Below are 57,671 nucleotides of genomic sequence, written 5' to 3'. Positions count from 1 at the left end.
TGACCGAAGCGCAGATCGCCGAGGTGATCGAGCGTTTCGCCACCACCGCCCGCCGCGCCGAAGAAGCGGGCTTTGACGGCGTGCAGATCCACGCGGCGCATGGCTATTTGATCTCGCAATTCTTGTCGCCGCTGAGCAATCTGCGCCAAGACGCTTGGGGCGGCAGTATTGAAAACCGCGCCCGGCTGTTGATCGAAGTGCTGCGCGCCGTGCGACGCAAGGTCTCGCCGAGCTTCAGTGTCGCGGTCAAACTGAATTCGGCCGACTTCCAACGCGGCGGCTTCAGCGAAAGCGATGCACAGTCCGTCGTCAAAATGCTGAATGACGAGGGTGTGGATCTGCTGGAGCTGTCCGGCGGCAGCTACGAGAGCCCGGCCATGCAAGGCCGCACCGCTGACGGCCGAACCTTGGCGCGCGAAGCCTACTTTTTGGAGTTCGCCAAGGGGCTGGCGGTTCACGCCCGCATGCCTTTGATGACCACCGGCGGCATCAGCCGTCCCTCGGTGGCCTGCCAGGTGCTGGCCGGCGGCGTTGCTGTGGTGGGCATGGGAACCGCCCTGGCCATGGACCCCGACCTGCCCCAGCAGTGGGCTCACGGAGAAGCGGTCAATGCGCCCTTGGTCACCGTCACCTGGAAGGACAAGGTGCTGGTCGGCATTGCCACCATGGCCTTAGTGCGCCGACAACTGCACCGCATGGCCCAGGGCCTGAGCCCCAAGCCCAACGCCTCGCCACTCTTCACCCTGCTGTGCGACCAATGGGTCAGCAAGCAGATGATCAAGCGCTATCGCCGCTGGAAGGCTGGCGCCGCCGCCTGAACACCGCTACAAAGCAAGCCATACAGATCAAAGAAGGAAAGCCCATCCCCATGAGCATCCCCATGAGCATCACCCTGCAAATCAACGGCAAAAGCCGCTCTGTGGACATCGAGCCAGAAACCCCGCTGCTCTGGGTCTTGCGCGATGAACTGGGCCTGACGGGCACCAAATTTGGCTGCGGCGTGGCCAGTTGCGGCGCTTGCACCGTGGCGGTGGACGGCGTGGCCACCCGCTCTTGCGTGATGCCCATCATGGCGCTGGAGGGCAAGCAAATCCAAACCATTGAGGCCGAGCCGGACCGCATCGTCGCCGCCTTGCAAGCGGCCTGGATCCAACACCAAGTGCCGCAATGCGGCTACTGCCAAAGCGGCATGATCATGGCCGCCGCCAGCCTTTTGCGCAGCACCCCCCAGCCCAGCGACGCCGAGATCGACGCCAATATCAGCAACATCTGCCGCTGCGGCACCTACCAACGCATTCGAGCGGGTATTCACAGCGCCGCCGCGCAACTCAAAGGGAGCGCCGCATGAAGCGCCGTGGTTTTCTGATTGCCGGTGGTTTGCTCGGCGGCGGCGCGCTGCTGGGCGTGAGCCTCACCACCCCACCCACGGCTCAGTCGCGCCTGGGTGACAAGAGCGTCTTCCCGGCCAGCGGCGAACAAGTGGCGCTGAACGGCTGGGTCAAGATCATGCCGGACGGCCGCGTCATCGTCGCCTCGCCGCGCGCCGAAATGGGCCAGGGGGTGCACACGGCCCTGGCCATGCTGGTGGCGGAAGAGATGGATGCCGACTGGACCAAGGTCAGCACCGAGCAAGCGCCGGTCGCGCAGATTTACGCCAACACCGCCCTGCTGATCAATGTGATCCCCTTCAGCGCCGATGACGACAGCGGGCTGGCCCGTGTCGCCAGGCGCACCGTGCAAAAGGTTGGTTATGCGCTGAGCTTGCAGGTCACCGGTGGATCCTCCAGCGTGCGCGACGCCTGGGAGCCGATGCGCTTGGCCGGTGCCACCGCCCGCGCCATGCTGGTGGACGCCGCCGCGCAAAGCTGGGGCGTGAGCCCTGAGAGCTGCAGCGTGCAAGCCGGCGTGGTCAGCCATGCCGCCAGCGGCCGCAAAGCCGGTTTTGGTGAACTGGCCGCAGCCACGGCCAAGATCGCGCCGCGCAGCGAGGTCAAACTCAAGGACCCCAGTGCCTATCAATTGATCGGCAAGCCAACGCCGCGAACCGACATCCCTGCCAAGGTCAATGGCAGCGCCGAGTTCGGCATTGATGTGCGGCCTGAGGGCCTGCTGTATGCGGCGATTCGCCACAGCCCGGTGTTCGGCGGCAAAGTTGCGCGCTTTGATGCGGCAAAGGCCAAGGCCAGCCGCGGCGTCAGCGATGCGTTTGTGATCCAGGAGCAGGCGGTGGTGGTGCTGGCCGACCGCTACTGGCGCGCCAAAACCGCAATTGAAAGCTTGGACATCGAGTGGGCCGACGGCCCTCATGCCCAGTTGAACTCTGCCCAGATCAGCGCCCAATTGCAGGCCGCGCTGCAAGGCAGCGACAGCGGCACCGGCTTTCGCAGCCAGGGTGACGCCGACAAGACGCTCAGCCAAGCCAAGCGCAAGCTGGAGGCCACCTTTTCAGCCCCCTTCCTGGCCCACGCAGCCATGGAGCCGATCAATTGCACGGCCCAGTTCAAAGACGGTCATCTGACGGTTTGGTGCGGCACTCAAGTCGCCTCGCTGGCACGCTGGCGGGCCGCCAAGGTGGCGGGGCTGGAGACAGAAAAAGTGGCGCTGCATGTACCGCTCTTGGGCGGCGGCTTTGGTCGCCGGCTGGAGCTGGACATGATCGAAGAAGCCGTCTTGATCGCCAAGCAGACGCAGGGTCGCCCGGTCAAACTGGTTTGGTCGCGCGAGGAGGACATGCAGCACGATATGTACCGCCCGGCCGCCATGGCCAGCTTTGCCGCTGCGCTGGACGATCAAGGCCAGCCCGCCGCTTGGCTGAACCGGGTGGCGGCGCCGTCCATCGGCTTGTCGACCACCGAGCGCTTGCTGCCATCATTTGCCGCCGACTCGCCAGACAAAAACCATATCGAGGGGGCCTTTGATCTGCCCTATGCGGTGCCGAACTTGAGCGTGCGGCAGCTGCGGGTGAAGACGCCGGTGCCGGTCGGCTCCTGGCGCAGCGTCGGCCACTCCTACAACGCCTTCTTCACCGAAGGCTTTATCGATGAGTTGGCCCATGCAGCGGGCAAAGACCCGTTTGAGTACCGCCGCGCCCTGCTGGCGGACAAGCCGCGCCACCGCAAGGTTTTGGAGCTAGCGGCAACCAAGGCCGGCTGGGCTCAGGCCTTGCCGGCCGGTCGCGCGCGCGGCATTGCGGTGCATGAGAGCTTTGGCTCTTGGTGTGCGCAGGTGGCCGAAGTGTCTTTGGATGGCGGCCAAGTCCGGGTGCACCGGGTGGTCTGCGCCATCGACTGCGGCGTGGTGGTGAATCCCGACACGGTGGAGGCGCAGATGCAAAGCGCCATCGTCTACGGCTTGTCCGCCGCCTTGTTCGGCGAGATCACGCTGAAGAACGGCCGCGTTGAACAGAGCAATTTCCCCAGCTATGAGGCCATCCGCATGGCGCAGATGCCGCAGATTGAAGTGCACATCTTGCCCAGCAGCGCCGCGCCGGGCGGCGTCGGCGAGCCGGGCACGCCGCCGATTGCACCGGCCGTGGCCAATGCGCTGTTTGCCCTGAGCGGTGAACGCCTGCGCGATCTGCCTTTGCGCCCCAAGACGGCCTCACCCGCCATGCCCAAGGCCTAAGCGTCTGAAAGCAAAAAAACGCCAGGGGCCTCACAGCACCCTGGCGTTTTGCGTTCACGCTCAAATCCTGTTGAGCGAGACTGCAGGCATTGAGATCAATCCCCTTGCAGGGCGCGCCGTCGCAGAGCTCCGGCCCCTCCTGTGGCGAAAAAGGCTGCGCAGGCAGCCTTTTTGTCCTCAGTCGGCGTACTGCCCCGCGGCCTTGATGATGGGGCCCCACTTGGCGATTTCGGCCTCGACAAACTTCTTGTGCTCGGGGCCGTTGATGCGCGCATCGGTCACGATGACGGCGCCCAGCGCCTCTTGCCGCTTGTGGAAGTCAGCGTCTTTCAAGGCCAGTTTCAAGGCCGCGCTGATCTTGTCCAACACCGGCTTGGGTGTGCCCTTGGGCGCGTAGACGCCATGCCAAATGCCTACGCTGAAGCCCTTCAGGCCGGACTCATCCAACGTCGGCAGTTTGGCCAAAGCAGGCGCCGTCAGACGTTTTGTCGAGGTGACACCATAGGCCTTGACCTTGCCACCGTCGATCTGCTGGGTGGTGTTGGTGGTTTGATCGCACATCAGATCGATCTGACCGCCGAGCAGGTCGGTCATCGCCGGGCCGGTGCCTTTGTAAGGCACGGTCGTCATATCGATCTTCAGCGAACTCTGGAACAGCAAGCCGCACAGATGCGAGGCCGAGCCCAGGCCGGCATTGCCCAGATTGATCTTGCCCTTGTTGGCATCCAACCACTTGGCCAGTTCGCCATAGTTATTGGCAGGCAGGCTGGGCCGACCAATCAAGGTCATCGGCACCTCATTGATCATGCCCAGGTATTCAAAATCATCCAGCGTTTTGTACTGCATATTGCGGTACAGGGCGGGCGAGGTGGCCATGCCGATATGGTGCAGCAGCAAGGTGTAGCCATCCGGTGCGGCCTTGGACACCTTGGTGGCACCCAAGGTGCCACCGGCGCCGCCGACGTTTTCGATCACTAGCGTGGCATTCAGGGGCTTGCGCAGCGCTTCGGCAAGATCGCGCGCCACCTTGTCGGTCGGCCCGCCGGCCGAGAAAGGCACGACGATGGTGACTGGCTTTTCCGGGTAGTCGGCGCAGGCTACGCCAGCGGCCAGGGCAAGAACACAGGTGGTCAGAAGCTTCTTCATCGCATTCCTAACAGTGGGCTGATGAAGAGCAATCCTAGAGGCCAGCCCTCGCCCCTGCATACCGGGAATTACGTATTCCCAGCCACAGGCATCAAGCAAGCGGCCGCAAATCCTCGATCAAGCGGCCATCATTGGGCAGACTGCCAGTCGGCAAGACACAGACCTCGGCTCGCAACTTGGTCAGATCCCGGACGACCTGCACCAAACGCTCGGCTAGGCCTTCCGGCGCCGCACTCAGGCCAGCCCGCAGCTCCACTTTCAAGCTCAACCGGTCCTGTGCCATTTCGCCCTCAACCACCAGGCGACTGCGTCCGAGCTCGGGGAAGCGCCGGGCGATCTCGGCCACCTGGCTGGCGTGCACAAACATGCCGCGCACCTTGGCCGACTGATCGGCGCGGCCCATCCAACCCTTGATGCGGGTGTTGCTGCGCCCGCTCGGGCAGGCGCCGGGCAGAATCGCCGACAAATCGCCGGTGCCAAAGCGGATCAAGGGATAGTCGGGGTTCAAGGTCGTCACCACGATCTCGCCGACCTCGCCGTCGGGCACCGGGTCACCGCTGCCTGGGCGCACGATCTCAAGAATCACTCCTTCATCCAGCACCAAACCCTCGCGGGCCGCTGTTTCATAGGCGATCAAGCCAATGTCGGCGGTGGCGTAGCACTGATAGCCGGCCACACCCCGTTCGCCCAACCAATCGCGCAAGGCAGCGGGAAAGGCCTCGCCGCTGACCAAGGCCTTGCGAATTGAACTCAAGGCGCCGCCCGAGCCTTGTTCGGCCGCCTTGTCGAGCAGAATTTTCAAAAAGCTCGGCGTCCCCACATAGGCCTGCGGACGCAGATCGGCGGCCGCCTGCAACTGCATATCGGTATTGCCCACCCCGCCGGGGAACACCGCGCACCCCAAGGCGTGCGCCCCGCCCTCCATCATCGAGCCGGCCGGCGTCAGGTGATAGCTGAAGCTGTTGTGCACCAGGTCGCCGGCGCGTAGCCCTGCGGCAAACATCGCTCGGCCGACCCGCCAGTAGTCAGCGCCCTGCCCCTCGGGTTCATAAATGGGACCGGGCGATTGGAAGACCCGCCGCACGCCTTGCTGGCGCACCATGCCGCTCCAACCCACTGTGGCATAACCCCCAAAAGCATCGGTCGCACGCTGAGCCTGTTGGCGCGCCAGCACATCGGCCTTGCGGGTCACCGGCAGAGCCGCCAAGGCAGCGCGGCTGTTCACCGCGCGCGCGTCCAGCCCCTGCAGCAACTCGCTGTAGGCCGTCGCATGCGTTTGGGCATGAGCCACTTGCCCCGGCAATGCGGCCATCAGCGCCTGTTCGCGTTGGGCGGGATCACGGGTCTCAAGGTGATCGTAAAAGGGGCGCGAGTTTTGAGCCGAAGCCGGGCTGATCGTCATGGTGTTTCGTCCGTCCAGCGCGCCACGCGGCGCTTGATTTCGTCCAAGAGGCTGCGCAGCTCCGCACTGTTTTTGCAGTCGCGGCTCTCCCACTCGGGGCTGTGCGCAGGCCGTTTGGCGAGACGAGCACGCAGCAGACCATCCACCACGCTCAACTCGAGCACGGACTGCCCCTGCAGGTTGTATTTATTGGCGCGCTCGCTGAGCGAGCGGATCTCACGCAAACTGCGCTTCAACTGCTGCAAGCCTTCATCCGGCTTGAAGCTCGGCGGTGCAAAAAAATCATCATTCATCTCGGGCTCCCGGCCGGGCCTCAAGCCAACCAGCGCTTGCGGCGCTTGTAGCTCTTCACGTCCTTGAAGCTCTTGCGGTCCCCGCCGCCCATGCCGAGGTAGAACTCTTTGACGTCCTCGTTCTCGCGCAGAGCCTGCGCTTCCCCGTCCATCACCACCCGCCCGTTCTCAAGGATGTAGCCGTAGTCGGCATAACGCAGCGCCATATTGGTGTTCTGCTCGGCCAGCAAAAAGGTCACGCCCTCGCGGCTGTTCAAGTCCTTGACGATCTCAAACACCTCTTCAACGATCTGCGGAGCCAGGCCCATCGACGGCTCATCGAGCAGCACCATCTTGGGGTTGGCCATCAAGGCACGGCCGATGGCGCACATCTGCTGCTCGCCCCCCGATGTGTAGGCAGCCTGGCTGCTGCGCCGCGTCTTCAGGCGAGGGAAGTAGGTGTAGACCTTCTCCAGCGTCTGCTGCACCGCGGCCTTGCCGTCGCGCCGGGTGTAGGCGCCGGTCAGCAGGTTTTCTTCGATGCTGAGGTGCGCAAAGCAGTGCCGCCCCTCCATGACCTGAATCACCCCGCGATCAACCATCGCCGCGGTGGACAGCTTTTCGATCCGTTCACCGCGCAGCTCGATCGAACCCTTGGTGACCTCGCCGCGCTCGCCCGCCAGCAAATTGCTGACCGCCCGCAGCGTGGTGGTCTTGCCAGCGCCATTGCCACCCAGGAGAGCCACCACGGCGCCCTCCTTGACCTGCAGCGACACGCCCTTCAGCACCAAGATCACATGGTTGTAGATGACCTCGATGCCGTTGACGTTGAGAAGAATATTGGCATTGCTCATATCGGCCCTTTGATTCTTGGAAGCGCCGCACGCGGCGCTTCCAAGAAGGCTCCCGAGGGAGCCCTTGCTGAGTAGAAGAAAGCGGGGGCTGGCCCCGCCACTGCACCAATCAGCTCTGGCAGTCTTCCGGGGTGCGGCGGGTCAGCTTTTTCTCTGCGGCGTACTTGTCGGCACCAGCCTTGACCATCGGCTTGATGATCTGCTCATCGGCCTGCATCCAGTCGGAGCTGAAGCCCCACTTGGCGCCGTCCCAGGTGTGCACGCGCGCCCAGGTGGAGCCCATGTGGTCGGCGCAGCTGGTGCCGATCGGGCGCATCAGACCGTTGAAGCCCAGAGCGTCGAGCTTCTTCTGGTCCAGGGCCAGGTTCTCCAGGCCCCAGCGCACCTGCTCGCCGGTCATGACCTTGCCCTTGCCGAAGCGCTCTTGAGCGCGGCGCACCGCTTCGATGCCCAGCATCTGGATGATCATGCCGCGGGTGTAGAGCACCGAGCCAACCTCTTCCTTGGGCCCGGTTCCCTGACCCTTGTCGTGGACATGCTTGAGGATGTCTTGCGCCACCTTGGACGTCGCCCCGTAGCCATTCAAGGCCAGCGCGTTATAGCCCTTGGCGCCCTCACCCACGTCCTTCACATCAGGCTCGGCACCCGACCACCAGACGCCATACATCTTTTCGCGCGGATAGCCTGTGGCCTGGGCCTCCTTCAACGCGGTGGAGTTCATCACCCCCCAACCCCACAGCAAGACAAAGTCGGGGCGCTGCTGGCGCACCTGCAGCCAGGCCGACTTCTGCTCCACGCCCGGCGCGGTGACGGGGATCTTGACCAGCTCGAAACCATGCATCTTCTGGCGTTCGTCCAGCAGCGGCATCGGTTCCTTGCCGAACGGCGAGTCGTGATAAACGATGGCGATCTTCTTGCCCTTGAGCTTGTCGAAGCCGCCTTCCTTTTTGGCGATATGCTGGATCAGCATATCGGCGGCCGTCCAGTAACTGCCCATCAGCGGGAAGTTCCATTTGAAGACATTGCCGTCCTGCGCGGCCGACAAGCCATAGCCCAGCGTGACCAGCGGAATCTTGTCGTTAGGCGCCTTGTCGGTCAGCGCGAAGGTGATGCCAGTGGCTTGCGGGTCAACCAGACTGGCGCCCTTGCCCTTCAGGCGCTCGTAGCATTCGACGCCCTTGTCGGTGGCGTAACCGGTCTCGCATTCCTCGAAGGTGATCTTCACGCCGTTGACGCCACCATCACGGGCATTGATCAGCTTGATGTAGTCCTGCTTGCCATTGGCCCAGGGCGTGCCATTGGGCGCATAGGCGCCGGTGCGATAGACCAGCAGCGGGAAGAACTGCTCCTTGGCCTGCGCCTGGGCTTGGGCGAGCGGCGCCAAGCCGGAGAGGCCGGCGGCCAGCACGGTGGCAGCAATTGCATACGACTTCAGTGTTTTCATACCTTGTCTCCGGTTGGGTGCACTCGGGGTGCTGTTTTACGAATCAATGCAGGTCAATCAATGCGGGTCATTCAATGAGGGAAAGGCCAGAGCCGCAGCTTCTCTTTGGTGGTGGCCCAGAGTCGCGCCAAGCCGTGCGGCTCAACGATCAGGAAAAACACGATCAGCGCGCCGAACACCATGCTGGTCAGGTGCGAGGACACCGCCGTCGACAAGGGAATGCCCAGCCAATGCGGTGCGCGCTCCAGCAGCAGCGGCAACAACACGATGAAGGCAGCGCCCAGGAAACCGCCCATGATGGAACCCAAGCCGCCAATGATGACCATAAAGAGAAGCTGGAAGCTGCGGTCGATATTGAAGGCCGCCGGCTCCCAGGCGCCCAGATGGATGAAGCCCCACAGCGCGCCGGCCACGCCAACGATGAAGGCGCTGACCGCAAAAGCCGTCAGCTTGGCGTAGACCGGGCGGATGCCAATCACCGCGGCGGCCACATCCATATCGCGCATCGCCATCCATTCGCGGCCGATATTCGAGCGCACCAAGTTCTTGGCCAGCACCGCGAACACCACCACGAAGGCGAGACAGAACAGGTACTTGGCCACCGGGCTCTCGATCGGTAGGCCAAAAACCTGCAAACCGGCCACGCTGACCGAGCCGGAGTCCGAGCCATTGGTGACCCACTTCAAGCGCAGCGCCGACCAGTCCACAAAGAACTGCGCCGCCAGCGTGGCCACCGCGAGATACAAGCCCTTGATGCGCAGCGAGGGCACACCAAACAACACGCCCACGGCGGTGGAGCACAGGCCGCCCAGCAGCAGCGAGGCGATCAGCGGCATGCCTTCGATACGAACCTGGAAGTTATAGGCCGCATAGGCACCCACCGCCATGAAGGCCCCGGTGCCTAGCGAGATCTGACCGCAATAGCCCACCAGGATGTTGAGCCCGAGGGCCGCCAGCGACAGGATCAGAAACGGCGTGAGGATGGCGCGGAACCAGTATTCGGGCGCAGTCAGCGGCACCACCACAAAGGCCAGCAACAACAGCAAGGCCATCGCGATGCGGTCCTGCCGAATCGGCAGAATCTGCTGGTCGGCGCTGTAGCTGGATTTGAACTGGCCGTTTTCTCTGTACAGCATGTATTGCTCCGATGTTCTTTTAGTTCCGGCCGCGCCTGTCGGCGCTTAACCTGGATAAGTCCAAGTTAGCCTTCTCTGAAAGATCATTGCCCGCGTTCATACGCGGTCAATGATCTTTTCGCCAAACAAGCCTTGCGGCCGCACCAGCAAGAACAGCAGTGCCAGCACATAGGCAAACCAGATTTCGATGCCGCCACCCAGCATCGGGCCGACATAGATCTCCGACAGCTTTTCGCCGACGCCGATGATCAGTCCGCCGATGATGGCGCCGGGCACCGAGGTCAACCCGCCCAGAATCACCACCGGCAAGGCCTTCAAGGCCACCAGCGACAAGGAGAACTGCACGCCCAGCTTGCTGCCCCAGATGATGCCGGCGACCAGCGCGACAAAGCCGGCCACGCTCCAGACAATGACCCAGATGCGAGACAGAGGGATGCCGATCGACTGCGCCGCCTGGTGGTCATCGGCCACCGCGCGCAGCGCCCTCCCGGTCGCTGTCTTCTGAAAGAACAAGGCCAGCAGCGCCACCAGCGCCGCGGCGATCAGCGCGGCATACAGGTCTTCCTTGCTGACCAGCAGACCGCCTTGAAAGATCGACTCGGCCACGATGATGGGGTCCTTGGGCATACCTACATCGATCTTGTAGATGTCGTTGCCAAACAGCGTCTGGGCGAGGCCATCGAGAAAGTAAGTGATGCCCAAGGTGGCCATCAAGAGCGTGATGCCCTCCTGGTTCACCAGGCGCGAGAGCGCCAGCTTCTCGATCAACCAGGCCACCACAATCATCACCGCCATCGCCGCCACAAAGGCCAAGAGATTGGCCATCAAGAGGCTTTGTACGCCGGTCCATTGCGGGATCCATTCGGCAAAGCGCGCCATCGCCAGCGCGGCAAACAGCACCATCGCGCCTTGGGCAAAATTGAACACGCCCGAGGCCTTGTAGATCAGCACAAAGCCCAGCGCGATCAGCGAATAGAGCATGCCGGACATCAGCCCGCCCATCAGTGTTTCAAGGAAAAATCCCATAACGGTTTCGCTCCGTGGCTTTCAGTGGCTGGTGCCGAGATAGGCACGGATCACATCTTCGTTACTGCGCACCTCATCGGGAGCGCCGTCACCGATCTTCTTGCCGTAGTCCAGCACCACCACGCGGTCTGAGATGTCCATCACCACGCCCATATCGTGCTCAATCAACACGATGGTGGTGCCGAATTCATCGTTGACGTCGAGAATGAAACGACACATGTCTTGCTTCTCTTCGACATTCATGCCGGCCATCGGCTCGTCCAAGAGCAAGACTTGCGGCTCCATGGCCAGCGCGCGGCCCAAGTCGACCCGCTTTTGCAGGCCATAGGGCAGGCGCCCCACCGGTGTCTTGCGATAGGCCTGAATCTCCAGGAAGTCGATGATGCGTTCGACCTTGGCGCGCTGCTCGCTCTCCTCGCGCTCGGCCGGCCCCCAACGCAGCGCCTGCCAGAGCAGATTGCGCTTCATGTGCAAATTGCGGCCGGTCATGATGTTGTCCAGCACGCTCATGCCCTTGAACAAGGCCAGGTTCTGGAAGGTGCGGGCCACGCCCATCTCGGCCACCTGGCGCGAGTTCATGTGCTTGAAGTGCTGGCCGCGAAAGGTGATCTCACCCTGCTGCGGCTGGTAGACGCCGTTAATGCAATTGAGCATCGAACTCTTGCCGGCGCCGTTCGGGCCGATGATGGAGCGGATCTCATGTTCGCGCACATTGAAGCTGATGTCGGTCAGCGCCTTCACGCCGCCGAAACTCAGCGAGATGTTTTTGACCTCGAGGATGACCTCGCCAATTTTCTTTGCGGCCATCAGGCGATCCTCTTCGTATCGGCAGCGAAAGCGCCGCAGCCCAGCCTGCGCTGAAACCTCGTCCTCATGCGGCTCTCCCTGCAGTTGAAAAGGTCTTGACGTCCAGAATCTTCAGGTCGGCCGAGACCGAGCCGCTGCGGCCGTCCTCGAACTTGACCGCGGTCTCAATGAACTGTGAGCTGCGCCCCTCATACAGGGCCTCAATCAGGACCGCGTATTTGTCGGCGATCGCGCCGCGCCTGACCTTGCGGGTGCGGGTCAACTCGCCGTCATCGGCATCGAGTTCTTTGTGCAGGATCAGGAAGCGGTTGATCTGGCTGCCGGCCAGCATGCTGTCTTCGGCCAGGTCGGCATTGACCTTCTCAACACAGTCTCGAATCAGTTCGTAAACCTCGGGCTTTTGGGCCAGATCGGTGTAGCCGGCATAAGCAAGATTGCGCCGCTCGGCCCAGTTGCCCACCGCATCGAAGTCGATGTTGATGAAGGCGCAGACCTTCTCGCGGCCATCACCAATCGCCACCGCTTCCTTGATGTGGGCAAAGAACTTCAGCTTGTTCTCGACATATTTGGGCGCAAACATGGCGCCGTCATGGCTGCCGCCACGAATGCGGCCAACGTCCTTGGCGCGGTCAATGATCTTCAGATGACCGTGCGCGTCGATGAAGCCGGCGTCACCGCTGTGATACCAGCCCTCCGGCGTCAAGACCTCGGCCGTGGCAGCCTCGTTCTTGTAATAGCCCTTCAGCAAACCGGGCGACTTGATCAAGACCTCGCCGCTGTCGGCCAACTTGATTTCCACCCCTTCAATCGGCACACCAACCGTGTCGGCCCTCGCCTCATGGTCGGGCTGCAAGCAGACGAAGACGGCTGTCTCGGTCGAGCCATACAACTGCTTCAGATTGATACCAATGCTGCGGTAGAAGCTGAACAAATCCGGCCCGATCGCCTCGCCCGCGGTATAGGCAACGCGCACCCTTGAGAGCCCCAAGGTATTGCGCAAAGGGCCATAAATCGCCAGATTGCCCAAGGCATATTTGCAGCGATCGAACAGCCCGATCGCTTTGCCGTCCATCAAGTCCGGCCCGACCCGGCGTGCCAAGGCCATGCAGGTGGCAAACAGCCAGCGCTTCGGCGCGCTAGCGTCTTCCATGCGAATCATCACGCTGGTCAGCAGCGCCTCAAAGACCCGCGGCGGGGCGAAGTAATAGCTCGGGCCGATCTCCTTCAGATCGATGGTCACCGTGCTGGCCGACTCGGGGCAGTTCACCACATAACCGCAGGCCAGCCATTGCGCATAGCTGAAGATGTTCTGCCCAATCCAGGCCGGCGGCAGGTAGGCCAGCACCTCTTCATGAGCCGTCAACTTGTCAAAGCGCGCCCCGGCTTGGGCCCGGTCGATCAGGCTCAGGTGCGTGTGCACCACGCCCTTGGGGTTGCCGGTGGTGCCGGAGGTGAAGAACATCGCCGCCACATCGCCGGGTTGACCGGCCTCGACCTCGGCGGCAAAGAAACCTGGGGTGGCCAAGGCATGTTGTCGGCCCTTCTCGCACAGCTCATCCAGGGAGGCCAAGCCGGTCTCGGCGTAATTGCGCAAGCCGCGCGAGTCATCGAACCAGATCGTCTTCAACTGCGGACAGGAATCGCGCAGCTCCAAAAATTTGTCGACCTGCTCCTGATCCTCCACCACGGCAAAGGCGATTTCGGCGTTATTGACTGGGAAGACAAACTCAGCGGCCACCGCATCCTGATACAGCGGCACGGGAATAGCGCCCAAGGACTGCGCCGCCAGCATCGCGGCCGACAAGCGCGGCCGGTTCTCCCCGACCACCACGATGTGATCACCACGGCGCAAACCGGCCGCGGCAAAGCCATGCGCCATCTCGCGCACCAGGGTGGCCAGTTGGCTCCAGCTGAGCGTCTGCCAGATGCCGTATTCCTTCTCGCGCAAGGCCGCGGCGTGGGGCCGCTGGGCTGCGTGTTCTAGCAAAAGCCTGGGGAAAGTCGTCGCCACCTTGGATGTCTCCTGGTCGGTGCACTGAAGCAGGCGCCGGTACTCACGGCCCAAAACCGGGGCACCCGCCGCTTCAACATGGTGCGATCCTAGGCCTCACTTTGACGCCATGTTGTCGTTGTAACGACAATCCAAGGGACTTCCCAGCCCCGTGCTTTCCCCTAGTCTTGCCGCGGTGCCGCGTAAGCCTGCCGTCATGTTTTCGCGTCGACACTGGGGCATGAGCGCAACGGACCCCAGCCACAACGCCCCCTTGCGTCAGCGTGCGCGCGTCGCATCGCCACAAGAGCTGGAAGCCATCCCCTGGCTGGCAGTGCTGACGACCGAACAGCGCCAGACGACGATCGCCCAACTCCAGGTGGCCGACGCCGAGGTGGGCGAGCGCGTCTGCCGGATCGGCCGCTCGGCCACCTTCTGGTTTGGCGTGATCGACGGTTTGTTGAAAATGAGCAATGACGACTCCAGCGGCCGGGCCATCACCTTCACAGGCATTCCGCCCGGCGGCTGGTTCGGCGAAGGCACTTTGCTCAAGCGCGAGGCCTATCGCTACAACATCCAGGCGCTACGCCGCAGCGTGGTCGCCGGTCTGCCCATCGAGGCCTTTCACGGTCTGCTGGAAAGCAGCATCAGCTTCAACCGCTATATGTTGAACCAGCTGAACGAGCGGGTCGGCCAATTCATTGCAGCGCGTGAAATGGACCGCATCTCCGACCCCGACCTGCGCGTGGCGCGCCATCTGGCCGCGCTGTTCCACCCGCAGCTCTACCCGGGCGTCGGCAGCATGCTACGCATCACCCAGCAGGAACTCGGCTATCTGGTCGGCCTGTCACGCCAGCGGGTCAACCAAGCCCTCCATAACCTGTCAGCCCAGCAGCTGATTCGCATCGAGTATGGCGGCGTACGGGTGCTTGATCTGGCGGGGCTGAGGAGTTTTCCACTGCCGAGTTGAGCCCATAGGCGCACTGGCGCAGCGCTGTCTTTTGCCTCTCGGGTGATTCGAAAGCCTGGGCGGAAAGACGCGAAACCTATCCAGGCAGCAAGCTCCCTAGAATCCCTGCAATCCAAAAAGGGCTGGGAGGCCGGATGAACTGGTTAAGTTTGATCGCCGGGCTGGCCGTGGCCTGGTTTATCGATGAGCTGTTCGGTGCCCGGGCTGGCTTGGTCGCGCTGGGTGGACTCGGTGGAGTTTTGCTGAGCCAGCTGCACAAACGGCTGGACCGTCTAACGGCCGAATTGACCGCCATCAAACGGGCCCAAGTCAGCCCAATGTCCCAGCCTTCGGCGGGGGTCGCTACCTCGGCAATCCCGGCGCCGACAGAGCCGCAACGGGCCACGCCGGCGCCGCTGGCGGCCGAGCGCATAACACCAGCGCCAACGCCTGCGCCAGCGGCGGTATCGCTACCCGCATCGACCGTCGCGATTGAGCCCGAGCAAGCCCCGGCGGCCACACCGACCGCGGCGCCTCCGGTGGTGCCGAACACGCCAAGGTCAGCCCACAGCACGGCAAGCGATGAGCATGGGCCTCGCGTCACTAGCTCACTCGGCGCCTCCTTGCTGGCCTGGTTCCGCGGTGGCAACACCATCGTGCGCGTCGGCGTCTTGATCCTGTTCATCGGCGTGGCCTTCCTCTTGCGTTACGCGGCCGAGCACAGCCAGTTGTCGATCGAATTGCGCCTGGTCGGGGTTGCGCTGGCGGGCGTGGCACTGACCGCGCTGGGCCTGCGCCTCACGCCGTCTCGGCGCGGCTACGGTCTGTCGCTGCAGGGCGCCGGCGTCGGCCTGATCTACCTGCTGCTGTTTGCCGCCTATCGCCTCTATGGCCTGTTGCCGGTCGGCCTGAGCTTTGGGTTGTTGGCGGCGCTGGCGGCCATCACCACCGTGCTGGCGCTGCGACAGGACGCACTGGCGCTGGCCGCACTCGGTTTTGGCGGCGCCTTCCTGGCGCCGGTGCTGACCTCGACCGGACAGGGCAGCCACAGCGCACTGTTTTCCTATCAGCTGCTGCTGAATCTGGCGATCGCATGGATGGCCCGCCACAAGGCCTGGAAGCTACTCAATCTGGAAGGCTTTGTGTTCACCTTCGGTATCGGCGCGGTCTGGGGCTTCTCGGCCTACCGGCCGGAGCTGTTCTGGAGCACCGAGCCTTTCTTGTTGGCCAACTTTCTGCTCTACCTCTACGTCACGGTGCAGTACGCGCTGCGTTTGACCGAAGCGCAAGCGCAAGAACAGGGACCGGCACTGCCGCTGGTCGACGGCAGCCTGCTCTTCGGTCTGCCCATCGTCGCCTTCGGGCTGCAAGCGGCCCTGTTGCGCCATCAGCCGATGGCCTTGGCCTTCAGTGCGGCAGGCTTGGCGGCCATTTATCTGCTGCTGGGTCACAGCTTGTGGAAACGCGCCGGCGGGCGCCTGCTGCTCTTGATCGAAGGCATGGCGGCGTTGGGTTTGATTTTTCTGGCGCTGGTGACGCCCTTGGCGCTGGACGCGCGCTGGAGCAGTGCGGCCTGGGCCGTGCAAGGCGCCGGCGTGCTCTGGGTTGCGCTGCGCCAGCGTCGCTGGTGGGCGGCGCTGCTGGGCATGGCGTTGCAAATTGCAGCCGCCTGGAACCATTGGCTGGCCAAGGTCCAGCATCTAGGGCAGTCCGGCGAATGGCTATTCCTCAACAGCAACTTCCTCGGTGCGCTGCTGTTGACACTGGCGGCCGGCTTCAGCGCCCGTTGCTTACAGCAGACGCGCTTGGCCACCGCTGCCGAGCCCCTGGCCGAAGTCGCCGTCGGCACGCCCCGCTGGCTGCGTGGTGTCGCTCCCGAAGGCCTGATGCTGGCGATGGCCGCCTTGCTGCTGTGGCGCGCCGGGCTGAGCGAGTTGCTGGCCTGGGACCAACACGCGCTGGACACGGCCGGCCTGACTTGCGCCTGGAGCGCGCTGCTGGTGCTGGGCGCCGAACTCGGCCGAAGGGCCTGGGTCTGGCCGGGTCTGGGCTGGGTCGCGCGCGCGCTGATGACCATCGCCCTGCTGAGTTCGGCCGCCGCGGTGCTGAATTTGGCCGGAGCCGAGCGACTCTGGGCACGCTATCTCGGCGGCTTCGGCCTGGTCGAGGGCGGGCTGCTGCTGGCGCTGGGCCTTTGGCGTCTGTTGCCGGCTGGGCAGGCCGAGTCAAACGGCGCCCAGGCCGATGAAGGTCCGCGCCCGATACGCATCGCCGAACATCTGCTGCTGGCCTGGTACGCCATGCTGCAAGGCGGGCTGGTCCTCTACACCCTGGCGGCGCACGCGATTGCCCGCCACGAGGGCTGGACGCCGGCCGCCGCCATCCTGCTGCCGACGCTGCTGGGCCTGACCCTGCTGGCCCGTATGCAGGCGCAGCGCTGGCCCCTGCGCGAGCAAGACGGGCTGTCGGGCGGATACCGCCGTGGCCTGTTGCAGCCCTGGCTGCTGTTGCTGTTGGTTTGGGTGCTGCTGGTCAATGCGTTTTGCGGTGCGGAGATGGCACCCCTGCTCTATCTGCCTCTGCTGAACCCACTCGATCTGGCCCATGGGCTGGTGCTGATCTATGGGCTGCGCCTGTGGCGTCAGGCCGGCCCCATCCATGCGCGCGGGGCGCAAGCTCTTGCCGCCAGCGCTGCGTTTTGGTGGTTCAACTCGCTGCTGGTGCGCAGCCTGCATCACTGGGCCGGCACACCGATGTGGCTGGACGGCGCACTCGGTTCGGCGCCGGTGCAAACCGGTTTGAGCGTCCTGTGGACGGTCTGCGCCCTGGTCACCATGTTGTGGGCCACCCGCAAAGCCCCAAGCAATCTGGCGCGCCCGATCTGGATGGCGGGTGCCGGGCTGTTGGGCGTGGTGGTGCTGAAGCTGTTCTTGGTCGACCTCTCACACCTGGGCAGCCTGCAGCGCATCATCTCCTTCCTGGCGGTGGGTGGGTTGATGTTGGTGATCGGCTATGTCTCACCGCTGCCACCGAGCGCAGCGCCCGCCCCACGGGCGCCCACACCACCATGAATCGCTTTGCTAAGTCACTAAAAGGCGTGCTTCGCCGGCTTCGCGCCCAGCCCTGGCTGTTGGGCACATTGCTGATGGCGATGGGTGCCACGGCTACGGCAGCCGAGTCACGCCCGGCCCTTGAGGAGCAGCCGCGCCTGTATGCCGCGACCGCACCGATCCGCACGGCGCCTGCCGAGGGCCTGCAAAGGCTGAGCCTGCCCTGGGCCGTGGTCCAGGCTTCGCGGAGCCCTGGGCTGGCCGATCTACGCATCTTCGACGCACAGGGTCAGGTCTTGCCCATGGCCTGGGCCAAGACTGCCCCGGCCGCGGAACAGCAGCGCGAGCTGAGCCTGGCGCGCTTTGCCTGGCCGGAAGCACCGACCACCACCAGCACGGCGAACGAACTTCAGGTCAAGCTGCAACTGAATGGCGACGGCACCTTGCTGAGTTTGCAAGCCTTGGCCAACGGCAGCGCCACGAGCCCAAAATTTACGCCGAACAGTGCATCAAATAGCCCGCGCCTCGCCAAGCGCTGGCTGCTGGACCTCAGCGCGCTGCAATCCAGTGCCCAGGCCGATGAGCGCATCAGCCAACTCAAGCTGGACTGGCGCCAACGCGAGGGCGGGCTCAGCACGCATTTGCGGGTCGAGGCCAGCCAGGACGCCCAGCAGTGGCACGCGCTCACCGAGGCCCGCCTGCTGGATTTGCCCGCCGAGCCTCAAGCCGCCTTGGCCGGCGCAGCAGGCGGCTTCAGCATCAAGAGCCTCAGTTGGCCCGTCAACGCCGGTACTCCCGCCATCCCGCGCTACCTGCGCCTGCAATTCGACACCGCCCTGAACCTGAGCCGCAGCGACATCACGCTGAGCCGAAGTCATGGCGCAGCCGCGCCGCAGGCAAGGAGCGTGCGTTTCGAGCCGGTGGCGCGATCGTCCGAATCGGCCGGCCAGCCGCCGCAATGGACGGCCGATCTCCAAGGTCGCTTCGCACCGCTGGCCCTGAGCGTGCAATTGCCGGAACTGAACAGCCTGCTGAATCTGCGCCTGGAGCAACGCAATCGGGACGATGAACCTTGGCGGCCGGTGAGCCAATTCGTTGCCTGGCGCTTGCTCCGCGCCGGCGTGGAAAGCAGCGCGCCGGCCCACACGCTGCAGGCCGAGCCGGCGCGCTACTGGCGCTTGTTGGGCGACGCCACGGCGGGCCCGCTGGCCGCCCAGCCCTTGACACTGCAATGGCAATGGCAGGCCCCGCAGCTGGTATTGCTCGCCCGCGGCGCCAAACCCCAGGGCTCGGCCCAAGACATGACACAAGGCCCGACTTCAGACGAGTTGCTGCTGGCCGTCGGCCGCGACGCCGCGACGCCGCTGGCGCGCCCGCTGAGCGGCCTGATCCCCGGCTATCAAGCCGGCGATGAATTCAAATTGCCCGAGGCCCAGCTCGGCGCGCTGCAACCACAGCCCAAGCCCGGCATGCGGGAGCGGCTGGCGCAACTCGTCCGCCCAGGTCCCGAAGCTCTGCGGCGCGGGGCACTCTGGGCCGTGTTAATCCTCAGCGTCATCGGCCTGGGCTGGATGGCCCGGCGGCTGCGGAAGCAAACGTCAGCCCACCATCAGGGGCGCTGATGCCGCCTGATTCGGCCGAGAAAGCCCAGCACACTCAAGCACCAAACGGCGTCGGCTCGGGTCTGACCTTTGGCGCCGACGCGAAGGCGGCGGCCGTCATTTCGTAGAGCAGATTCGGTGCCTGGCCCGGCACATCGGCCAGCGAAGCCTTCAGGCGCATGCCGATGCGCTCCAAGGTCTTGCGCGAGGGCATATTGGCCGGCTGCACCACCGCCAACACCGCCGGTGCATGCAATGCCTCGAAGGCCAACGTCAGCGCCGCCAGCGCCATCTCAGAGGCATAGCCCTGACCCCAGGCCTGCGGCCGAAAGCGGAAGTACAGGCTCAATCCCTCGTGCCCATCGACGCGCTTGGCCATCAGCCCACCAAAGCCCAACACCTGCTCCGGCTGCTCACGCAGGGCAATGGCCCAATAACCGAAACCCTGGGCTTGCCAGTGCCGCTGCCAGCACTGCAACAATTCGAGCGCTGCTTCGCGCGTGCTCAGCTGGGCCGAGGGGTTGAAGCGATTGGCGCTCGGGTCCGCTTGAATCTCAAACATCGCTGCCAGATCGCTGTCCTGGGGCGCCCGCAAGACCAGCCGCTCGGTGTCCATGGCCAACAACTTCGCCGCATGCAACTCGCTCAATGCCATGAACACGCCTCCCCCTGGATCTCGAATAATCAGTACAAACCCTAGGCCAACCTTAGGTCCAAATGACCTTCTTGAGCCATCCCCCATCCAAAGGGCCGATGCGGTTATGGCGCAACACTTCGCCCGCAAAATGCCGACCATCACGCCGGAGCGCCGCTTTGGCGCTCGCCCATGACGCCTCAGCCCCACCGATGAGCCACTCTTCTTCATGCGCCCCCTTGAGACGCCTACGCAGCAGCGCGGCGCCAACTGAGGTCGCTTGGGGGATCTTGCTGGGCTGGTGCCTCTGTCTGAGTCTGTGGCCGGCCAGACTGCAAGCGCAGACACCGGCCCCCACCGGTCTGCGCGAACTGCGCTCGGTCGGCGGCATCACCGAATACCAGCTCAACAACGGCCTCCAACTGCTGCTGATGCCCGCCGGCCAGCATGCGCTGACACGCGTGACAGTGACCTACCGGGTTGGCAGCCGCCACGAGGGGCCGGGCGAGGCCGGCATGGCCCATTTGCTCGAACATGTGACCTTTCGCGGCAGCCGACAAGCACCCGATTTGGCGGGCGAGATGCAGCAGATGCAGGTGCGCTGGAACGGCAGCACCACGCTGGACCGCACCAACTACTTCAGCTGGTTCAACACAGACAGCCCCACCCTGCGCCGGGTGCTGCAGTTGGAGGCGGCCCGGATGCAAGACGCCCTGCTGGGCCAAACCGACTTTGAAAAAGAAAAGCCGATTGTCTTGAACGAGATGGGGCTGCGCGCCACTGCCCTGCCGCAGCAACTGAACCACGCGCTGCAAGCCAGCGCCTTTCGCCAGCATCCCTATGGCCGGCCAGTGATCGGCTTCAGCGCCGATATCGAAGGCCTGTCGCTGCAGCGTTTGCAAGCCTTTTACGCGCGCCACTACCGCCCCAGCCAGGCGGTGGTGATGATCTCGGGCGCCTTCGATCAGGCCGCCGCGCTGGAGGCCGTGGTGCAGGCGTTTGGAGCGCTACCGGGCGATAAGCCCCATGAGACGAGCGGCATGACGCCCGTTGGTGCAGCCGCAGCAGCGGCCTCACAGCCAGCCGCTCAGCCCACTGATTTACCCGAACCCACCCAGCAAGCGCCGCGCCTGACCACCTTGCGCAGCACTCAGACCGCCTTGGCGGTGGGCTTTCGTACGCCCGGCATGGCTCACCCGGACGCGGCCGCCCTGACGGTTTTGGGCCGATTACTGCTGGGGGCCAGCGCTCGCCTGGTGCAAGAGCCGCCGCTGTCTGGCCAGGTGCGACTGCTGCAAGCGATGCCCCTCACCCGCGAACCCAATCTGCTCAGCCTGGGTCTGATGCTGCCGAATAGCGCCAGCGACAGCAGCGCCGCCCGGCGCGAGTTGGAGCAATTCGAAGATCGCTGGCTGCTCGAACTGGGCCAATTCGCCGACCCGCGGCGTCTCGGCGACGCCCTGGTACGACGCGTCGCCGCCGAAACCGCCACCCAGCTGCGCCGCCAGCTCCAAGACCCCGACCAGGCGGCGCAATTGATCAGCCACGCGATTGGCGCGGGCGACTGGCGCCTGCCCTTCAAACTGCTGGATGCACTGCCCGGCTTGCTGGCCTATGACGTGCGCCGGGTGGCCTCCCACTATGTGCGAGCGGAGAACCGCAGCGTGGTGCGCGCCGTCACCGACCCCAGGCTGCCCAGCACCGAGTCAGGCGAAGCCCCGCAAGGCTTTTTCGCCGGGCTGTTCGCCAAGCCCGCCGAAGTCCCATCGGTGCAAGACCCCTCACAAGGCATGGAGCGCATCAAGTCGGGCGCTGCCCTGCAGCCCTTCGCCGCGGGGACTCACCCGAATGGCAGCGCCGTCTTCAAGCCCGATCCCAGCGCCTTCGAGCCCACGGTGCAGCGGCTGCAATTGCCCAGCGGCATCCAACTGGCGCTGCTGCCCAAGGCCAACCCCCATGAGGAAGTGACCTTGCTGCTGCAGCTGCGCTGGGGCCGGGCCGAGGAGATGGCTCGCCTGCAGGGCTGGCGGGCGCTGGGCGCGATGCTGGAAGACGGCGCCGGCCGGCGCAACGCGGCCGAGATTCGCCAGCTGCGCCAGCAGTTGCAGGCCGACATTCGCATTCAGAGCGGGCCGCAAGGCCTGCAACTGCGGCTGAGCGCGCGCCGCACGGCGCTGCTGCCGGCCTTGGAGCTGGTGCGCGACCTGCTGCAAAAGCCGACGCTCAGTGACGCCAGTTTCGAGCGGGTCCGCCATGCAAGCCTGGCCAAGCTGGAGCCGGCCGCGCGCGAGTCGGTCGGCACGGTGCAGGAGCGCCTGCGCCGCTACCTGAACGAACAGCAAGACCTGCTGCCGGGCACGCCGGACTACAGCCCCTCCGCCGCCGAGCTGGCGCAGATCTGGCGCGAGCTGAGGGCAGAACAGGTGCGCGAGTTTCACCAACGTTTTTGGTCGGCCAAGCAGGCGCACGTGGCCGTGGTGGGCGCCTTGCCGGAGCACTTGCCGGAACAGCTGGAGAGACTGTTTGGCAACTGGGGCGTCGGCAGCGCCGCCGACGCAAGCGGCCTCGGCCCCGGGACCGTCTCTTCACCCTTCACAGCCTTTGTCGCGCATCGCCCGGCGCACCGGCCCATTGCCCCGGCGCGCTTCGTCGCCACGCTGGCAAGCAGCGGCCACGACGCAGGCCATACCGACGAAGGCGCGGCGCCAAGCTCGGCCCTGGTGCTGATGCTGCATGAGCTGCCGATGCAGCGCCACGCGCCAGGCTATCTGGCGCTACAACTCGGCACCCGCATCTTGGCCGGCAACGGCGAAGCCAGTGGCTCGCGCTTGAGCGAGCGGCTGCGCCAGCAAGAGGCGATCAGCTACTCGGTCAGCGCCACGCTGCGCGTCCCCAGCGAAGGCGACCGAGCCCGCCTGAGCATCCAGGCCAGCGCCGCGCCCAGCCAGGTGTTGCGACTGGAGACCGCCATGCGCGAAGAGATCAGCCGCCTGCTGCGCGATGGCCCCAGCGACGCCGAACTCGAGCGCGCGCGCCGCCAATGGCTGGCCGACCGCCGCCAGCAACACGGCCAAGACGAGGCTCTGGCCGCAAGCCTGCTGACGCAGTTCGACACGGGACTCAACTTCATCAGCGAGCAAATCGCGGAGGAAGAGCAGCTGAAGCAACTGACACCGGCCGAGGTGCTGCGGGCGCTGCGCCAAGCGCTGGCAGCGCCGGGCTGGGTGACGCTGATCACCGGCGCGCCCAGCAATACCCAGTGAGCATGCTCTGGGCGCTCTGGACGCTCGAGACCGAGGCAGCATGACCAACGGTCACGCCCCGCAGACACGGCACAATCGCTGGCCCCTGACGGATCCCGAAATTCTCGGGACAAGCTCAAAACACGCTCAGAAACCCAGACCCCTGGGCCACAGACCCAAAAGCCACAAGCGACGAGACTGCCGATGAAACCCACCGCGATTGCCCTTGCTGCAGCGTTGACGCTGCTGATCAACTCTGGCGCGAATGCCGCCAGTGCCGCCAATGCCGCTCCCACATCGGCCGCTACGGCCGCGACGGCCGCACCCAGTTCACAAATCTGGGACCTGAGCCGGCTCTATGCCAGCGAACAGCAATGGGACGCCGAGCGTCAGGCCCTGCTGGCCGACTTCGCCAAGGTCAAGGCGGTGCAAGGCACGCTGGGCAACAGCTCAAAGGCCATGCTGGACGGTCTGGACCTGCTCTCCCACATGCAGCGACGCCTGGCCCGTCTGCACTCCTACGCCAGCATGAAGGCGGATGAGAACACCCAGCTGACCGAGCACCAGTCGCGCCGCCAAATGGCCGACTCCACCTACAACCAGTTCGGCGAGGCCAGCTCCTTTGTGAACGCTGAAGTCGCCGCCATCGGCCGCGCCAAGGTTGAGGCCTTCATTGCCGCCGAGCCGGGCCTGGCCAAGCACCGCCAGTCGCTGCAGACCATGTTGCGCATGGCCGAGCACACCCTCAGCCCCAAGGAAGAAGCGCTGCTGGCCGCCTCCAGCGAAGCAATGCAACAACCCGGCCAGATCTACAACCTGCTGACCAATGCCGACCTGCCCTGGCCCAAGCTGAAGATTCGCGGCAAGACCGTGGTGCTGGACCAAGAGCAGTACGTGGCCTATCGCTCCGACCCAGATGCCAAGGTGCGCAAGCAGGTCTTCGATGCCTTCTGGCCGGTCTACAAGTCTTATGAGCGCACCCTGGGCGCCATCTATGCCGCCAATCTGCGCGGCACCGTCTTCAATGCCAAGGCCCGCAACTACCCCTCCAGCGTGGCGATGGCGCAGGCCGAGTACAACATTCCTGAAGCCGTCTACCGCACCCTGGTGCAAGAAGCCAATGCCGGCCTGCCGGCCCTGCATCGCTACCTCCAGTTGCGCAGCAAGGTGCTGAAGCTCAAACAAGCCGGCTACCAGGACATGTATGTGCCGCTGGCCAAACCCTCGGGCCAATACAGCCAGGCCGAGGCCGAGGCGCTGACGCTGGCCGCGCTGAAGCCGCTGGGCGAGGACTACACCCGCCAGCTGGGCGCCGCCTTCAAGCAGAACTGGATGCACTCGCTGCCGCAGCGCGGCAAGCGCTCGGGCGCCTATATGAACGGCTCGGCCTACGATGTGCACCCCTATCTCTTGATGAGCTACAACGGCGACTACAACAGCGTCTCGACGCTGGCGCACGAGTGGGGCCATGCGATGCACACGGTGTACTCGAACTCGCAGCCCTTCGAGACCTCGGGCTACGCCACCTTCATCGCCGAGATCCCGTCCACCGCCAATGAGCTGCTGCTGGCCGACTACATGGTGGAAAACGCCAAGACCCGCGATGAGAAGATCTTTGCGCTGAGCCAGCAGCTCGAGAACCTGCGCTCCACCTTCTTCCGCCAAGCCATGTTTGCCGAGTTCGAACTGGCCTCGCATGAAGCCGCCGAAAAGGGTGAACCCATCACCGGCGAGGGCCTGAGCAAGATCTATCTGGACCTGCTCAAGCGCTACCACGGTGACGCCCAAGGCGTGGTGAAAATCGATGAGCTCTACGGCATCGAGTGGGCCTACATCCCGCACTTCTACCGCGACTTCTACGTTTACCAATACGCCACCTGCGTCAGCGCCGCGGCCTTCTTCGCCGAAGGCATCGCCAAGGGCGACACCGATCTGCGCGAGCGTTATTTCGCCATGCTCAAGGCGGGCAACTCGGCCGACCCCTACCCGCTGACCCGCGCCGCCGGCCTGGACCTGGCCTCGCCCGAACCCTACCGCGCCCTGGTGCGGCGCATGAACCGGGCGATGGATCAGCTCGAAAGTTTGCTGGCGGCCAAGCACTGAGCCTAGCCGCGGGCGGGGCGACATCCGCCCCCGCTCAGCTGGGTCACGTGGGGACCTGACAAGCCCTCGCAGGGCCCTGCGCGGCCCTTTATTTCGCAGCGCTCGGACTGCTGCTATCCTGCAAGACAGGGCGGACCTGCGACCCATCCAGATCGCATCAAGCGACAGCTCGCATTGCCGTTTTCTGTACCCGCATGGAACATCAGACCGACCCGACCGCTGCGCCCTTGTCTGCGGACCAAGCCCCCGGCTTCGAGGCTCTATTCGAGCGCCTGGATGCTGAGCTGGACAGCGGCCGGAGCGAGCAGGCGCAGGCCACGATCCAGGCCTTGCGGCAAAGCCCTTTGATCAATCCGGGCGACGGGATCCGGCTGGAAGCCCGCGAGTTGCGCCAAAAGCTGACGCAAGGCATCTCGCAAGAAATGGTCGACCAGGCCTTCGCGCTGATCGACCGGGCCGAGCAACTCTACGAGCAAGAGCAGCAGCGCCGCCCGCTGGCCGACGCGCTGATTTGCCTGGCACGCTTTCAAAGCAAGTCGCACCTGAGCGCCCTGGCGCTGGCCTCACTGGGCCGGGCGGAAACGCTCTACGACGCACTGCAGGACGAAGCAAATCTGTTCCGCTGCCTCAATCTGGCGGCCAAGATCCTGCACGACGCCGAGATGTACCAGGAGGTGGTGAACCGGCTCGAACCCTGGGCCCATGATGCGCAGCGACTGGCCGGCCTGAGCCTGGAGCAGCGCTACAGCCTGCTGGTCAATCTGGCGGCTGCCTATTCCTTTTTGGACCGCCCCGCAGACGCCACCTACTGGCAAGAGATTCTGTACGCGGAAGCCTTGACGCTGGACCAACCCGCCCGACTCTTTCGCGATGCGGTCAACCTGGCCAATCAACGCCTGTGGACCGGTCATCTGGACGAAGCGCGACGCCTCTTGGCGGTGGCCGAGGCCACGCACAGCGCCCACCCAATCAACCGAGAACAGCAGACTTTTCTGGCGCAAAACCGCGCGCTGATTGCCTGGAAGGCAGGACAGCACGCCGACGCGATTGCGCTGTTCCACAAGGCCCGCGACCTAGCTCGCAGCCAGTCACAATGGCCGATCCTGGGCCGCGCCCTGCGCCGTCGCGCCGAATGTGCGGAAGAGGCCGGCATGTGGGAGGAAGCGCTGGCCGCCCGCAAGGAACAACTGGAGCTGAACCAGTCGCAGCTGCGCGCCATGCGCATCAACAGCAGCAACAGCATGCTGGGCATGATGGACCATGCCCGCACCCAGGCCCAAAACGAATACCTGCGCAAGCATGGCAATCAACTGGAGCTAGAGCTGGCCGAGCGCAATCGCCAACTGAACGCCAGCCTGCTGCGGCTGCAAGGCGAGATCGAGGTGCGCCGTCAAGCCGAGGCCGATCTGCAGGAGGCCCGCGATGTGCTGGAACTCAAGGTCGATGAACGCAGTCGCGAACTGGAGCACGCCATGCGCCTGCTGCTGGAGCGCGACAAGCAGCTGGCCCTGGGCCATCTGGTCGCCGGCGTGGCGCATGAGCTGAACACCCCCTTGGGCAATGCCCTGCTGGCCACCAGCACCATGAGCGACAGCCTGCAAGCGAATCGCCGCGCCTTTGAAGAAAATCGCCTGCGCCGCCAGGACCTGGCACAGCTGCACGAGGAGCTGGGCCATGGGCTGGACATCGCCTGCCGCAGCCTGTCCAGGGCGGCCGATCTGGTGGGCCGTTTCAAGGCCCTGGCGATCGAGCAGTCGAGCGCTCAGGTGCTGGAATTCAAGCCTCAGCAGGTGATCGAAAACACCTTGGCGGTGATGGCGCCGATGCTGCGTGCGCAGCTGATCGAGGTGGACTGCAGCGCGGCCCGTGAGGTGATACTGCGCAGCGACCCCGGTGCGCTGGGACAGGTGTTGGCCCAGTTGATCGAGAACGCGCTGCTGCACGGCTTTGGGCCAGGCTTTGAGCCCCTCGTCGAAGGCCGGCCGCGGACCCGCCAATTGAAGATCTCAGGCACCGTGCATCAGCAACGTTATGTGCTGGGCGTGGAAGACAATGGCTGCGGCATCGATGCCGAACAGTTGGCGCGTGTTTTCGACCCATTTTTCACCACCCGCCTCGGCCAAGGATCTTCGGGCCTGGGCTTGCACTTGGCCTATCGCCTGGTGACGCAAAGCCTGAAGGGTCAGATACAACTGCACAGCACCGCGGGCGCTGGATGCCGGGTCGAACTGACTCTGCCGCTGGACATCCAAAGCGCCGGCTGAGACTGGCTGAAGCCGACTGAAGCCGACTGAAGCCGGCTTCGTCAAAGCGTAAAGCCGGCCGCTGAACTCAGACGGCTAAACCGTCGGTGGTGTCAGGCATTGCCCGGCGCCCACGGCATGCAGGCGACTCAGCAGTTGCTCCAAGCCCTCGGGTCGGGCCACGATCTCACCGGCACGCTCCATCAATAAATAGCCGCGCGGCTGAGCGGTCGAGGCGTCGAGCCCCTGCATAGCCGCCCACAAGCGATTCACGGGCACCCAGTGCGGCGGATATTTGAAGCGCGCCACATCGAGGATCAAAACCTGGTCGCTGGCCTGATGCCAAGCCGCCAGCGGCGAAAAATGCCCTGAACCGGTCTGCCCCAGCGGAGCCCGGTCGTAATTGGCCACGATGAACGGCCCCGCCGGCGCCCGCACCGAGGCCAGCAGCGCTGCGCGAAAGGCAGCCAAGCCGTCCGACTCGGCATGCACCATCTGCACCCGGGCACCATTGCACTCCGCCAAGCAGGCCACCTCGGGCAAGGTCAGGCCCTCGGCCGCAGCCAACTCCAAGGACTTGCAGCAGATCAGTAACTCCTCACCGAAGAAACGCCAGGGGCCCTTCCAGACCCGGCCGGGGTCAATCTCCAACGCGTTCAACACCGTCACCAAGGTGCCGATGCCGCACCAGGCCGGCTCGGCCTGGGTGTGCAGGTGCGCCACCAAGGGATAGAAGGCCTCGGCATCACCGGCCATCAAGGCCTGGCGCAGCAGCACACACCCCTGCGCCGAGGCAAAGGCGACGAGATCATCCGGCAAGGGGCGCCGATGAAAGGAGGCGTTCTGGCTGGGGCTCATGAGGGCATTATTCCGGAGCGTAGGAGGCGGTCTTGTCCGTCCGATCCATCACCGACTCGCCCCTCGGCTCAAGGCAGTTCGCGCCCGCGGGCCGAAACATAGAGCCGGTACCAGTTCTCGCGGCTCAGCGCCAACTGATGCGCCTCGGCGCACGCACGGATGCGGGCCGGATCACTGCTGCCGATGACCGCGGTGATGCCAGCCGGATGGCGCAGCAACCATGCCAACACCAGCGCCTCGCGGGACACCCCCAGTTGTTCGGCCATTTCACACACCAGCCGGGCCGTGGCCTGCACCGCGGGCGGTGCATCGGCCGGGGCGGCGCCGCTGTAAAGGCCGCGCGCCAAAGCGCCCCAAGCTTGCAGCTCCACCCCTTCGCGCCGGCAGAAGTCCAGCGTATCACCCCATGCCGAGGCGGCCGGCAAGGCCTGTTCATCATTAAAGCAAGTGCCGGACTCCAGCCAATCACGCTTGAGCAGACTCATCTCCAACTGATTGGCCGCCAAAGGTTCACCGATCGCCGCGCTCAGCATGCGCATCTGCGCCGCATGCATATTCGACACACCCAGCCGGCCCACCTTGCCGGCGGTCTTCAGACGTAACCAGGCCTCGGCCAGTTCCGCCACATCCAAGAGCGGGTCCGGCCGGTGCAGCATCAGCAGTTCGAGATGCTCGGTATGCAGGCGCCTCAGGCTGGCATCGACGCTGGCGAGAATGTGGGCCGCAGACAAGTCATAACGCTTGGGGCCAGCGTCATCTGTAAAACGGATGGCGCATTTGCTCTGCAGCTGCAGGCGTGCACGCAAGGAGGGCTGGCGTTTGAACAACTCACCAAAACACTGCTCGGCCTTGCCCAAGGTGTAGATATCGGCATGGTCAAAGCGTGTGATGCCGACGGCCAGCGCCGCCTCCAGCGCGGCCTGCGCTTTGGCGATATCGGCCTCGCGCACAGGTGCGGCGTCCCAGCCGCCGCCCAGGCCCATACAACCGAGGATGAGTCGCTTCTTGTGATCGGATTCAGACATGGCGGCGCTTCGCAAACGATGAAAGCGGCATGCTAAACCAGGGCCGCGCCGACCGGGCACCGCGTGCCTGCCCCATCCGGGCTAGGTCTGGGTATGCCCTTGGCTGCTCGAGGACGAACTCGCGGACGAGCGCGAACTGGATCTAGAGCTGGAGCTGGAGCGGCGGCGGGTTCGCGCTTCGCCCCGCATTGAATCTCGCGCTTGGGCTCGCAGGGCCTGGGTCTTCAACTGCCGCGTGGACTGAGAGCGCATCATCCATCGGGTGGCATGGAAGAGCACGAAACACACACCGACGCCAATCGCCCAAGGCGTGAGTTCGTCGATCAACTGGCTCAGCATCACAGAGACGCGGATCTCGTCCAGCCTGCGCTCGGCCTCCGTTCTTGGCCGATCCCGATAGCCGCCATAGGGATTCGTTTGCCCCTCTTCGATACGCCGCCGCAGCTGGGCCAACTCGGCCGCCTGCTCGGCCTGATCGCTCACCAAGCCGCCAGCGATCTGGCGGATCTCGGCGCGAGCGCCCTGCAAGACATTCTTGATATCGGAGGCAATCTCCAACTCTTTCACGGCGCTGCGAAACAAATCCGGCTCGGCGGCATGAGAAAGCTGCGCATTGGAGAACTGGCTTTGCTGCGTCGAGGCCTGGGCAGAGGCCAAGGTCGAGTCCAACGCAGCAGGGCCTTGCGCATGCTGAGCCAAATCGGTCAGCAAGCCATTCATCGGCGCCACCGAGGCCGCTTCATCCAGGCTTTGCAACTTGGCCGACAACTGGATTCGGGCCGAGTTCGGCGCCTCCTGATGCGGCTGAGCAGTCGCGCTCAACGGCGCCAGCACGCCCTGATCGTGGCCGGAGGCATAAAGCACAGGCATGGCCCAGGCAGACGAGCCCGCAACCAAGCACGCCAGCCAGAGCAGCCCTTGAGGCCCGTTTTTATTCGTCATTCTGCCGATCTGCGCCACCACTCAGAAATCGCGGTCGGCCCCATTCTAAGGGGAGGCGCGAGCCCTCGCAGCCCTCAGGCACGGGGGATCAAGGCCGCGCAGCCGCGACCCTCCAGGCGATTCAAGCAAACCCAGCGAGCAACGAACGACGCCCCTCGGCGTCCGAGCAATTCGCTTGCAAGAATTTGCCTCGGCCATATACTGTATAAAAATACAGTTAACCACCTATGTTCAGCCCCAACACCTGCCCAGCGCCAGCCGCGGCCGGCGCCAGCAAGGCGGCCGCCAAACTGGCTACAGCCAGCGCTGACGCCCAGGCGGCCCTCCCCCCCTCGCCCGAGGCGTCGGTCGAATCGCGCCTGGATGCGCGGCTGCAAGCCCATATCTGGCGCGCCAGCAGTCTGGGTGCGAGCCAACTTGCCAGCCCGGCATCCGCCGTCAGCAGTGGCTTTGCGGCGCTGGATGCCGAGCTGCCCGGCGGCGGCTGGCCGATCCAGGGCCTGAGTGAAATTCTCTGCGACAGCGCGGCCACGCTGGAATGGCGGCTGCTGGCCCCAGCGCTGCGCTTGCTGCTGGCCGAACCGACGGTCACAGGCTCGAGCCCCGCAAGCGCTGCGCAAGCCAAGCGCCGCAGCAAACCCCGCGTGCCGATGCCTGGGTCCCGCGCCGGCCGTTCGCCGGCAGCGCGGCATGCCTCACACCCACTGTTGCTGATCAATCCGCCGCTTGCCCCGCATCTGCCCGGCCTGCAGCGCTACCACCTGCCGGCCCAGCGCCTGATCTGGTTGGCCCCGGAAACACCGGCCCAACAGCTCTGGGCCCTGGAGCAAGCCATCAAGGCGAACGCCACCGCGGCCATCCTGGCCTGGTTGCCACAGGTACGGCCCGAGCAGATCCGCCGCCTGCAAAGCTGCGCCCAGGCTATGCAGGCGCCGATCTTTCTGTTCCGACCGCTGGCTGTGGCCGCGCAGTCCTCGGCAGCCCCCTTGCGGGTTGGCCTCAGCCCAGGGCCGGATTGGAAGCTGCAGCTGAGCATCCTCAAGCGCCGCGGGCCCCTGCATGAAGGGGTCTTGCATTTGCCCGCCATGCCGGCCGATCTGGGCCGAGTGCTGACCCCGCGCATGCTGAACCTGGCCCAGCAGTCGCGCCCGGCCGCGCAGCGCCCCACCGCGATACCAGTGCCGGCTACGGCGCCGATGCGTTCCACCGCGGAGGCCCGCCATGCATTGGCTCGCCCTGCTCTGCCCGCCCGCAGCCCCGGATGAAGCCCTGGGCTGGACCGCCGCCCCCGAACAGGCTCAGCAGACGCTGGCTTGGTGGGCGCTGCAGTTCACGCCCAAGGTGGCACGACTGGAAGACGCCGTCGTGCTGGAGGTGGGCGCCAGCCTGCGCCTGTTTGGCGGCGCGACCGCCCTGCACCGGCGCATCCGTCGCGAAGCAGCTCGGGCCGGGCTGACGCTGGCAGCGATGGCCTGGGGGCCCAGCAGTTTGGCGGCGCTGGCCCTGGCAAGAGCACAAAGCGGCGACGGCATGGGCGCTCCGCTGAACCCCACATCAAGCCTCGCCATAAGCCCCGCACTGGACGCACTACCGCTGCATTGCCTGAGTGCCGTGCAGGCCCATGCCGCCATGCTGGCCCGGCTGGGCTGCCGCACGCTCGGCGATGTGCGACGACTACCGCGCGCCGGCCTGTCGCGGCGTTTTGGGCCTGCGCCCTTGCAAGCACTGGACCAAGCCCATGGTCTGCTGCCCGAGGTGCATGTCTGGCTGCAGGCGCCGGCGCAGTTCCAGGCCCGGCTGGAACTGCCGCACCGGGTCGAGAACGCCCTGCTCTTGCTGCACTATGCCGAACACCTGCTGCGCCAACTCTGCGCTTGGTTGGCGGCCCGCCATGCCGGCATCCAGGAGCTGCGCCTGCATTGGGAGCATGACGCGATGCGCGCCCGCGGTGTCGGCAGCGGCGGCAGCCTGAGCTTGCACACGGCCTGCACCACGCGCGACTTCGGCCATCTCTCACGCCTGCTGCGCGAACATCTGGCGCTGCAAACCCTGGCCGCGCCGGCCGGCGAGATCAGCCTGCAGGCGGGCGAGGTGCTGCCGATGGAGGAGCTCAGCGCCAGCCTGCTGCCGGCCGCCCCCGAGCAGGCCCATGAACCGCTGCCGCAATTGCTGGAACGGCTCTCGGTACGCCTGGGCGCCGATCGGGTGCGCTGCGGACGGCTCCAGGAGGATCACCGGCTCGAGGCCATGCAGCATTGGCAGGCCTGGAGCGCGGACGACCCCTCCGCACAAGTGCAGCCGGCTCGCCCAGCGCGGCCGACGCAAGCCATACGCGCGGCCACCTACCCACAACCCAGCTGGCTGCTCGAGCCCCCGCTGCGCCTGGCCGTGCACCAAGACCAACCGCAATACCAGCAGGCGCCGCTGTTGCTGCTGGCCGGGCCGCAGCGCATCGAAGGCGGCTGGTGGCAGACCTTGGAGGCGCGCGCCGCGACCGCCCCGTCCCGATCGGCCGAGACCGCTCATGTGCAGCGCGATTATTTTCTAGCCCTGAGCGCCGGCCACATCGTGCTGTGGGTGTTTCAGCAGCGCCTGTCCGAGGCCGAACATGGCTGGTTTTTGCACGGGGTGTTCGCCTGATGAGCGGCCGGATCAGCCCATTCTCGAACCGCTATGCCGAGCTGCACTGCTTGAGCAACTATTCCTTTCTGCGCGGCGCCTCGACGCCGGCCGAGCTGGTCGACCGCGCCCACGAACTCGGTTACAGCGCCCTGGCCCTGACCGATGAATGCTCGCTGGCCGGCGTGGTGCGCGCCCATGTGGCGGCCAAGGCCTGCGGCTTGAAGCTCATCATCGGAGCCGAATTCAGTGTGCTGGGCGAGCCAGAGCCCGAAACCGAGCAGCCCCTGTTCAAGCTGCTGGTGCTGACGCCAAATCTGCGCGGCTACAGCCAGCTCTGCCAGTTCATCACCGAGCTACGCCGCGCGGCCGACAAAGGCAGCTACTGCCTGCGCTTCTCGGCCCTGCGCGCCGAGGCGCTGAGCGAATGCCTGATGGTGCTGCTGCCGCCCCGACACGCAGCGCTGAGCGACACAGAAGACGCCTTGCTGACACCGGCACGCTGGCTGCTGCGTCACTGCCCCGGCCGCGCCTGGATCGGCGTGACCTTGTTGCGTGAACTGAGCGACGAGATGTGGCTGCTGCGCATGCGCCAACTCTCCGAGCAGACGGCCCTGCCGCTGCTGGCCTGCGGCGATGTGCAGATGCACCGGCGCTCGCGCAAGCCGCTGCAGGATGTGATGACGGCCACCCGGCTGAACCGCCCGATTGCCGACTGCGGCATCGATCTGCAAGCCAATGCCGAGCAGCACCTGCGCAGCCGCCTGCGTCTGGCCCAGCTGTACCCGCCCGATCTGCTTGAACAGACCCTGCGGGTGGCCGAACGCTGCCAGTTCTCGCTCGACGAGATCCGCTACCAATACCCCAGCGAGGTGATCCCGGCCGGCAGCACGCCGGCCCGCCACCTGCGCCAGCTGACCGAGGCCGGCGCGGCAAAACGCTGGCCCGGCGGTCTAACCGACAAATTGCGCGCACAAATCGAGCATGAGCTGAGCCTGATCCATGAGCTGGGCTACGAGCATTACTTCCTCACCGTGGCCGATATCGTGGCCTTTGCGCGCAGCCAAAAAATCCTCTGCCAGGGGCGCGGCTCGGCCGCCAACAGCATCGTCTGTTTCTGTCTCTTCATCACCGAGGTCGACCCGGCTCGCAGCGCCATGCTGTTCGAGCGCTTCATCAGCCGCGAACGCAATGAACCGCCCGATATCGATGTGGACTTCGAACACGAGCGGCGCGAAGAGGTGATCCAGTACCTGTACCGCAAATACGGTCGCGAACGCGCGGCGCTGACCGCCGTGATCATCAGCTACCGGCCGCGCAGCGCGATCCGCGACGTCGGCCGCGCGCTGAGCATGGACGAGGCCTTGGTCGAAAAGCTCGCCAAAGACCACAGCGGCTGGAGCGAAGAAGTGCTGCCCGATGAGCGATTGCAGCAGTTGCTGGACGAGCTGGGCCTGGACGCCGGCAATATCAAGATCCGCCAGCTGGTGCGCCTGGCCCGCCAGCTGATGGGCATGCCGCGCCACCTCAGCCAGCATCCGGGCGGCTTTGTGCTGACCGAAGGGCCGCTCTCGCATCTGGTGCCGATCGAGAACGCGGCCATGGCGGACCGCACCGTCATCCAGTGGGACAAGGACGATATCGACGCGCTGGGCCTGATGAAGGTCGATGTGCTGGCCCTGGGCATGCTGAGCGCGCTGAGACGCAGCTTTGAGCTGATCTCGACGCTGCGCGGCCGATCCTTCGGCATCGCCGACGTACCCGAAGGCGACGTGCCCACCTACGACATGATTTGCCAGGCCGACACGGTGGGCGTGTTCCAGATCGAATCGCGCGCGCAGATGTCGATGCTGCCGCGCCTGCGCCCACGCCGCTTTTACGACCTGGTGATCGAGGTGGCGCTGGTGCGGCCGGGGCCAATTGCCGGCGGCATGGTCCACCCTTATTTGAAAAACCGCGCACTGCCGCCCGAGCAGATCAAATACCCCAAAGACGAGCTGCGCGCCGCGCTCGAGCGCACCTGTGGCATCCCGATCTTTCAGGAGCAGGTGATGCAGGTGGCGATGATCGCGGCCGGCTTCTCCGCTGGCGAGGCCGACCAGCTGCGTCGCGCCATGGCGGCCTGGAAGCGCCCCGGCGACCTGGCCCGCTTTCACGAAAAAATCCTCAGCGGCATGCGCGAGCGCGGCTACCAAGACGAGTTCGCCGAGGCCATCTTTCGCCAGATCAAAGGCTTTGCCTCTTACGGCTTCCCAGAATCGCACGCGGCCAGCTTTGCCTTGCTGACCTATGTCTCTAGCTGGGTCAAGTGCCACGAGCCAGCGGTCTTTTTGTGCGCTTTACTGAATTCGCAGCCGCTGGGCTTTTACACGCCCAGCCAACTGGTGCAGGACGCGCGCCGCCACCACATCGAAGTGCGCGCCGTCGATGTCAACGAAAGCACGGCCCTGAGCCGTCTGGAATTGCGTGCCGGCCGCGAGCAGCCCGCCGTGCGCCTGGGCCTGCATTTGATCTCGGGCCTAAGTTCGGCGGCGGCCGCGCGCATCGAGGCGGCCCGGCGCCAAGGCCCGGCGTTCCGAGAAACGCAAGACCTGGCCCTGCGCGCCAGCCTCGACCAACAAGACCTGCAGCAACTGGCCGCTGCCGATGCGCTGATGTCACTGGCCGGCCAGCGTCGCCAGCAGGTCTGGCAGGCCTCGGCCCTGCGCACCCAGCCCAAGCTCTTGCAAAGCGCCTTCAGCGCGGAGGCCGATCTCGATCTACCCGAAGCCCCGGAAGGCGAAGAAGTCGTCTGGGACTACGCCTCGCTGGGCCTGACCCTGCGCAGCCACCCTCTGCAGCTGCTGCGCCCAAGGCTGGCGCGCCTAGGACTGAAAAGCGCCGAACAAATGCAAGACTGGCCGAATGGCAAGCGCGCCCATGTCTGCGGCATCGTCACCGTGCGGCAACGGCCGCAAACCGCCAAGGGCGTGCTCTTCATCAGCCTGGAAGACGAAAGCGGCAGCGTACAGGTGATCGTCTGGCCCGATGTCTACGCCGAACACCGCCGCACCGTGTTGGCCGCCAAGCTCTTAGCGGCGCATGGCATCTGGCAGTTCGAGAACGGGGTTCGCCACCTGATCGCTCGCAGCTTTGATGACCTGACGCCGCTGCTGGGGCGACTGGGCCTAGAGAAGAGTCGCGACTTCCGCTGAGCCGCTCCCAAGCCTGGGCCAAGCTCAAGCGCATGGTGCTGCTATTGCCTCCAAGTCCTTCTGAATACTCTGCTTTTTCAGAAGTAAAAATCAATGAAACCAATGTTTTTTATTTGGCCATCGAACTCATACTCCAAACCTCGTCGAACTGATCAAGCCCGCCCGCCACTCCTCAGACCTTCAACAAGGACACCCACCATGCGCTCCTATCCCCGCAACAGCCCCGAAGCCGCCGCTCGCATCGTCAGCCTGGTCCTGATTGCTGATGGCAATGCCAGCCGTGCGGAGTTTGAAGCCCTGGATCAACTGGATGCCGCCAAAGAGCTCGGTCTGCTCGCCGAAGGCTTAACGCCCATCGTGCGCACCCTCTGTGAAGACCTGCTGATGAGCGCTTATGGCTCAGCCTCCATGATGTCCAGCATCGACGAACCCAGCTTGGCCGCGCTGATGGCCGAAGTGGATGAACCGCAGTTGCAGCGCAAGGTGCTGCGCTTGGCCTTGGCGGCAGCCTCGGCCGACGCCCATCTCGCCGATGGCGAAGCGCTGGTGCTGGAGGCCGCCTACCGCCACTGGCAGCTCAATGCCGAGACGAACAGCCAGCCACCCATGATCCCGGCGCCGAACGCCCGAACGCCCCAGCCTCATGCGGCCTGAGGCCAGCCGCCCATCACTTTCACAACAGCGCCTTAAACACTCGCCCTCATGTTCTACGCACTCAGTTGGTTTGCCGTACTCAGCCTCATCGCACTGTGGTCACTGACCGCCTGGGCCTTCCATGCGCTGAGCCAGTGGGGGGCCGCCAACACCGGCGGCTTGGCGGGCGCGACAGCACCGCTGCAAGAAATTCTTGGGCCCTGGCTGCCGCCCGACTTGACCCAGGCACTGGCCGCCCTGCTGAGCAGCCTGCAGCCGATCTGGGAATCGCTGCTCAGCATGCTCCCCGCCTTGGCGGGCGGACTGTCCGTTCTGGTCTGGTTGGTTTGGGGCCTGGGCTGCGTACTGCTGCTGATTCTGGGCGCTATTCTTCATGCCCTCATCGCCTTGGCTAGGCGCCACACCCTCGCAGGCAAAGCCTGAACTTCCTCAGCCCCAGTCCGCACTCGCAACACCCATTCAATGATCTACGCCATTCTCAAAACGCTGCACCTCTTGGCTGTTGTTCTGTGGCTGGGTGGCATGAGCTTCAACTACTTGTTCCTGCGACCCGCCACAGCGCAACTCGACGCGCCGGCACGGGTGCGTTTGATGCATGAGGTCCTCGGGCGCTTTCTGCGCGCCACACTCTGGGCGGCCTTGCTGGTCATGGGCAGCGGCATTTGGATGTTGGGCCGGGTAGCTAGACAAGTGGTGCAATCCGGCGGCGTGTTCCAGATGCCTTTGGCTTGGACCATCATGGCCATCCTTGGCAGCCTGATGGTGGCCACCTTCCTGCACATCAAGTTCGCGCTCTTCAAAAGACTCGCGCGCAGCGCTGCGGCCGAGGACTGGGCCGCCGGCGATCAAGCCCTGGGGCAGATTCGAATCTGGCTGGCCACCAATTTGAGCTTGGGCGTGGGGGTGATGGGCGCAGCGTTGCTATTGCGTTGACCTGCCCCTCAACACATAGAGGAAAGAGTAGCGGCAGCGAGCCGAATCTTTCCCCCGCCACCAAGCATAGAAACTGCGGCTGACGAAACACCAGACCATGCGCGAGGCAGCCGGACCCTGCGGGTCGCTGAAGGTCTAGCATCCCGAATAATGATGCGCCCATAACTTGCTATTCACGCTCACCAACCCCACCACGGAAGGTCTGCCGCCAGGCGCTCGGTGAGACGCCAAAAGCAGCGCGAAAGTGCTGCCGCAGCGAGACCGCCGAACCAAAACCTGCGGCCTCGGCAATCTGCTCAATGGAGGCGCCCCCCCCTTCCAGCAGCTGCTGGCTGCGCGCCAGGCGCTCGGCCAGCAACCAGTCACCCACCGTGCTGCCGGTCATCTGACGAAAGCGCCGGGTAAAGGTGCGCCGACTCATCAACACGCGCTCGGCCAGACTATCCAAGCTGTGGGCCTGGGCCACATTGGCGCGCACATGCTCGATCACCGCCGACAAGCGCGTGTCCCGCGCACTGTGCGGCAAGGGCTGCTCAATGAACTGGGCCTGCCCGCCCTGCCGATGCGGCGGCACCACCAAGCGCCGCGCCACGCTGTTCGCTGGCGCCGCGCCGTACTGGCGACGCAGCAAATGCAGGCAGGCGTCGATGCCGGCGGCCGTGCCGGCCGAGGTCAAGATATCGCCCTCGTCGATATAGAGCACGTCCGCATCAACCCGCACACGCGGAAAGCGCGCCGCAAAGTCTTGCGCATAGGCCCAATGCGTGGTGGCGCTGCGCCCGTCCAGCAGGCCAGCTTCGGCCAGCACATAGGCGCCCAGACAAAGCCCAACCAGTTGCGCGCCACGCTTGTGGGCGCGCCGCAAGGCATCGAGCAAGGCCTGCGGCGGACGCTGCTGCGGGTCGCGCCAACTCGGCACGATGATGGTGCCGGCCCCTTTCAGCGCCTCCAGGCCGTGTGTCACGGTCAAGCCAAAACCGGCCGTCGTCATCAGCGGCCCGGGCTCGGCGGCACAGACGCGCAGGTCAAAGTGCGGCGCGTCGGGATGCGACTCACCAAACACCGCGCAAGGCACGGCCAGATGAAAAGGGCTGATCTGGTCAAAGGCCAGCACAGCAATCGAGTGGGTGGACATGGGCCGGCCTCTGCAAGGTATTGGCCCAATCTTATCGCTCGATGTCCTTCGGGCCGCTGGCCGTCAAACCCCCTGGCACCAACAATCTCGGCATGCCTTCACCCAAGCGCATACCCACTCCCTCACCGAGACACAACCGATGAACCCAACTCACAAAGCCCTGTTGCTGATCGACATTCAGATGGACTATTTCGCCGGCGGCAAATTCCCCTTGCACGACACCGAGGCCACCCTGACCCGTATCGAGCACGCCATCGGCAAGGCCCGCGCGGCCGGCATGCCCATCATCCACATCCAGCACATTGCCGACGCCAGCCGCGGCCCCTCCCCCTTCTTCAATGCCGACAGCGCCGGTGTGGCGATTCACCCCCGCATCCTGGCCGCAGCGCCCGACGCGCCCATCGTGGTCAAGCACTTTGCCGATGCCTTCGTTGGCACCACGCTGACGCAAACGCTGGCGGATCTGGGCGTGAGCGAATTGCTGGTGGCCGGCATGATGACGCAGAACTGCGTCACCCACACCGCCATCTCCAAAGCGGCCGAGTCGTATGCCAAGGTCAGCATCCTGAGTGATTGCTGCTGCACCGTCAGCGAAATGCTGCACCAGATCGCGCTCAGCGCTGTGGCCACCCGATTGGCCGTGTTGCCGGCCGACCAAGCCCTCTGATTCGAGTCCATCGGCCCGGCGACGCGACAGGCGCGAGCGGGCGTTTTCGCTCAAGCGAGAACTGCATCACGAAGCGCGCGCCCCGCCGCATCGCGGTCCGGCAACAGCCTCACAAGCAAAACGGCCAGACTGCTGCGAATGTCACGAACCGGCCCGCTGCGTCGCCGCCAAGGGCTATTCAGGGCCAGCCTCGGCTTTGAAAATTGCATCCAGTGGCCCAACAAGGCCTAGCGATTCAACACCAAACGAGGTCTTTGCCATGCTCACCCACTGCGCCAAGAAGTTGTCCCAAGGCCTGCTGATGACCGCAGCCGCGATGGCCTTCTCAACGTCGGCCTGGGCCATGCCCGAGCGCCTCAGCGATGATGAAATGCGCACCGTCAACGGCGGCCAGCAGCAAACCGCGCTGCCCAATGCCCTGAACGGCCTGCCCTCTGCCGGCCTGTTTGATCTGCTCAGCCTGGACAAGTTGAACGCTGAAAAGAGCAAGCTCTCGCCGGCCGAATTCGCCGCTGCCGTCAAGGCCGCAGGTCTCGGCAACGCCCTTCAACTGGGCTATGACGGCCAAGGCGGCAGCCAGATCACGCTGGGGTCGGGCAAGTTGAACGCGCAGTTCGGTCTGTCGGACATCGTCGCCGCCGGTGCCGGCAGCTTCAACAGCAATGCCTCGATGGGCATGATCAGCATCGGCAATCTGGACACCACCGGCACTCGCCTGCTGATGTGGCATCACTGAGCCCTGCAAATTTCGCCAAGCCCAAAACAAAAGGCCACCGTCAACAACGGTGGCCTTTTGCTTTTTAGCTGGCGCAGCGGCCGCTCAAGAGCCCTTGCCGGACATGCAGTCAAAATCAAAGACCTTGGGGGGGGAGAAGCTGCCGTCGGGCAATTGAGTCCGATAGCTGAAGTGGAACTTTTCCGCCCGCAGGCTGACGCTCTCGGTGACCCGACTGGCATCGCCCGAAGCATCCGACTGCGCGACCGAGTCGACCTGAACGCCCGCCATGTCCACGGTGTAATAGTCCACCGAACTGGAGGCCTTACCGGTGCTGCCGGCGCGGAAGCTGATGGTGGCCTTGCCCACGCGCTCACCCAACATGACGGCCTGCATCAAACGCGGGCTCGAGCTGTCGATGGTCTTGAGCACCGACACATCCCCGCAATTGACCTTGCCCATGCCTCCGCCGCCTGAGCCCAGTGTGTCAGAGCGGCTGAACCCCAACGAATAGGATTTCAGATCGATCCAGTCCTTGTGTTTGGCATCGGTCGATTCGCCCTTGATGCCATCAAGAAAAAGAAACATATCGCTGGCCGCCAGCGCCGAGCCGGCCGAGGCCAAGGCCAAACTGCCGGCCAGCAGGGGCCGCATCAAGCCCGTCGATACGCCTGTCACCACATGCTTGCTGTCTTTCATGGAACCTCCAGAAACTGCAAAAGGGGAACCCAAAGCTGCTTGGGCGTCCGATTCTGTGGCCGCACCCGCCAAACCACAAGACCCAGGTTCTAGGGCCTTGTAAAGCTGCTGAACAGCGCGTCGGTTCGCCTACCATGCCCCATCCACGCATGGAGCACCGGCCACGATGAGCGCAAACAATCGCTACGACAGCGTCAGTTACCCCGGCCTGGCCTATCCCGACAGCCACATCGCCCATCTCTTTGGCTTGGCTGCCTGGTGGGGTCTGGCCGCGGCGCCACCCGAGGCTTGTCGGGTGCTGGAGATTGCCTGCGGAGACGGCGCCAATCTGATCCCGATGGCCTTGGAGTTGCCGCACAGCCGTTTTGTCGGCGTCGACCTGGCGCAGGAACCGATTGCGCGCGGGCAGTCGCTCGCGGCGGAGCTGGACTTGCGCAATCTGCAATTGCACGCGCAGGACTTCCAAACCTTGCATGAAGAAGCGGGCAGCTTCGACTACATCCTCGTCCACGGCCTGTACTCCTGGGTCGACGCGCCGCTGCGCGAAGCGTTGATGCGCCGGCTGGCCAGGCTCTTGAGTCCAAGGGGGCTGGCCTTTGTCAGCTACAACTGCTATCCGGGCTGCCACCGAAGGGCCGAGGTCTGGGAGTCACTGCGCTTTCACGTGGAAGGCATCACAGACCCGGCGCAACGTGTCACCGAGGCGCGCTCCCTGGCGCAGCTGCTGCGCCAGTCGCAGTTGCAACCCGATTTGCAGGGCCAGGCCATGCAGGCCGAACTCGACCGGCTCTTGCGCAGCCCGCCCGGTGTGCTCTTCCATGATGATTTGGCCGAGACCAATCAGCCCTTTTACTTTCACCAATTCAACCAGCATGCGCAGCAGCACGGTCTGCAATTTCTGGGCGAAGCCGAGTTGGCAGCGATGGGCACGCAAGGCCTCAGCCCCTTGGCCCGCCAGACCTTGCAGGCGCTAGACCCGCTCAGCCGCGAGCAATACCGCGACTTCATGCGGCAGCGCCGCTTTCGCCAGACCTTGCTTTGCCACGCCGAGCAAAGCTTGCAGCGCGAGCCGCAGCCCGAGCACTTGCTCGGCTTTCACCTCAGCAGCGACGCGAAACTGCAAGGCGACCGTGACAGCCTCATCGCCCACAGCGAGTCGGCCTGCCTGCATGAGCTGATTGAATGGCTGACCGCGGCCTCACCCAACAGTCTGCCGGTGCCGGACTTGCTGCAGCGATTGCTACAAGCGCATGGTGGCCATCAGAGCGAAGCGCAGTTGCTGCGGCTGATGCATTCGGCGCTGATGACCGGCGTGGTGCGCCTGCATGCGCGGCCGCTGCGGCTGTGCACCCAGGCGAGCAGCCAGCCCATGGCCAGCGCCCTGGCACGCGCCCAGCTGCGACGCGATCCGCAGGCCGACTTGCTGACCACCTTGCGGCACGATATGTTGAAGATCGAGGACCCGCTGGTGCGGCGCCTACTGACCTTGATGGACGGCAGCAGGAATCGGCCGCAATTGCTGCAAGCCATGAGCGAAGCCTCTACACAGGACCCAAGCGCCAACCAAGCTACCGAAATCACCTCACTAGAAGCGCTCGAAGCGCATCTGCACACGCTGGGCCGCATGGCCTTGCTGAGTGATTGAACGTTCGATGAACTGATTGCCTTGGCCCACGGCCAAGGCAATCGCAGATCCGCTTGGCGCGAATTAGAAGTGAATCCCCTTCATCATTTGCTGCATCGCGATCGCTTCGGGCGAGAGCTGTGACTTGCCCGACTTCTCACCCTTGGCGGCGTCGCTGTCCGGGAACATGCGGAAGCTGGTGTTCATGACGATCTGCGCCACCCGCGGCATCAGCGCGTGCAACAACTCGCCGGTGATGCCCAGTCGGGTGGCAATGCGCACCGGCTTGGCGATGCAGGCCTGCGCCACCATATCGGCGGCCTCCTCCGGCGCCAGCGTCGGCACATTCTTGTAGATCTGCGTCGGCGCAATCATCGGCGTGCGCACCAGCGGCATATTGATGGTGGTGAAGGTCACGCCTTGATCGGCAAACTCGCTCGAGGCGCAGCGCGTCCAGGCATCCAAGGCCGCCTTGCTGGCCACATAGGCCGAGAAGCGCGGCGCATTGGTCAATACGCCGATGCTGGAGATATTGACCACATGGCCCTTCTTCTTGGCCACCATGCCGGGCAAGAGGCCCATGGTCACGCGCAGGCAGCCAAAGTAGTTCAACTGCATGGTGCGCTCATAGTCGTGGAACCGGTCGTAGCTGCCCTCGATAGCGCGCCGGATCGAGCGTCCAGCGTTATTGATGAGGAAGTCCACCCCGCCGAAATTTTCGGTGAGCCAGGCGATCATGCCCCTGCAGCTCTCCTCATTGGCAATGTCGGCCGAGTAGCTGTGAACCTTGGCATCGGCGCCGGCCGCGGCGCGGATTTCACTAACGGCCGCGGCCAACTTGATCTCGTCACGCGCGCAGATCACCGTGATCGCGCCGGCTTCAGCGAACTTGATCGCCGCCGCCAGGCCAATGCCGCTGGAACCACCGGTCACCAGCACCACCTTGCCACCGCAGGCACCGCGCAGGCTGCGGTCGATGAAGAGGTCCGGGTCGAGATGGCGCTCCCAGTGGTCCCAAAGCCGCCAGGCGTAGTCATGCAAATTCGGGCAGGCGATGCCCGAGCCCTTCAGCGCCGCCGTGGTCTCACGGCAGTCAAAACGGGTCGGGTAGTTGATGAAGGTAAACATATCCTCCGGCAAACCCAGATCCTTCATCACCGCATGGCGGATGCGCCGCACCGGCGCCAAGGCCATCAGACCCTTCTTGACGCTCTTCGGAATGAAGCCCAGCAAGGCGGCATTGATGAACAGATTCATCTTCGGCGCATGGGCGGCCTTGGAGAAGATGTCCAAGACGTCGCCCACCCGGTAGCCGACCGGGTCGACCAAATGGAAGCAACGACCCGAGGCCTTGCCGTTCAGGTGGCTGATGTGATCGAGCGCATCGACCACATAGTCGACCGGCACGATGTTGACGCGTCCACCTTCCAGGCCGATCGAGGGCATCCAGGGCGGCAGGATTTGACGCAGGCGCTGGATCGGCTTGAAAAAGTAATAGGGGCCGTCGACCTTGTCCATCTCGCCGGTCTTGGAGTCGCCCACCACCATCGCGGGCCGGTAAACGGTCCAGGGCTTTTTGCACTCCTTGCGCACGATTTTTTCGCTCTCGTGCTTGGTCATGAAGTAAGGGTGGTCCAAACCCTCGGCTTCATCAAACATATCCTCGCGGAACACGCCTTCGTACAGGCCGGCCGCGGCAATCGAGGAGACATGGTGCACATGGCCGGCGTCGATGGCATGAGCAAATTCGACCATGCTACGCGTGCCATCGACATTGGCCGCCATCTGGCTGGCCTCGTCGGCTTTCAGGTCATAGACCGCGGCCAGATGGTAGACATGATCGATCTGCCCCTTCAGGCGCTTGATATCATCCGCCGCCACGCCGAGCTTCTTGCCCGTTAGGTCGCCAAACACGGGCAAGGCGCGCGTCTTGCTGACGCCCCAGAAGGCCAGCAACTCGGGCAATTTGTCGCGGCTTTCTTCGCGCATCAAGAAGTGAACCGTGCTGCCTCGACGAGCCAACAACTTCTTGACCAAGCGTTTGCCGATGAAACCCGTTGCCCCGGTGACGAAATACTGCATGCTGAGGTCTCCTGATAGAACTGATTTGCCTGTGATTCTTGACCATCCTAGCAAGGCCATCGCTGCGCGATTACCCGCAGAGCGGCCTCGAGGCCTCGGCGACAAAAAACGCTCGAAACCCCGCTGGTGAGCCCTCCCTAGGTAGGGGACACTGTCTAGGTTCCGCCGGCACAGCGGCAGCAGAGCGATCTATAGTGAAACCATTCCCCGCACAAACCGTGCGCCAACCACCGCAAAAGGACTGAGAACATGGTCAAGAAGCTTCAGAAGATGGCTGCCAAGAAGAACACTGCTTCCAATGGCGCCTTCGGCGGCGCGCTGCCGGCCGGCCTGCTGGACGGCAATCTGGCGCAAGGCATCAAGGATTCCGCACAACACATCTGGGCTGCCGGCCTGGGCGCCTTTGCCAAGGCACAGGGCGAAGGCGGCAAGGTCTTTGAGGCCCTGGTGAAAGAAGGCATGAGCCTGCAGAAGAAGACACAATCGGCCGCCGAAGAAAAGCTCGGCGCCATGGCCAGCAAGGTCACCGGCATGGCCGGCGACGTCGGCAACAAGGCCGGCCAACACTGGGACAAGCTGGAATCGATCTTTGAAGATCGCGTTGCCCGTGCCCTGAACCGCCTCGGCGTGCCCTCGGCCAAGGATGTGGCCGAACTGATCGAACGCATCGACGCCCTCAGCGCCGCTGTTGGCATCCAGCCGCCGGCCAAGAAGTCGAGCAAGGCCGCCAAGCCAGCAGCCAAGCCTGCTGCCACGGTCAAGAAGGCAGCGGCCAAGCCCGCCGCCAAGGCCAAGCCCGAAGTGAAGGCCGCCGTGAAGACCGCCAGCAAGGCCAAGCCTGCCGCCAAGGCCAGCGCCAAGCCGGCAGCCGCACCTGTGGCCACACCCTTCAAGAAAGCCGCAGCCAAGACTGGCGCAGCCGTGAAGGCAGCGGCCAAGCCGGCAGCCAAGGCCGCCACCAAGGTGGCCACCAAAGCCGTCAAGAAAGTGGCCGCCAGCGCTGCCGCCACTACGGCAGCGGTGAATGAAGCTGCGGCAACGGCAGTCCAGGCCTGATCTAGGCCGAGGCTGATTCAACTTGCAAGCAGCAGTCGGACGGCCGCGCGGCAAGCGTCGAGCTAAGCCGTCAGGTCCGCGCATAGGCCTGGCCCTGGCAGGCGGCGGTCCGCTCGGCGCCATCTATGAAATCGGCGCCTTGTGCGCCCTGGAGGAGGCCATCGACGGCCTCAACTTCACCGACTGCGATGGCTATATCGGCGTCAGCGCCGGTGGCTTCATCGCCGCGGGTTTGGCCAACGGCCTGAATCCGCGCGAGTTGTGCGCCGCTTTCATCGAAAACAGCGCCCCGGCCCCCGACAGCGTCGACCCGGCCGAGCTACTGCAACCCGCCTGGCAGGAATACCTCGATCGTCTGCAGCGCTTACCCGGACTGCTGGCCAAGGCCAGTTGGGCCACGCTGGTGCAAGGACGCTCGGTGCTCGGCGCCTTCGAGCGGCTTGGTGCGGCCTTGCCCACCGGCCTGCTTTCGGGTGACGCCTTGGCCGCACAGTTGCAGTTGCAATTCAGCCAGCCCGGTCGCAGCAATGATTTCCGCCAACTGAAAAAGCGTCTGGTCTTGGTCGCCACCGATCTGGACAGCGGCGAGGCCACACCCTTCGGCATGCCCGGCTGGGACCATGTGCCGATCTCGCTGGCCGTGCAAGCCAGTGCCGCACTGCCGGGCCTGTTCCCGCCGGTCGCCATTGAAGGTCGGCATTATGTCGATGGGGCGTTGAAGAAGACCCTGCACGCCTCGGTGCTGCTGAAGGAAGGTTTGGATCTGCTGATCTGCCTGAACCCTTTGGTGCCCTACGAATCCGACCCGGCCAACTCCACCCGCGCCAAGCGAGCCCGCATTCCGCATTTGGTGGACGGCGGCTTCCCGCTGGTGATGAGTCAGACCTTTCGCTCGCTGATTCACTCGCGCCTAGAGTTGGGCATCAAGCGCTACGAACATACGCATCCGGACACCGACATCGTCCTGTTCGAACCCGACCACCGCGATGCCGAAATGTTCATGGCCAACACCTTCAGCTACTCGCAGCGCCACCATCTGGCCGAGCATGCCTATCAAACCACCCGTGCCGCTCTGCGTGCGCGGGCCGACATGCTGGGCCCGCAGTTGGCGCGCCACGGGCTGAGTCTGAATGCAGCGGTCTTGGCCGACCGCGACTGCCGCCTGCTGGGCGATCTAGAGAACGACGCTCAGGCCCGCACGGCCGGCGCTTTGAAACGCTTGCGGCGCGCCTTGACCCGCATCGAAGGCCGCTTGCACAGCAACTGAGCGCCCCGGCGGGGCGACGTTTTTGATTTCTGGAACGGCGCCCGCTCGTTCAAAGCGAAAACAGCCAGGTCTTTGACCAGCAAATCCGCGCACAAATTCACGAACCCACTGCTAGCCCCCTCGGCATGCGGGGCTGACCGAAAACCGTCCGCCGCCCAGAATCAATGGCAATGTCAACAGCAATGTCCAGGCATTGCGATTCAAGCAATAACGATTACTTTTTTAAATGAAAAAAATTCTCTCTCTGGCCCTGGCCCTCGCCCCGATGTTGGCCGCCGCCAGCCCCAGCCTGGGCCCCAACCTGGTGAAAAACGGCAGTTTCGAAGCCAACAGCTTGGCCGATAAGAGCTGGACCCCCCTACGGAGCCTCAGCGACTGGACAGTCGACAAGAACCAGGTCGAGCTGCGCAACAACGTCGCGGGCAACGCTTTTGACGGCAAGAACTTCGTTGAATTGGATGTTTATAGAAATTCCAACATCAGCCAAGCCATCGCCACCATCGAAGGCCAGTGGTACGAGTTGAGCTTTGCCTACGCCAACCGCGCCGACAGCAAAAAAGGCGCCGGCAGCAATGGCATCGAGTGGAGCTTTGCCGGCCACAGCGGCTTGGTGGGCGACAACACGGTGACCAAGTGGAACACCTTCAGCACCCGCTTCCAGGGTACCGGCAAAGTCGAGACCCTGACTTTTGCAGCGCATGGCAAGTCGGACGGCTACGGCACCTCGCTGGACAAGGTCGCTCTGAATGCAGTGCCTGAACCCAGCAGCATGGCCCTCTTGGCCGGTGGCTTGCTGGCCATGGGCATGATCAAGCGCCGCAAGAATCAGGCTTGATCATTGTTGAGAGCTTGCTGCAGCGGCGGAGGGAGTAGAGACCGGACGACGCAGAAGCAGCGACAAGCCCCAACAAAAAAAGGCAGCTCATTGAGCTGCCTTTTCTTTTGCCTTGCCCCCTGAGCTTTAGCCCAGATAGCGGCTCATCAAATGCGCCTTGAAGTGCGCCGGATTGAGCGTCTCGCCGCTGGCGGCCTTGACCAAATCGGGCGTCTCCAGGCGGCTGCCTTGATGCCAGATCTTGTCGCGCAGCCAGTCGAACACCGGCGCCAGATTGCCGGCAGCAATGTCTGCATCCAAACTCGGGCGCTCGCGGCGCATCGCCGCGAACCACTGCGCCGCGTACATGGCGCCCAAGGTGTAGCAAGGGAAGTAGCCGAACAGGCCGCCGCTCCAGTGCACATCTTGCATGCAGCCATCCTTGAAGTTACCGCGGGTGTCCACGCCCAGCAGCTCCATCATCTTGGCGTCCCACAGGGCCGGGATGTCCTCGCATTCAATCTGCCCTTCGATCAGCGCCCGCTCGATCTCGTAACGCAAGATCACGTGGGCGGGATAGGTCACTTCATCGGCATCCACGCGGATATAGCCGCTGTGCACCCGGGTCAGCAAGCGGTTCAAATTGGCCGGTTCAAACGCCTCTTGGGCGCCCAGATGCTTGATGACCAGGGGGCTCAGCAACTTGGCGAAGGCCGGGTGGCTGCCCAGTTGCATCTCGAAGCTCAGGCTTTGGCTTTCGTGCAAACCCATCGAGCGGGCCTGCGCCATGGGCTGGCCCAGCCAAGCCTGCGGCAGGTTCTGCTCATAGCGGGCATGACCGGTTTCGTGGATGGTGCCCATCAGGCTGGGCAGGAAGTCATCCTCGCGATAGCGGGTGGTGATGCGCACATCCTCGGGCACACCGCCGCAGAAGGGGTGGGCGCTTTCATCCAAGCGGCCGGCTTCGAAGTCGAAGCCCATCAGCTGCATGGCATCCAGGCCCAGCGCGCGTTGTGCGGCCTTGGTGAATGGGCCTTGCGGGCGCTGCACGGTTTCACTCGCTTGCTTGGCCTGCACGTCCTTGATCAGCTGCGGCAACCAGCTGCGCAGATCACCAAACACGCGGTCCACCTCGGCCGAGCGCATGCCCGGCTCGTACTGGTCCATCAAGGCGTCGTACAGCCCCAGACCGCTGCTCTCGGACAGGCAGCGCGCTTCTTCTCGAGCCAAACGCACACATTCCTTCAACAAGGGCAGGTGGCCGGCCCAGTCATGCGCCTGACGCTGGCTGCGCCAGGCATGCTCGCAGCGCGAGTTGGCCAGCGACTTGGCCTCCACCAGGCTTTGCGGCAAAGCGTTCGAGGCGCGCCAGGCGCGGCCCATCTCACGCAGATTGGCGGCCTGGTCGGCACTCAGCGGCTCGGCCGCAGCGGCGGCCAGCAGGCCCTTCAGCTGTGGCTCGGTGGCCAGCTGATGCAGCAGGCCGCCCATCTCGGCCAGCGCGAGCGAGCGGGCTTCGTTGCCCTTGGTCGGCATATTGGCCGACTGATCCCATTGCGCGATGGACTGCAAATGCGCCAGGCGATGCAGACGTTGGTGACGTTGGTGAAGCTCGTTGTAAGCGGGTGTGCTCATGAGAAAGGTTCTTGCGGTGGGCAAGCGAGCATTGTCTACGCAAGCCAGGCCGCATCATCCTTTGGGGGAATCAAAGCCCCCCCGGGAATACCCACAGCAAGGCGGCCGTCATCAGCACATAGCGGGCGAATTTGCCGATTGCCATATAGGCCACGCAAGGCCAGAAAGGCAAACGTAGCCAACCGGCCACCGCGCACAAGGGGTCACCGACAACCGGCAGCCAGCTCACGAGACAGGCCTTGGCGCCGAAGCGCCCGAGCCAGGCCAAGGCACGCGGATTCGGCGGCGCGCGATGGGTGGCGCGCTCATAGGCCCGCTCGGCGCCATAGCCCATCCACCAACTGATGACGCCACCCAAGGTGTTGCCCGCCGTAGCTACCAGCACGGCCGGCCAAAACAAACTGGGATCGGCCTTGATCAATAAAAAGACCGCCGGCTCCGAGCCCAGCGGCAGCAAGGTGGCCGACACCAGGGCGATCAAAAATACGCTGACCAGGCCCACCTTGGGGATGGCCAAAAAGGCCAACAGGCTGTGAATCAAACTTTCGAGAGCAACTTCCATCCGGCTGATTATGGCGACCCACTGGACGGCGCCGCCGACAGCGCGAGTGGCCCAAGTTCAGCAGTAAGACCCGAGACAGGCCGAGGAAGGTATAATTTTGCCTCTTTTTTGAGCACCCCTGAGTTTCTCCCCCATGCCCGCCCAGCCGCCGATCTTTCAGATTGGCTCCCATCTATTGCCGAACAATTTGTTTGTGGCGCCCATGGCCGGCGTCACCGACCGGCCGTTCCGGCAACTCTGCCGCCGCATGGGCGCGGGCTATGCGGTCAGCGAGATGGTGACCTCGCGCAAGGACTTGTGGAACAGCCTAAAGACCTCGCGGCGTGCCAACCACGACGGAGAAGCTGGACCGATCGCGGTGCAGATTGCCGGCACCGACGCTGCCATGATGGCCGAGGCGACCCAGTACAACATCGATCGCGGCGCCCAGATCATCGACATCAATATGGGCTGTCCCGCCAAAAAGGTTTGCAACAAATGGGCCGGCTCGGCTCTGATGCAAGACGAGCCGCTGGCCCTGCAGATCATCGAGGCGGTGGTTGCAGCCGCAGCGCCTCACGGCGTGCCGGTCACGCTAAAGATGCGCACCGGTTGGTGCGAGAGCGAAAAGAACGCCGTGCGCCTGGCGCTGGCCGCCCAGAACGCCGGCGTGGCCATGGTCACCGTGCATGGCCGCACCCGCGAGCAGGGCTATAAGGGCGCGGCCGAGTACGCCACCATCGCAGCCGTCAAGGCGGCGCTGCAAATTCCGGTGGTGGCGAATGGCGATATCGACTCCCCGGCCAAGGCGAAGGAAGTGCTGGCCCTCACCGGCGCCGATGCGGTGATGATCGGCCGGGCCGCCCAAGGCCGGCCCTGGATCTTTGCCGAAATGGCCCATTTCCTGGCCACCGGCGAAAACTTGCCGGCGCCCACCGTGCTGCAGGCGCGCGACTGGCTGATCGAACACCTGCACGAGCACTACAGCCTCTACGGCGAGCTGACCGGCATGCGCACGGCGCGCAAGCACATCGGCTGGGCGGTGGTGGACCTGCCGGGTGGTGAAGATTTCCGTCAAACCATGAACCGCCTGGAGAGCAGCGCGGCGCAAGTCCACGCCCTGGGCGCTTGGTTCGACGCACTGGCCGAGCAATATGAGCGCTTGCCCTATCTTGCCAAGTGCCAGGAAGATTCAACAATGGCTGCCAATGACAACGAAGAAGAACTGAGGCTACAGGCATGACCCCGAAACCGATCGATGCCTGCGTGCGCGAAAACCTGGAAGTCTATTTCCGCGATCTGGACGGCGAAGAACCGCACTCGATGCACGAGATGCTGATTCAAGTCGTCGAGAAACCCTTGCTGGAAGTGGTGATGGCACGCGCCGCTGGCAATCAAAGCAAGGCCGCCGAATGGCTGGGCATCAACCGCAACACCCTGCGCCGCAAGCTGACCGAGCACAAGCTGCTCTGAGTCCGGCCCACGCGCTTACCCCTTCCCTTTCCGAAAAAAGACCATGTCCCAACTGACCGCCCTGATCTCCGTGTCCGACAAGACCGGCATCCTTGAATTTGCCAAAGAGCTGCACGCCCTGAACGTGCGCCTGCTGTCCACCGGCGGCACGGCCAAGCTGCTGGCGGATGCCGGCCTGCCCGTGACCGAGGTGGCCGACCATACCGGCTTCCCCGAGATGCTGGACGGTCGCGTCAAGACCCTGCACCCCAAGGTGCACGGCGGCCTGCTGGCGCGTCGCGACTTCCCCGAGCACATGGCTGCCGCGGCTCAGCACGGCATCACCATGATCGACATCCTGGCCGTCAACCTCTACCCCTTTGAAGCCACCGTGGCCAAGCCCGGTTGCACGCTGGAAGACGCCATCGAGAACATCGACATCGGCGGTCCGGCCATGGTGCGCAGCGCGGCCAAGAACTGGAAGGACGTCACCGTGCTGACCGACGCCGGCCAGTACGCCCAAGTCTTGGCCGAGCTGAAGGCCCATGGCAAGACCAGCGACAAGACCCGCTTCGCCGCGTCCGTCGCCGCCTTCAACCGCATCGCTCAATATGACGCTGCGATCAGCAATTACTTGAGCGCACGCACCGAAGAAGGTACGCTGTCCGAGTACCCCGGTCAGATGAACAGCAGCTTCGTCAAAGTGCAAGACCTGCGCTACGGCGAAAACAGCCACCAGACCGCCGCCTTGTACCGCGACTTGTTCCCCGCACCCGGCTCGCTGGTTTCGGCCAAGCAGCTGCAGGGCAAGGAACTCAGCTACAACAATATCGCGGACTCCGACGCCGCCTGGGAATGCGTCAAGAGCTTCGACGTGCCCGCTTGCGTGATCGTCAAGCACGCCAACCCCTGCGGCGTGGCCGTGGCTGCCAACGCGGCCGAAGCTTATGCCAAGGCCCTGAAGACCGACCCGACCAGCGCTTTCGGCGGCATCATCGCCTTCAACCGCGAGGTAGACGGCGCCGCTGCCGCCCATGTCTCCAAGCAATTCGTCGAAGTGCTGATGGCCCCAAGCTTCAGCGCCGAAGCGCTGGAGATCTTCAAGGCCAAGGTCAATGTGCGCCTGCTGCAAATCAACCTGCCGGCCGGCGGTGCACGCCCCTGGGATCAGGGCCGCAACGCACAAGACGTCAAACGCGTCGGCTCAGGCCTGCTGGTGCAAACCGCCGACAACCACTTCCTCAAGAAGGAAGACCTGAAGATCGTCACGACCCTGCAGCCCAGCGCTCAGCAGCTCGATGACCTGATGTTCGCCTGGACCGTGGCCCAGTATGTGAAGAGCAATGCCATCGTCTTCTGCGGCGCCGGCATGACCCTGGGCGTGGGCGCCGGCCAGATGAGCCGCATCGACTCGACCAAGATCGCCGCCATCAAGGCCGCCAACGCCGGCCTGGAACTGAAGGGCTCGGTGGTCGCCAGCGACGCCTTCTTCCCCTTCCGCGACGGCCTGGACGTGCTGGCCGATGCCGGCGCCACCTGCGTCATCCAACCCGGTGGCTCGATGCGCGACGACGAGGTGATCGCCGCCGCCAACGAGCGCGGCATCGCCATGGTCTTCACCGGCGTGCGTCACTTCCGTCACTGAGCCGCAAGCACTCAACCCCAATGAGAAAGCCCGCTCGCGCGGGCTTTTTTCTTGCTGGCAGAAGGATGCCGGATGCCCGATCGGCATCCGCCGGACTCAACCGTGCCGAGCAATCAGCCCACAGGCAATGCGCGGCCCGGAGTTGCCGGTAGGCTGGGTTTTGTAATCATCCGCCGCGGCATGCACGATCACGGTGCGGCCGTCGATGCTGCGCTCGCCGGCCGCCAGCGTCACGCCGTGCAGCATGATTTTCTGATCGACCAGACCCTGAGCGTCGGCGGTGAGATTGGGCATATCACCGGCATGACGCTCGCCGCTTTGCTCGCCATGAGGCTTGCCATCGGGATTGAAGTGCCCACCGGCGCTGGTGAAATCGGCGCTGGCGCAGGATGATTTTTCGTGCACATGGAAGCCATGCACGCTCATCGGCTCAAGGCCGCGCAGCTTCACATGCGCCATCAAATGCCCGTCCATCTGATGGAACACCACCAGACCCGACACCTGCGGGCCTATGGCCAAGGGCGACAAAGTCGCCGCCCCCATCTTGGCCATCATGCCTTGATGCATATCGCCCATCTTTTTATCGCCCGAACCATGGTCGTGGGTCGCAACGGCACAAGCGCCCAGGACCAGCGGCAGGGTCAGGGCGAAAACGGCACGCAAGATTTGCTTGTTCATCAGTGAATCTCCAAGGGTGAAGCGAAATGCGACGATAGCCCGGCCTGGGCCAAAGTGCACCGATGTTTTTACCCAGCGGGGCGCCGCAGCGCGCCCTTCCCCCTAGGTCGACAAGCTTGGCTGGGGCTTATTTGCTCGGGCCCTTGTCCGTCGCCAAGATGGTGGAGAGGGTCGAACCACCGATCGCCGAACACTCTCGGCCATGCGCTTCGCTCCATTTGACCGCCACGCCCGTGACCACTGGCCGCACCATGCGCCAAGGCCAGAAGCCAAAGCGCTGTGAGCCGTTGTACTGGATGATGGCATCGGCGCCCGAGCTTCGTGCGTAGTCCACCAGCTTGGGCAAGATGTCCTTGATGCCGCCATAGGTGCCCTTGGCCACCTTCAAGCGGCGCACCACGGTGTAGCGCAACTCGCTGGGCGGTTGGCCAGCCAGGATGCAAAAAGCACCCGCAGCCGCTGTCATCGGGATCGCTTGTTCACCCTCCTTCATCGGAACAATTTCGACCTCGGCATCGGCGCCGAGTGCAGCCGCGCTGGCTGCACTCGCCGAACTCACCGAAGCGCTGGCGGCATTTGCCGGCGGCGCAACCTCTTGCGCGACCGCACAAGTTGAAAACAAGGCGGCCAGAGCCAGGGTCAAAGCAGTCGAATGCATGCTGCAGGGTTCCAATCAAGGACTACTGTCATAGGGCCATGACCTAACGCCGTTGATCAACGCCAGAGGGCCAAGTCGCGGCGATTCTAGCCACAGCCCGACCAGGCGGCCTCAAGGCACAGCTTGGGCCTATTCCTAGAGGCCATCCTCTAGCACAGGGCCAACACCCTTGGCCGATGGCGCGCTTGCGGTTAGCCTTGTGCGACAAGAACATACCGGAGACTGCGATGAACCAGACCTTGCAAGAACGCCTGCATCTGGCGTTGGAATTGCAGCGGGCGGCCTTTCGCGCTGAGATGTACCCCAGTTTGGCCCGCCGGCATGATCGCCTGCAGCGCGTACGCTTGATGACAAGCAAGTACGCGGAGCAATTGGCCGACGCGATCTCCAAGGACTTTGGCAACCGCGCCCGACAAGAAACCCTGCTGGCCGATGTGTTCACCGTCGAATCCGGTGCCAAACATGCGCAAAAGCACTTGCGCCGGTGGATGCGCCCACGCCGTGTCAGCACCGCACTGCACTTCTTGCCGGCCAGCAACAAGCTGCTGCGCCAACCGCTGGGCGTGGTCGGTGTCGTAGCACCTTGGAACTACCCCTTCTATCTGGCCATGGCGCCAGCCCTGGCGGCGCTGGCCGCCGGCAACCGGGTGATGATCAAGCCCTCGGAGCTGACGCCCGCGACCTCGGCGCTGATGGCCAAGATGGTGGCCGAGTTCTTCGCCCCCGAAGAAATGCAAGTCATCACCGGCGACGCCGATGTGGGCCGCGCCTTCAGCCAGCTGCCCTTTGACCATCTGTTCTTCACCGGTTCCACCGCCGTGGGCCGCCATGTGGCGCAAGCCGCCGCGCAACACCTGACCCCGGTGACGCTGGAGCTGGGCGGCAAGAGCCCGGCCCTGGTGGACCGCAGCTGCCACCTGCAAATGACGGCCGAGCGCCTGGCCTACGGCAAGCTGCTGAATGCCGGCCAAACCTGCGTGGCGCCTGACTACCTCTTGGTGCCGCGCGAAATGGTCGAGCCGCTGGCCCAAGCCATTCTGCAAGCCATGCGCAAGATGTTCCCCGCGCTGGAGGGCAATGCCGACTACACCCACATCGCCAGCGAACGCCACCGCGCCCGCTTGCAAGGCCTGCTGGACGACGCCCGCGCACGCGGCGCACGCCTGCTGCCCTCGCACGAAGGGCCGCTGAGCGGCCGCGCGCTCACGCCGCATCTGCTGCTGGATGTGAACGATGAGATGACGGTGATGCGCGAAGAAATCTTCGGCCCGCTGCTGCCCATCGTGCCCTATGACCGGGTGGACGAAGCGCTGGCCTACATCAACCGACACGAGCGCCCGCTGGCCCTGTATTGGTTCGGCCAAGACAGCGCCATGCAGCAGCGCGTGATGGAGCAAAGCCATGCCGGCGGCGTCACCATCAATGACTGCATCTGGCACCTGGGCCAAGAAGAGCAACCCTTTGGCGGCGTCGGCGCCAGCGGCATGGGCAGTTATCACGGTGAGTGGGGCTTTCGCACCTTCAGCAAAGAGAAGCCGATCTTCAGCCAAGCCCGCTTCGCCGGCACCAAGCTCTTCTACCCCCCGTATGGCAAGACCTTCAGCCGCTTGCTGGGTCTGTTGAAAAAGATCGCTTGATATGCAAAGACGCAGCCTTCTCAAACTGGGCCTGGGCGCCGGCGTGGTGCTGGCGGTGGCCGGCGGCGCGGCCGCGCTGCTGATGAAGCCCGGCCTGCATGAGGACAACAAAAAGCTGGGCGAACCCGCGCGCCAGCTGATGCGCGCCGTGGCCCTGGCCTTGTTCGACGGCCTGCTGCCGCAAGAAGCCGCTGCCCGCGAGGCGCGCTTGACGCTGCATCTGAGCCAGCTCGAAGCCGGCATTGCGGGCTTCCCGCCGGCCCTGCGGGCCGAGCTGTCGCAGGTCTTGATGCTCTTGGACACCGCCCCTGGCCGCCTGGGCCTAACGGGCCTGAGTAGCGACTGGTCCAAGGCCTCGGTGGCCGAGGTGCAAGCCGCGCTGCAGGCCATGAGCCAGTCCAGCATGAGCCTGCGCCAGCAGGTTTATCACGCGCTGCGCGACCTCAATACGCTGATGTTTTTCAATGACCCGAGCAGTTGGGCGCTGGTCGGCTACCCCGGACCGAGGACCATTCCATGAGCTCGATTGCAGACCCCATCAAAGAAGGCCTGGCGCGCGGCTGGCAAGTCTTTGGCCCTGGACAGAAAGCGCTGCCCGAGCGCATCGACTGCGATGTGGCCATCATCGGCAGCGGCGCCGGCGCCGGCATCACCGCCGAGCTGCTGGCCAAGGCCGGCTTGCAGGTGCTGATCATTGAAGAAGGGCCGCTGAAGTCCAGCAGCGACTTCCGCCAGCGCGAGTCCGACGCCTACTCACAGCTCTACCAAGAAGGCGGCGGCCGCAAGACCGCCGACCAGGCCATGCCGGTGCTGCAAGGCCGCTGCGTGGGCGGCTCCACCACGGTGAACTGGGCCGGCTCCTTCCGCACCCCGGCCGACACATTGAACTACTGGGCGCAGAACTACGGGCTCAAAGACGTCAGCCCGGCCAGCATGGCGCCCTGGTTCGAGCAGGTGGAGCAGCGCCTCAACATCAGCCCCTGGCTGACCGAGCCGAATGGCAATAACAGCGTGCTTCAGCGGGGCGCGGTGAAGCTGGGCATTCCGGCGCCGGTCATCAACCGCAATGTCAAAGGCTGCTGGAACCTGGGCTCTTGCGGCCTGGGCTGCCCCACCAATGCCAAGCAATCCATGCTGGTCACCACCATCCCGGCCGCGCTCGATCTGGGCGCGCGCCTGCTGGTGCAGACCCGTGCTGAGCGCTTCGCTTGGCGCAGTGAACAGATCGAGGGCCTAACTTGCCAGCCCATTCACCCCGACGGCAGCGCTGCCGGACCGACGCTGCAAGTGAAAGCCAAGCACTATGTGGTGGCCGGTGGCGCCATCAACTCGCCCGCGCTCTTGATGCGCTCGCAGTTGCCTGACCCGCATCAGCTCTTGGGCAAGCGCACCTTTTTGCACCCCACCGTGGCCAGCAGCGGCGTCATGCCCGAGGCCGTGAACGGCTGGGCCGGCGCGCCGCTGGCGGTCTTCTCTGACCATTTCTTGCACACCCAGGCAATGAATGGACCCATTGGCTACAAGCTGGAAACCGCGCCGGTGCACCCCGGCTTTGCCATGACCAATCTCGGCGGCCTCGGCCAAACCTTGGTGGACAAGGCCAAAGACTTCCCGCACA

The 57,671-nt window shown here is 64.4% G+C and carries 47 protein-coding genes (2 of these 47 cut by a window edge); 27 read left to right on the top strand and 20 right to left on the bottom strand.

Annotated elements, in window-relative coordinates:
- The 3 genes in view from WG899_RS13510 to WG899_RS13500 are tightly spaced (at most 50 nt apart) and all read left to right on the top strand, a layout consistent with a single transcriptional unit that may run on beyond the window.
- On the top strand, positions 1-818 hold the 3' portion of the coding sequence (locus tag WG899_RS13510) for an NADH:flavin oxidoreductase/NADH oxidase family protein (protein ID WP_339596177.1). Its footprint begins 439 nt before the window's first position; 818 of the gene's 1,257 nt are visible here — the last part of the coding sequence; its start codon lies beyond the left edge, outside the window; the stop codon is at positions 816-818.
- Positions 819-868: 50 nt separating this feature from the next.
- Complete coding sequence (locus WG899_RS13505) at positions 869-1,348, top strand: (2Fe-2S)-binding protein (RefSeq protein WP_339596176.1); 480 nt, start codon at positions 869-871, stop codon at positions 1,346-1,348.
- Positions 1,345-3,624: a xanthine dehydrogenase family protein molybdopterin-binding subunit gene (locus WG899_RS13500; protein ID WP_339596175.1), complete on the top strand. Its 2,280-nt coding sequence runs from the start codon at positions 1,345-1,347 to the stop codon at positions 3,622-3,624. Before WG899_RS13505 ends, WG899_RS13500 begins: the two co-directional genes overlap by 4 nt.
- Before the next feature lie 177 nt (positions 3,625-3,801).
- Here the strand turns inward: WG899_RS13500 and WG899_RS13495 are convergent, their stop codons facing one another.
- The 9 genes from WG899_RS13495 to WG899_RS13455 form a co-directional block, all read right to left on the bottom strand.
- Positions 3,802-4,770 (bottom strand): tripartite tricarboxylate transporter substrate-binding protein, encoded by a 969-nt coding sequence (locus tag WG899_RS13495; RefSeq protein ID WP_339596174.1) that lies wholly within the window; start codon positions 4,768-4,770, stop codon positions 3,802-3,804.
- 91 nt (positions 4,771-4,861) lie between these two features.
- On the bottom strand, positions 4,862-6,172 hold the full coding sequence (locus WG899_RS13490) for a phenylacetate--CoA ligase family protein (protein WP_339596173.1): 1,311 nt from the start codon (positions 6,170-6,172) through the stop codon (positions 4,862-4,864).
- The gene (locus WG899_RS13485; protein ID WP_339596172.1) at positions 6,169-6,465 is read right to left on the bottom strand and encodes a hypothetical protein; all 297 of its coding nucleotides are present in this window, start codon (positions 6,463-6,465) and stop codon (positions 6,169-6,171) included. Before WG899_RS13485 ends, WG899_RS13490 begins: the two co-directional genes overlap by 4 nt.
- Positions 6,466-6,485: 20 nt before the next feature.
- A complete protein-coding gene (locus WG899_RS13480) occupies positions 6,486-7,298 on the bottom strand; it encodes an ABC transporter ATP-binding protein (RefSeq protein WP_339596171.1) in 813 nt (270 codons plus the stop codon).
- A 109-nt stretch (positions 7,299-7,407) separates the two neighbouring features.
- A complete protein-coding gene (locus WG899_RS13475; protein ID WP_339596170.1) occupies positions 7,408-8,742 on the bottom strand; it encodes an ABC transporter substrate-binding protein in 1,335 nt (444 codons plus the stop codon).
- Positions 8,743-8,813: 71 nt separating this feature from the next.
- The gene (locus tag WG899_RS13470) at positions 8,814-9,878 is read right to left on the bottom strand and encodes a branched-chain amino acid ABC transporter permease (RefSeq protein ID WP_339596169.1); all 1,065 of its coding nucleotides are present in this window, start codon (positions 9,876-9,878) and stop codon (positions 8,814-8,816) included.
- 96 nt (positions 9,879-9,974) lie between these two features.
- Entirely contained in the window at positions 9,975-10,904 is a 930-nt protein-coding gene (locus WG899_RS13465; protein ID WP_339596168.1) for a branched-chain amino acid ABC transporter permease, read from the bottom strand.
- A 21-nt stretch (positions 10,905-10,925) separates the two neighbouring features.
- Positions 10,926-11,711: an ABC transporter ATP-binding protein gene (locus tag WG899_RS13460; RefSeq protein WP_339596167.1), complete on the bottom strand. Its 786-nt coding sequence runs from the start codon at positions 11,709-11,711 to the stop codon at positions 10,926-10,928.
- Between the two features lie 64 nt (positions 11,712-11,775).
- Positions 11,776-13,722, bottom strand: a complete 1,947-nt coding sequence (locus WG899_RS13455; RefSeq protein ID WP_339596166.1) for an AMP-dependent synthetase/ligase — start codon at positions 13,720-13,722, stop codon at positions 11,776-11,778.
- A gap of 220 nt (positions 13,723-13,942) precedes the next feature.
- Here WG899_RS13455 and WG899_RS13450 point away from each other — a divergent pair, with 220 nt between their 5' ends.
- The 3 genes from WG899_RS13450 (at position 13,943) to WG899_RS13440 (ending at position 19,322) form a co-directional block, all read left to right on the top strand.
- Positions 13,943-14,671, top strand: coding sequence for a Crp/Fnr family transcriptional regulator (locus WG899_RS13450; protein WP_339596165.1), 729 nt, complete (start codon positions 13,943-13,945; stop codon positions 14,669-14,671).
- A gap of 134 nt (positions 14,672-14,805) precedes the next feature.
- On the top strand, positions 14,806-17,721 hold the full coding sequence (locus tag WG899_RS13445) for a DUF2339 domain-containing protein (RefSeq protein ID WP_339596164.1): 2,916 nt from the start codon (positions 14,806-14,808) through the stop codon (positions 17,719-17,721).
- A complete protein-coding gene (locus tag WG899_RS13440) occupies positions 17,718-19,322 on the top strand; it encodes a DUF3999 family protein (RefSeq protein WP_339596163.1) in 1,605 nt (534 codons plus the stop codon). The genes WG899_RS13445 and WG899_RS13440 overlap by 4 nt, the downstream gene beginning before the upstream one ends.
- A gap of 34 nt (positions 19,323-19,356) precedes the next feature.
- Here WG899_RS13440 and WG899_RS13435 read toward each other — a convergent pair whose 3' ends face one another.
- The gene (locus WG899_RS13435) at positions 19,357-19,956 is read right to left on the bottom strand and encodes a GNAT family N-acetyltransferase (protein ID WP_339596162.1); all 600 of its coding nucleotides are present in this window, start codon (positions 19,954-19,956) and stop codon (positions 19,357-19,359) included.
- 218 nt (positions 19,957-20,174) lie between these two features.
- Here WG899_RS13435 and WG899_RS13430 point away from each other — a divergent pair, with 218 nt between their 5' ends.
- From WG899_RS13430 to WG899_RS13420, 3 genes are all read left to right on the top strand, one after another.
- Complete coding sequence (locus WG899_RS13430) at positions 20,175-23,198, top strand: M16 family metallopeptidase (RefSeq protein WP_339596161.1); 3,024 nt, start codon at positions 20,175-20,177, stop codon at positions 23,196-23,198.
- Positions 23,199-23,381: 183 nt separating this feature from the next.
- Positions 23,382-25,280, top strand: a complete 1,899-nt coding sequence (pepF, locus tag WG899_RS13425; RefSeq protein ID WP_339596160.1) for an oligoendopeptidase F — start codon at positions 23,382-23,384, stop codon at positions 25,278-25,280.
- Positions 25,281-25,474: 194 nt separating this feature from the next.
- Positions 25,475-27,544 (top strand): ATP-binding protein, encoded by a 2,070-nt coding sequence (locus WG899_RS13420; protein WP_339596159.1) that lies wholly within the window; start codon positions 25,475-25,477, stop codon positions 27,542-27,544.
- Positions 27,545-27,619: 75 nt separating this feature from the next.
- Here the strand turns inward: WG899_RS13420 and WG899_RS13415 are convergent, their stop codons facing one another.
- The 3 genes from WG899_RS13415 to WG899_RS13405 form a co-directional block, all read right to left on the bottom strand.
- The gene (locus WG899_RS13415; RefSeq protein WP_339596158.1) at positions 27,620-28,381 is read right to left on the bottom strand and encodes a phytochelatin synthase family protein; all 762 of its coding nucleotides are present in this window, start codon (positions 28,379-28,381) and stop codon (positions 27,620-27,622) included.
- 68 nt (positions 28,382-28,449) lie between these two features.
- Positions 28,450-29,406 (bottom strand): aldo/keto reductase, encoded by a 957-nt coding sequence (locus tag WG899_RS13410; RefSeq protein ID WP_339596157.1) that lies wholly within the window; start codon positions 29,404-29,406, stop codon positions 28,450-28,452.
- Between the two features lie 81 nt (positions 29,407-29,487).
- Positions 29,488-30,276: a hypothetical protein gene (locus tag WG899_RS13405; RefSeq protein ID WP_339596156.1), complete on the bottom strand. Its 789-nt coding sequence runs from the start codon at positions 30,274-30,276 to the stop codon at positions 29,488-29,490.
- Positions 30,277-30,575: 299 nt separating this feature from the next.
- Between WG899_RS13405 and WG899_RS13400 the strand changes: the two genes are divergently transcribed.
- The 6 genes from WG899_RS13400 (at position 30,576) to WG899_RS13375 (ending at position 37,748) form a co-directional block, all read left to right on the top strand.
- Positions 30,576-31,613, top strand: coding sequence for a recombinase RecA (locus WG899_RS13400; RefSeq protein ID WP_339596155.1), 1,038 nt, complete (start codon positions 30,576-30,578; stop codon positions 31,611-31,613).
- On the top strand, positions 31,570-32,988 hold the full coding sequence (locus WG899_RS13395) for a Y-family DNA polymerase (protein ID WP_339596154.1): 1,419 nt from the start codon (positions 31,570-31,572) through the stop codon (positions 32,986-32,988). The genes WG899_RS13400 and WG899_RS13395 overlap by 44 nt, the downstream gene beginning before the upstream one ends.
- Positions 32,988-36,161: an error-prone DNA polymerase gene (locus tag WG899_RS13390; RefSeq protein WP_339596153.1), complete on the top strand. Its 3,174-nt coding sequence runs from the start codon at positions 32,988-32,990 to the stop codon at positions 36,159-36,161. The genes WG899_RS13395 and WG899_RS13390 overlap by 1 nt, the downstream gene beginning before the upstream one ends.
- Positions 36,162-36,359: 198 nt before the next feature.
- Complete coding sequence (locus WG899_RS13385) at positions 36,360-36,815, top strand: TerB family tellurite resistance protein (protein WP_339596152.1); 456 nt, start codon at positions 36,360-36,362, stop codon at positions 36,813-36,815.
- Positions 36,816-36,863: 48 nt separating this feature from the next.
- On the top strand, positions 36,864-37,238 hold the full coding sequence (locus WG899_RS13380; RefSeq protein WP_339596151.1) for a hypothetical protein: 375 nt from the start codon (positions 36,864-36,866) through the stop codon (positions 37,236-37,238).
- A 39-nt stretch (positions 37,239-37,277) separates the two neighbouring features.
- Positions 37,278-37,748 (top strand): CopD family protein, encoded by a 471-nt coding sequence (locus tag WG899_RS13375; RefSeq protein WP_339596150.1) that lies wholly within the window; start codon positions 37,278-37,280, stop codon positions 37,746-37,748.
- 169 nt (positions 37,749-37,917) lie between these two features.
- On the opposite strand, the gene WG899_RS13370 is transcribed toward WG899_RS13375, so the two are convergent.
- Positions 37,918-38,883, bottom strand: a complete 966-nt coding sequence (locus WG899_RS13370; RefSeq protein ID WP_339596149.1) for a helix-turn-helix domain-containing protein — start codon at positions 38,881-38,883, stop codon at positions 37,918-37,920.
- Between the two features lie 139 nt (positions 38,884-39,022).
- Between WG899_RS13370 and WG899_RS13365 the strand changes: the two genes are divergently transcribed.
- Together WG899_RS13365 and WG899_RS13360 are read left to right on the top strand one after the other, a co-directional pair.
- A complete protein-coding gene (locus WG899_RS13365) occupies positions 39,023-39,550 on the top strand; it encodes a cysteine hydrolase family protein (RefSeq protein WP_339596148.1) in 528 nt (175 codons plus the stop codon).
- Between the two features lie 259 nt (positions 39,551-39,809).
- On the top strand, positions 39,810-40,286 hold the full coding sequence (locus WG899_RS13360; RefSeq protein ID WP_339596147.1) for a hypothetical protein: 477 nt from the start codon (positions 39,810-39,812) through the stop codon (positions 40,284-40,286).
- A gap of 84 nt (positions 40,287-40,370) precedes the next feature.
- Here WG899_RS13360 and WG899_RS13355 read toward each other — a convergent pair whose 3' ends face one another.
- The gene (locus WG899_RS13355; protein WP_339596146.1) at positions 40,371-40,964 is read right to left on the bottom strand and encodes an Hcp family type VI secretion system effector; all 594 of its coding nucleotides are present in this window, start codon (positions 40,962-40,964) and stop codon (positions 40,371-40,373) included.
- A 166-nt stretch (positions 40,965-41,130) separates the two neighbouring features.
- Here WG899_RS13355 and WG899_RS13350 point away from each other — a divergent pair, with 166 nt between their 5' ends.
- Positions 41,131-42,609, top strand: a complete 1,479-nt coding sequence (locus tag WG899_RS13350; RefSeq protein WP_339596145.1) for a methyltransferase regulatory domain-containing protein — start codon at positions 41,131-41,133, stop codon at positions 42,607-42,609.
- Positions 42,610-42,672: 63 nt separating this feature from the next.
- On the opposite strand, the gene WG899_RS13345 is transcribed toward WG899_RS13350, so the two are convergent.
- Complete coding sequence (locus tag WG899_RS13345) at positions 42,673-44,670, bottom strand: SDR family oxidoreductase (RefSeq protein ID WP_339596144.1); 1,998 nt, start codon at positions 44,668-44,670, stop codon at positions 42,673-42,675.
- Between the two features lie 249 nt (positions 44,671-44,919).
- Between WG899_RS13345 and WG899_RS13340 the strand changes: the two genes are divergently transcribed.
- From WG899_RS13340 to WG899_RS13330, 3 genes are all read left to right on the top strand, one after another.
- Positions 44,920-45,726 (top strand): phasin family protein, encoded by an 807-nt coding sequence (locus tag WG899_RS13340; protein ID WP_339596143.1) that lies wholly within the window; start codon positions 44,920-44,922, stop codon positions 45,724-45,726.
- A gap of 22 nt (positions 45,727-45,748) precedes the next feature.
- Positions 45,749-46,993 (top strand): patatin-like phospholipase family protein, encoded by a 1,245-nt coding sequence (locus WG899_RS13335; protein ID WP_339596142.1) that lies wholly within the window; start codon positions 45,749-45,751, stop codon positions 46,991-46,993.
- A gap of 226 nt (positions 46,994-47,219) precedes the next feature.
- On the top strand, positions 47,220-47,828 hold the full coding sequence (locus tag WG899_RS13330) for a DUF642 domain-containing protein (protein ID WP_339596141.1): 609 nt from the start codon (positions 47,220-47,222) through the stop codon (positions 47,826-47,828).
- Between the two features lie 126 nt (positions 47,829-47,954).
- On the opposite strand, the gene WG899_RS13325 is transcribed toward WG899_RS13330, so the two are convergent.
- Both WG899_RS13325 and WG899_RS13320 read right to left on the bottom strand, forming a co-directional pair.
- Positions 47,955-49,442, bottom strand: coding sequence for a carboxypeptidase M32 (locus WG899_RS13325; RefSeq protein WP_339596140.1), 1,488 nt, complete (start codon positions 49,440-49,442; stop codon positions 47,955-47,957).
- A 70-nt stretch (positions 49,443-49,512) separates the two neighbouring features.
- A complete protein-coding gene (locus WG899_RS13320) occupies positions 49,513-50,004 on the bottom strand; it encodes a YqaA family protein (RefSeq protein ID WP_339596139.1) in 492 nt (163 codons plus the stop codon).
- Positions 50,005-50,137: 133 nt separating this feature from the next.
- Between WG899_RS13320 and dusB the strand changes: the two genes are divergently transcribed.
- Genes dusB through purH form a run of 3 tightly spaced genes read left to right on the top strand, consistent with a single transcriptional unit; the run spans position 50,138 to position 53,080 of the window.
- Entirely contained in the window at positions 50,138-51,226 is a 1,089-nt protein-coding gene (gene dusB, locus WG899_RS13315) for a tRNA dihydrouridine synthase DusB (RefSeq protein WP_339596138.1), read from the top strand.
- Complete coding sequence (locus WG899_RS13310; protein ID WP_263537410.1) at positions 51,223-51,456, top strand: Fis family transcriptional regulator; 234 nt, start codon at positions 51,223-51,225, stop codon at positions 51,454-51,456. Before dusB ends, WG899_RS13310 begins: the two co-directional genes overlap by 4 nt.
- Before the next feature lie 43 nt (positions 51,457-51,499).
- Positions 51,500-53,080, top strand: coding sequence for a bifunctional phosphoribosylaminoimidazolecarboxamide formyltransferase/IMP cyclohydrolase (gene purH / locus WG899_RS13305; protein WP_339596137.1), 1,581 nt, complete (start codon positions 51,500-51,502; stop codon positions 53,078-53,080).
- A 96-nt stretch (positions 53,081-53,176) separates the two neighbouring features.
- Here the strand turns inward: purH and WG899_RS13300 are convergent, their stop codons facing one another.
- Together WG899_RS13300 and WG899_RS13295 are read right to left on the bottom strand one after the other, a co-directional pair.
- Positions 53,177-53,758 carry a superoxide dismutase family protein gene (locus WG899_RS13300; RefSeq protein WP_339596136.1) on the bottom strand — a complete coding sequence of 194 codons (582 nt, stop codon included), beginning with the start codon at positions 53,756-53,758 and terminating at the stop codon, positions 53,177-53,179.
- Between the two features lie 127 nt (positions 53,759-53,885).
- Complete coding sequence (locus WG899_RS13295; RefSeq protein ID WP_339596135.1) at positions 53,886-54,416, bottom strand: hypothetical protein; 531 nt, start codon at positions 54,414-54,416, stop codon at positions 53,886-53,888.
- Between the two features lie 227 nt (positions 54,417-54,643).
- Between WG899_RS13295 and WG899_RS13290 the strand changes: the two genes are divergently transcribed.
- The 3 genes in view from WG899_RS13290 to WG899_RS13280 are tightly spaced (at most 1 nt apart) and all read left to right on the top strand, a layout consistent with a single transcriptional unit that may run on beyond the window.
- A complete protein-coding gene (locus tag WG899_RS13290) occupies positions 54,644-56,053 on the top strand; it encodes a coniferyl aldehyde dehydrogenase (RefSeq protein WP_339596134.1) in 1,410 nt (469 codons plus the stop codon).
- Between the two features lies 1 nt (position 56,054).
- On the top strand, positions 56,055-56,573 hold the full coding sequence (locus tag WG899_RS13285; RefSeq protein ID WP_339596133.1) for a hypothetical protein: 519 nt from the start codon (positions 56,055-56,057) through the stop codon (positions 56,571-56,573).
- Positions 56,570-57,671: the 5' portion of a GMC family oxidoreductase gene (locus WG899_RS13280; RefSeq protein ID WP_339596132.1), read on the top strand. Its footprint extends 545 nt past the window's final position; 1,102 of the gene's 1,647 nt are visible here — the first part of the coding sequence; its start codon is at positions 56,570-56,572; its stop codon lies beyond the right edge, outside the window. The genes WG899_RS13285 and WG899_RS13280 overlap by 4 nt, the downstream gene beginning before the upstream one ends.

The sequence above is a fragment of the Paucibacter hankyongi genome (assembly GCF_037482915.1).
Classification (GTDB): Bacteria; Pseudomonadota; Gammaproteobacteria; order Burkholderiales; family Burkholderiaceae_C; genus Paucibacter_A; species Paucibacter_A hankyongi.
Note: the sequence above shows the minus strand (reverse complement) of the source record. Positions and strands in the feature narration are given on the sequence as shown.

Bases quoted from the DNA above. Each gene is read 5' to 3' on its own strand.
- WG899_RS13415 (WP_339596158.1), bottom strand. From the start codon at position 28,381: ATGAGCCCCAGCCAGAACGCCTCCTTTCATCGGCGCCCCTTGCCGGAT.
- WG899_RS13380 (WP_339596151.1), top strand. From the start codon at position 36,864: ATGTTCTACGCACTCAGTTGGTTTGCCGTACTCAGCCTCATCGCACTG.
- WG899_RS13285 (WP_339596133.1), top strand. From the start codon at position 56,055: ATGCAAAGACGCAGCCTTCTCAAACTGGGCCTGGGCGCCGGCGTGGTG.
- WG899_RS13375 (WP_339596150.1), top strand. From the start codon at position 37,278: ATGATCTACGCCATTCTCAAAACGCTGCACCTCTTGGCTGTTGTTCTG.
- WG899_RS13495 (WP_339596174.1), bottom strand. From the start codon at position 4,770: ATGAAGAAGCTTCTGACCACCTGTGTTCTTGCCCTGGCCGCTGGCGTA.
- WG899_RS13330 (WP_339596141.1), top strand. From the start codon at position 47,220: ATGAAAAAAATTCTCTCTCTGGCCCTGGCCCTCGCCCCGATGTTGGCC.
- WG899_RS13390 (WP_339596153.1), top strand. From the start codon at position 32,988: ATGAGCGGCCGGATCAGCCCATTCTCGAACCGCTATGCCGAGCTGCAC.
- WG899_RS13310 (WP_263537410.1), top strand. From the start codon at position 51,223: ATGACCCCGAAACCGATCGATGCCTGCGTGCGCGAAAACCTGGAAGTC.
- WG899_RS13355 (WP_339596146.1), bottom strand. From the start codon at position 40,964: ATGAAAGACAGCAAGCATGTGGTGACAGGCGTATCGACGGGCTTGATG.
- WG899_RS13460 (WP_339596167.1), bottom strand. From the start codon at position 11,711: ATGGCCGCAAAGAAAATTGGCGAGGTCATCCTCGAGGTCAAAAACATC.
- WG899_RS13485 (WP_339596172.1), bottom strand. From the start codon at position 6,465: ATGAATGATGATTTTTTTGCACCGCCGAGCTTCAAGCCGGATGAAGGC.
- WG899_RS13500 (WP_339596175.1), top strand. From the start codon at position 1,345: ATGAAGCGCCGTGGTTTTCTGATTGCCGGTGGTTTGCTCGGCGGCGGC.
- WG899_RS13350 (WP_339596145.1), top strand. From the start codon at position 41,131: ATGAGCGCAAACAATCGCTACGACAGCGTCAGTTACCCCGGCCTGGCC.
- WG899_RS13365 (WP_339596148.1), top strand. From the start codon at position 39,023: ATGAACCCAACTCACAAAGCCCTGTTGCTGATCGACATTCAGATGGAC.
- WG899_RS13370 (WP_339596149.1), bottom strand. From the start codon at position 38,883: ATGTCCACCCACTCGATTGCTGTGCTGGCCTTTGACCAGATCAGCCCT.
- WG899_RS13295 (WP_339596135.1), bottom strand. From the start codon at position 54,416: ATGCATTCGACTGCTTTGACCCTGGCTCTGGCCGCCTTGTTTTCAACT.
- WG899_RS13290 (WP_339596134.1), top strand. From the start codon at position 54,644: ATGAACCAGACCTTGCAAGAACGCCTGCATCTGGCGTTGGAATTGCAG.
- WG899_RS13475 (WP_339596170.1), bottom strand. From the start codon at position 8,742: ATGAAAACACTGAAGTCGTATGCAATTGCTGCCACCGTGCTGGCCGCC.
- WG899_RS13325 (WP_339596140.1), bottom strand. From the start codon at position 49,442: ATGAGCACACCCGCTTACAACGAGCTTCACCAACGTCACCAACGTCTG.
- WG899_RS13360 (WP_339596147.1), top strand. From the start codon at position 39,810: ATGCTCACCCACTGCGCCAAGAAGTTGTCCCAAGGCCTGCTGATGACC.
- WG899_RS13445 (WP_339596164.1), top strand. From the start codon at position 14,806: ATGAACTGGTTAAGTTTGATCGCCGGGCTGGCCGTGGCCTGGTTTATC.
- WG899_RS13470 (WP_339596169.1), bottom strand. From the start codon at position 9,878: ATGCTGTACAGAGAAAACGGCCAGTTCAAATCCAGCTACAGCGCCGAC.
- WG899_RS13395 (WP_339596154.1), top strand. From the start codon at position 31,570: ATGCATTGGCTCGCCCTGCTCTGCCCGCCCGCAGCCCCGGATGAAGCC.
- WG899_RS13320 (WP_339596139.1), bottom strand. From the start codon at position 50,004: ATGGAAGTTGCTCTCGAAAGTTTGATTCACAGCCTGTTGGCCTTTTTG.
- WG899_RS13505 (WP_339596176.1), top strand. From the start codon at position 869: ATGAGCATCCCCATGAGCATCACCCTGCAAATCAACGGCAAAAGCCGC.
- WG899_RS13440 (WP_339596163.1), top strand. From the start codon at position 17,718: ATGAATCGCTTTGCTAAGTCACTAAAAGGCGTGCTTCGCCGGCTTCGC.
- WG899_RS13300 (WP_339596136.1), bottom strand. From the start codon at position 53,758: ATGAACAAGCAAATCTTGCGTGCCGTTTTCGCCCTGACCCTGCCGCTG.
- WG899_RS13345 (WP_339596144.1), bottom strand. From the start codon at position 44,670: ATGCAGTATTTCGTCACCGGGGCAACGGGTTTCATCGGCAAACGCTTG.
- WG899_RS13340 (WP_339596143.1), top strand. From the start codon at position 44,920: ATGGTCAAGAAGCTTCAGAAGATGGCTGCCAAGAAGAACACTGCTTCC.
- WG899_RS13385 (WP_339596152.1), top strand. From the start codon at position 36,360: ATGCGCTCCTATCCCCGCAACAGCCCCGAAGCCGCCGCTCGCATCGTC.
- WG899_RS13435 (WP_339596162.1), bottom strand. From the start codon at position 19,956: ATGGCATTGAGCGAGTTGCATGCGGCGAAGTTGTTGGCCATGGACACC.
- WG899_RS13490 (WP_339596173.1), bottom strand. From the start codon at position 6,172: ATGACGATCAGCCCGGCTTCGGCTCAAAACTCGCGCCCCTTTTACGAT.
- WG899_RS13405 (WP_339596156.1), bottom strand. From the start codon at position 30,276: ATGCCTGTGCTTTATGCCTCCGGCCACGATCAGGGCGTGCTGGCGCCG.
- purH (WP_339596137.1), top strand. From the start codon at position 51,500: ATGTCCCAACTGACCGCCCTGATCTCCGTGTCCGACAAGACCGGCATC.
- WG899_RS13410 (WP_339596157.1), bottom strand. From the start codon at position 29,406: ATGTCTGAATCCGATCACAAGAAGCGACTCATCCTCGGTTGTATGGGC.
- WG899_RS13480 (WP_339596171.1), bottom strand. From the start codon at position 7,298: ATGAGCAATGCCAATATTCTTCTCAACGTCAACGGCATCGAGGTCATC.
- WG899_RS13450 (WP_339596165.1), top strand. From the start codon at position 13,943: ATGAGCGCAACGGACCCCAGCCACAACGCCCCCTTGCGTCAGCGTGCG.
- WG899_RS13400 (WP_339596155.1), top strand. From the start codon at position 30,576: ATGTTCAGCCCCAACACCTGCCCAGCGCCAGCCGCGGCCGGCGCCAGC.
- dusB (WP_339596138.1), top strand. From the start codon at position 50,138: ATGCCCGCCCAGCCGCCGATCTTTCAGATTGGCTCCCATCTATTGCCG.
- WG899_RS13465 (WP_339596168.1), bottom strand. From the start codon at position 10,904: ATGGGATTTTTCCTTGAAACACTGATGGGCGGGCTGATGTCCGGCATG.
- pepF (WP_339596160.1), top strand. From the start codon at position 23,382: ATGAAACCCACCGCGATTGCCCTTGCTGCAGCGTTGACGCTGCTGATC.
- WG899_RS13420 (WP_339596159.1), top strand. From the start codon at position 25,475: ATGGAACATCAGACCGACCCGACCGCTGCGCCCTTGTCTGCGGACCAA.